Raw genomic sequence first — 57,671 nt, 5'->3', positions numbered from 1 at the left:
CCATCAGCATCGCGCGCTCGGCCGTGCCGCCGATGCCGATGCCGAGCATGCCCGGAGGACACCAGCCGGCGCCCATCTGCGGCACCGTGTTGAGCACCCAGTCCACCAGCGAATCGGACGGATTCAGCATGACGAACTTGGTCTTGTTTTCCGAGCCGCCGCCCTTGGCCGCGACCTGCACATCGACCGTGTCGCCGGGCACCAGTTCCATGTGCACCACGGCCGGCGTGTTGTCCTTCGTGTTCTTGCGCTCGAACTGCGGATCGGCCACGACCGACGCGCGCAGCGTATTGTCCGGATCGTTGTAGGCACGGCGCACGCCTTCGTTGACGGCATCGGTGATCGAGCGTTCGCCGAAACCCTCGAAGCGCACATTCATGCCGATCTTCAGGAAGACGTTGACGATCCCGGTGTCCTGGCAGATCGGGCGCTTGCCTTCGGCGCACATGCGCGAATTGGTCAGGATCTGTGCGATCGCATCCCGCGCGGCCGGGCTCTGTTCCACTTCATAGGCGCGCGCCAGATGCTGGATGTAGTCCTGCGGATGGTAGTAGCTGATGTACTGCAGGGCCGCGGCAACGGATTCGATGAGGTCGTCTTGTTTGATGATGGTCATGGCAGTTTCGGCTAGAGTCGATCAGGTTGAGGGACGAACTTCGGTGAGGCGACTGCGGATTGACGACGAAGGCGCCGTCATGCGGTCATGCACGCATTGCGCGGAGGCAGACCGGATACAATGAAAGCCAGCATTTTACACGCGCGCCCCGCATTTTCAGCGCGTCAAATGGTGCAAAATATCGCAGTAAAGCGTCCGTTCCCTGCACGGAACACGCACCGCGGATACACGTGAAAGCCCGCTTTCATGCGCATTCAGGGACGATGAACGACATCGGCGTCAGCTTGGCGTAAGGCGTCAGTAAGCGTGCGGGATTATCGTACGCACCAAATAAAATCCGTAACCGGAGGGGACTATGTCCGACATCGAAAGCTTCAAGCAAGAGGAGCGGGTCTTCAATCCGCCCGCAACATTCGTCAACAACGCCGCCATCAGCGGCATGGAAGCCTACCGCGCGCTGTGCGCCGAGGCCGAAGAGGATTACGAAGGCTTCTGGGCGCGCCTGGCGCAGCAGAACATCCAGTGGACCAAGCCGTTCACCAAGCGGCTCGACGAATCCAATGCACCGTTCTACAAATGGTTCGAGGATGGCGAACTCAACGTCTCGGCCAACTGCCTGGACCGCCACCTGACCAACGGCAATGCCGACAAGACCGCCATCATCTTCGAATCCGACGATGCCAAGGTCAGCACCATCACCTACCGCGAACTCCATGAGCGCGTCTGCAAGTTCGCCAACGGCCTGAAGTCGCTCGGCGTGCAGAAAGGCGACCGCGTCGTCATCTACATGCCGATGTCGATCGAAGGCATCGCCGCCATGCAGGCCTGCGCGCGCATCGGCGCCACGCACTCGGTCGTGTTCGGCGGCTTCTCCGCCAAATCGCTGCAGGAACGCATCATCGACGCCGGCGCCGTGGCCGTGCTGACGGCCGACTACCAGGCCCGCGGCGGCCGCCAGTTGCCGCTCAAGTCCATCGTTGACGACGCGCTCGCGCTCGGCGGCTGCGACACCGTGCGCAAGGTCGTCATCTACAAGCGCACCGGCGGCGACATCGCCTTCGACCAGAACCGCGACATCTGGCTGCACGACCTGATCGACGGCCAATCTGCAGAATGCGCACCGGTCGCAGTCGGCGCCGAGCACCCGCTGTTCATCCTCTACACCTCCGGCTCGACCGGCAAGCCCAAGGGCGTGCAGCACTCGTCGGCCGGCTATCTGCTGTGGTCCATGCTGACCATGAAGTGGGTGTTCGACATCAAGCCAGACGACGTCTATTGGTGTACCGCCGACATCGGCTGGATCACCGGCCACACCTACGTCACCTACGGTCCGCTCGCCACCGGCGCCACGCAGATCGTGTTCGAAGGCGTGCCGACCTATCCGAACGCCGGCCGCTTCTGGGACATGGTGCAGCGTCACAAGGTCACCATCTTCTACACCGCGCCGACCGCGATCCGCTCGCTGATCAAGGCGGCCGACGCCGACAGCAACGTCCATCCGAACAAGTACGATCTCACCAGCCTGCGCCTGCTCGGCTCGGTCGGCGAACCGATCAATCCGGAAGCCTGGATGTGGTACTACAAGAACATCGGCGGCGAACGCTGCCCGATCGCCGACACCTTCTGGCAGACCGAGACCGGCGGCCACGTCATCTCGCCGCTGCCGGGCGCCACGCCGATGGTGCCGGGTTCGTGCACGCTGCCGCTGCCGGGCATCACCGCCGCCATCGTTGACGACAGCGGCAAGGAACTGCCGAACGGCAAGGGTGGCCTGCTCGTCATCAAGCGCCCGTGGCCGTCGATGATCCGCAACATCTGGAACGATCCCGAGCGCTTCAAGAAGAGCTACTTCCCGCCCGAACTCGGCGGCACCACGTATCTCGCCGGCGACGGCTCGATCCGCAACGAGAAGACCGGCTACTTCACCATCACCGGCCGCATCGACGACGTGCTCAACATCTCCGGTCACCGCATGGGCACCGCCGAGATCGAATCCGCACTGGTCGCCAACCCGATCGTGGCCGAAGCCGCCGTCGTCGGCAAACCCGATGAGACGACCGGCGAATGCATCTGCGCCTTCGTCGTCCTCAAGCGCACGCGTCCCGAAGACGGCGAAGCCGAACAGATCGCCAAGGAACTGCGCGACTGGGTCGCAAAGGAAATCGGCCCCATCGCCAAGCCGCGCGAAATCCGCTTCGGCGACAACCTGCCCAAGACCCGCTCCGGCAAGATCATGCGCCGCCTGCTGCGCGTGATCGCCAAGGACGAGGAAATCACGCAGGACGTCTCCACCCTGGAAAACCCGGCCATCCTCGAGCAGCTCAAGCACGTCAAGTAATTCGGACGTGGTGCAATAAAAGCAAAGCCGCCGCAAACCTGGTTTGCGGCGGCTTTTTGCATCGGTGTGGCGGCCAGCGGGATGAAAACCGGCAATTCGCCATAAAGTTTTGCTATAATCAGCGGCTTCGCAAAAAGCACTCAGCGAACCGAATCAGGAGAGATGGATGAGTGGTTTAAGTCGCACGCCTGGAAAGCGTGTGTAGGTTCATAGCCTACCGGGGGTTCGAATCCCCCTCTCTCCGCCAAGAACATAAAAGCCCGCAGTTGCGGGCTTTTGTATTTGTGCAGTTTCTTTCGTATTCACATAAGTTAACTCAACATCAGCTTTTCTGCCAATTGTTCTCTGATACGTTTTGAGCCAAGATCTGTTAGCCGATACTTTCCACTACTTACAATAATCGCTTGTCGGCACGACGCGTGAACAAGTTTCTGCAAGGTCGTTGTCACAACTGGAGGAGTCCTTTTTGCAGCCTTTCCGATTTCCAATCGTGAAAACCCTTCTTCCCCAGCATAGTGAAGCAAGATGAGTATTTCCTCTTCAGCAGTGAGATCTGTACGTTGTACGATAAGAATATCGTCATACACTCCCACGCTAGGCACGTCAAATTGAAGCAATTCGCGAATCGCCTTTGCCACAGCATCTCGATTACCTTTCCAGAATAATCGGAGCGTCTCGTTCATTGCCCATCTCACACACTCAATGACTAACTTTGAGTCCATATGATTTGGCTGATACGAGGGTGAGATATGGACTGCACCTCGTTGACTGCGGAATTTATATATCGTACGTAAAACCTTAACTACATGCAGAGCATCTCGTCTTGGCGTAATTTTATGTTCGACTTTGTCATTTTCAATATATGAACAACAAGAGTCAAAATCCTTATCGTGTTTAAGAATGTTTGAGTCAACCTGATAGTAAATTCTTGCGAGAATCTCACAAAACTGTCCTCCATCCAACTCCGCAGGTTCCCAATCCCTTTGAATAAACCGCCTTTCAGCAGAAATGAATTCATCAAGTAATTGCGTGCACAAGAGATGATCGAAAGGTGGGCTTAATTCTTGTAAAAGTTGTTTTTTATTGATTAACGCCACAAGAATTCACCTTATTCAGCAGCCTGAGCTTTTGAGATTTTATCTTGAATATATGAATTTCCTGATTGAGTTAAATACCATACAGGCGGATTTTTAGTTGTATCTTCCCCAACAAATGGCTTGGATTTCATTTTTAATCGCCCCAAATCACGATTAATGTTTCCCACTTTAATTACTCCTGCTTGCCGACAATGACTGTTAAATGTATCGCAGATTCTTTTTGCTGTGAGTTCATTCTCTTCGCCATGTTCTTTCGCTACATAAAGAACCCATAACGCCTTATCCGAAGTTACCCAATCTTGGCTAGGAACTCCAAAAGGAGTGATATCTCTCGGCCAATTCACTGGTGTTTCACTTTCAACGACTGTAGTAGAAGAGCGGGATATTGAAGGAGTAGCACGTTTTCGACGTTTTTTCTCAGGAATGGTAGTTTCTGGCGTTATATCTTTCAACTCGTGAATTTCTGGCTCCGCAGAGCTATCAACAAGTCCAGAATTTGGCTGTAGCAAACCTCCTAATTGTCTACCGATCGCCTGCTGAATCCCGGGTACATCATCCCTTGATCCTTCTATTTCTAATTCAAAACCGGTAATTTTCATCTTTATCTTAAATTTTGACATTTTCATTCCCTTGATATAAAAAACAAAAACGCATTAAGGATTGGTACTTGACGTCACAATACATGCTAAAACTGCATCTCAACGAGGCCTGCACTTCTTTAGTCGGCATAAAGTTCAAGTTTGGTACTCATCAAATTGAGATATAGCTCTATAAAGGCAGTATAAGCATAAGCGTAAGCCTGTCTTGTGTCCATATAGCAACGTATGCCTTTATCTCTTGCAATTAGAGATACCGTTATGTGACTTGGATCTCAGCATCATCTCGCTCGGGGTCATCCCCATGATCTGCCGAAACGCGTGACTGAACGCGGCAACGCTGCTGAATCCCAGCTGCAGCGCCAACTGCTTGATCGACACCTGCCCGCCGCCCAAGGCCTCGACCGCCGCCATGATGCGCGCGCGTTGCCGCCATTCCTTGAATGTCAGATTGGTTTCGGCAGGGAACAGCCGCGTGATGGTGCGCGCCGATGCCCCCGCAGCGTAGGCCAGCAGTTCCAGTTCGCGATCGCTCGCCGGATCGGCGAGGATCATGTCGGCGACGCGTCGTGCGCGCGGGTCCTGCGGCAGGGGCATGAAGGTCGCGGCATCTTCATCTTCCGCGAGTTCGAACAGCGCCAGCTCCACCAGCAGATCGATGCGCTTAGGATGCGAGCCTACCTTGAAGGTGGCGAGGATGGCTTCGCGCAGCAGCGAGCCGACGGCGACCACGAACTCGTCCTGCAAGCGCGACGCTTCGGGATGCAGCGCCAGCCAGTCGGGCGGCACCAGCAAGGCGCGCATTTCGATATCGGCCAGCACATCGACCGCATGCTCAATACCCGGCGGCAGCCACACCGCGCGCGCAGGCGGGACGAGCCAGCGCCCCTTGGGCGTGGTGACCTGCATCACGCCGCTGGAGGCAAACAGCAACTGCGCCTCGCGGTGCACGTGCAAGCCGAGGCGCGTACCGCGCACATAGGAGGTGGCGGAAACGATCACGGCCGCGCCTCGATGGCCGGACAGGAAAGCGGATGGAGAAAAGATGGCATTTGAGCGATGTAGATTGGCTCCCAGTCGATGAACCGTCAGCTTAACCTAGCCACGATCTTTACTGAAGGGCTTTCCATGAACAATCCGCACACCGTCATCCGCTACATCAACATCGCCCACTTCATCGACCACTACGCCATGCTGATCTTCGCGGCGGCGGTCATCGTCATCGCACCGGTCTTCGCCATGCGCTACGCCGACCTGCTGCCCTACGCGACGCCGGGCTTCGTCGCTTTCGGCGCCGGCTCGCTGCTGACCGGATGGCTGGGCGACCGCTGGAGCCGGCGTCACATGATGGTGATCTTCTTCATCGGCATCGGAATCTCGATGATGGCCGTCGGCCTGACGCAAACACCGGCACAACTGAGCGTCGCCCTGCTGGCGGTCGGCCTGTTCGCCGCGATCTATCATCCGGTCGGCACCGCGATGCTGGTCGCACATGCGGAAAGATTGGGACGCGAAGTCGGCGTCAATGGCGTCTGGGGCAACCTCGGCGTGGCGTCGTCGGCACTGGTCACCGGCGTCGTCTGCGAATACCTGGGCTGGCGCTGGGCTTTCCTGCTGCCGGGACTGGCTGCGGTCGTCTTCGGCCTGTTCTTCGCCGGCAGCGTGCGACACGAAGTGCGTGCAGCCCGCAAGACGGCTGATCGCGCGACGGTGCACATAGCGAAGGACGCAATGTGGCGCGTCATCGTCGCTCTCGCCATCACCATCGTCGCCAGCTCGACCACCTTCAATGCGCTGACGGTCGCGCTGCCCAAGCTGTTCGCCGAACGCATGATGGACCTGACGACGAATGCCGCGCTGATCGGCGTCATCGCAGCCGTCACCTATGTATTCGGCGCGCTGGCGCAATACCTGATCGGCCATCTGCTCGACCGCCATTCGCTCAAAGCCCTGTTCCTGCCGCTGGCCCTGATGCTCGCACCACTCTTATTCGTCGGCGCCGACCTGTCGGGCATTCCACTGATGCTGGTCTGCGTCGGCATCATCATCGGCATCTTCGGCCAGATCACGGTCAACGACGCGATGATCGGCAAATATACGCGGGACGAATGGCGGGCGCGTGCGTATTCGCTGCGCTACTTCCTCGGCTTCACCGCAGCCGGCGCCTCGGTCGGGCTGGTGGCGGCGCTGCACGAGCGTGGCGGGTTCACGCTGATGCTGCAGGCGCTGGGCGGCCTGTGCACGCTGGTCATCATCGGCGCACTGCTGTTTCCGGCCGAGGATGCTGCGCACGGATAAGACGCCGGCGGCGCATCCTGTCATCGCCCTGCAACATCCGCGCGCTACGCTGCATGGCATCTCCTGCCACATGGAGTTGCCATGTCCGTCCCTACCCTGTCCCTCGAACGCCTGCGTCCCGGCCTGTATGGCTGGCGCGTTTCCTCTTCCCCGCGCGGTCCTGCCGCTCGTCACGGTTGCCATACCAGCCTGGCGCATTGTCTGGAACAGGCCATGGCCGACCTGCCAGATCGGAGCGGGCTGGTGGAGATTCTTTATTGCGACATCCCGATGGGTACCATGGAAAGCACCGAGGTCAGACGCGCGAGCGGCGAGATCGCGCGGCAGATCAAGTCACTGCACAGCGCCTTGCTGGAAACCGCCTGACCGCATGAAAAAAGCCCGCACTGTGCGGGCTTTTCCTTGGACTCGCTCGCGAACCGAGAGCGCTTCAACCGTTGCCGGTCAACTGTTGTTGGTGGCCTTGTTGGGCTGCTTGATCGGCAGCGTATGCTGCTGCACCGTATCGGTCTGGCCGGTCTTGCGGACCTCGGTGTGCGCCAATTCCTTCTGCCGTTCCTTTTCGTGTTCCGCGTCGTTCCCCTTCAGCATCGGGTTGCCGGGCGGACGGGGTTGATGATTGCCTTCCTTGTGTTGCGTCATGGCAGTCTCCTGTAATGAGGTGATTCCACCTTATCATCCGCGTCCAAACCTGCCCAATAGGCGAAGTCCGGCAAGCCCTGTAGGAAGCTCGCGCAATCGTCCTCGCTTATCATTGCAGTTTTGAATCATCGAACGACCATGAACACCAAACTGATCGATACGCAGGCGCTGGAAGCCGCCCTCGAGGATTTTGCCAACGCGCGCAACTGGCGCGTCCATCATTCACCCAAGAACCTGGCGATGGCGCTGACCGGCGAGGTCGGCGAGCTCGTGGAAATCTTCCAGTGGCGCAGCGAGCAAGAATCGTGGCAGGTCGCCCAGCTGCCGGAGACCGCCGAACACGTGCGGCAGGAACTGGCCGACGTGGCGCTCTACCTGGTGCGGCTGGCCTCGGTACTCGGCGTCGATCTGAATGCCGCGATCGCCGACAAGATGGTGCTCAACGCGCAGAAATATCCGCCGCTGCCATCGTAGGCAGCGCCAGCGCCACGCAGCCGATTCTTGGCACAGGTCAAGAATCGGCAATTCATTTTTGACCTGCGGCCGCATTCTTTCCTATATTCCCCTTTTGCCCGAACCCGTGCCGCGCCCGCGCGGCCCTTCAGAAGGAAACGACGAGCATGACAGACTTCCAGCAACGATCCGAAAAGAGCACCACCTTCACGGAATGGCTGCGCGACTGCAATCGCGAGAACTGGGATGCCGCCACCGGCCATCGCTTCATCGACGAACTGTTCGCCGGCAGTGTCGATGACAAGGTACTGGCGCACTACCTGGTGCAGGATTACCAGTTCATCGACCGCTTCGTCGCGCTGCTGGGCGCAGCCATCGCCAGCGCCGACCGCTTCGAGTCGCGCGTGCGGCTGGCGCGCTTTGCCGCCATGATCACGAGCGACGAGGCGACCTACTTCATCCGCTCCTTCGATCATCTCGGCGTGCCCGAGAAACATCGCACGCAGCCGCAGTTGACGGCCCCCACGCGCGCCTTCCAGGAACTGATGAAGGAAGCGGCAGAAACGCAGAACTATGCGCTGTGCCTGTCGGTGCTGGTGGTGGCCGAATGGCTGTACCTGAGCTGGGCAGAACGCGCGCATGCCGCACTGCCGCCCAAGTTCATCCATGCCGAATGGATCACGCTGCACAACAACGAAGGCTTTACCGACTTCGTCCACTGGCTGTGCGCAGAACTCGACCGCACCGGCCCGATGCAGGATGCCGCCACCCAGCAGCGCAGCGCCGACCTGTTCCGCCGCGCGGTGAGCCTGGAACGCGACTTCTTCGATCACGTCTATACGCCGCTGCAGTACGACTGACCCGCAGCCTGTCTTCAACATGCCGCTCACGCGGCACATCATCCGCGAGAAAACACCATGTCCTTTACCGCCGACATCTGGAAAAAGAACGCCGCCCTGTTCGAAACCACGCGCACCATGCCGTTCAACAGCGAACTGGCAGCCGGCACGCTGAGCGAAGAACGCTTCCGCCATTACATGATCCAGGATGCGCACTACCTGATCGCCTTCGGCCGTGCGCTGGCCGTCGCCTCCGCCAAGGCAGACACGCCCGACGAAGTCGTGCAGTTCGCCATCGCCGCGCAGACCGCGGTGGTGGTCGAGCGCAGCCTGCACAAGGATTTCATGGAGCAGTTCAAGGTCACGCCCGAGATCTTCGCCGCCACGCCGCTGTCGCCGGCCACGCATCACTACACCAACTTCCTGATGGCGACCGCCTGGGGCGCGCCGTATCCGGTGGTGCTGGCAGGCCTGCTGCCGTGCTTCTGGATCTATGCCGAAATCGGGCGCGACATCATCGGCCGCGCCGCGGCGAACAATCCTTACCAGTCGTGGATCGATACCTATGCCGGCGAGGAATTCCATGAAGCCGTGCGCGGCGTGATCGCCACCGTCGATCGCGTGGCCGCTGTGGCCAGCGACGATACCCGCCGCGCCATGCACGACGCCTACACGCGCGCCGCCCAGCTCGAATGGATGTTCTGGGATTCCGCCTACCGGCTCGAACAGTGGCCGGTGTGATACGGACGGGTCACCCATCTCACACTCCTTCTCTTCTGCGAAAAAGTGTCAACTTATTCTAGGACGAGTCACACACATGAAAAAAGCCCGGCGCAATGCCGGGCTTTTTTGCTTGTGCGGTCAGGCGCCTATTTGCGCGTCGCTTCCTCGAAGCGCTTGTTGACCTCGTTCCAGTTCACGACCTTCCACCATTCCTTCAGGTACGCCGGACGGCGGTTGTTGTACTTGAGGTAGTAGGCATGTTCCCAGACGTCGTTGCCGAGAATCGGCGTGCCCTTGGTTTCGGCCACGTCCATCAGCGGATTGTCCTGGTTCGGCGTCGATGACACGACCAGCTTGCCCTTCTGCACGATCAGCCAGACCCAGCCCGAGCCAAACTGCTTGGCGCCGGCGGTGTTGAAGGCTTCCTTGAACTTGTCGAGCGAGCCGAAATCCTTGTCGATCTGCTTGAGCAGGGCGGCAGACGGTTCACCGCGCTGTCCTTCCGGCGCCATGCTGGCCCAGAAGAAATCATGGTTCCATGCGCCGCCCGCGTTGTTGCGCACCACGGCCGGGTAACCGGAAATCTTCTTCAACAGTTGCGGCAGCGTCAGCGACGCCAGCTTGGCATTGCCGGCCGCTTCCTCGTTCAGCGTATCGTAATAGGCCTTGTGATGCTTGCCGTAGTGCAGCTCTATGGTGGCCGTGTCGATGACCGGTTCCAGCGCATTGCTCGCATATGGCAGCGGCGCCTGCGTAAACACCTGCCTGACCGGCGCTTCGGCTGCGGCAGCTTGCGGCGGTGGCGTTTGCGCCTGCAATGCGCCGCTCGACAGTGCCAGGACCAGCAGCAGGGATTTTCTGATCATCGTTCTCTCCTATCTTGTTCATGGGAAGGGATGGCGGCGACTCGCCGCCGTCATGCGTCCGGAGACGGATATCGATCTGCCGCGGATGCAGATGATTGGCGCGGCAGGAGATGCAGGCATGGCCTGCATCGCGCTGGCTGGCGTTGCTGGCTTAGCGTTTGTAAGGCGCGATGGCAATGTTCAGTAGTGCGCTGATTTGCGGCTGCTGCGCAAAATGCGCCGGCGATGCCTCTGCCGAAACATTGCCCGGTTTGACGGTGAACAGCAGCACGCCGGCAATCGCGATGACGCTCAAAAATAAGGATGGTTTCATGACGGTTCTCGATCTGAATGACGACAGACTTGCCTGTCAGGAAGCGGATGTGCCAGCGTCGGCGGCCGATTGTGGTCCGAATGGCAGCACATTGGGCGCAGAAGACGAGGCCGTTTCCGCATCGTGTCGGCCTGTTTGCGAACGGCCCAGCCATGGGTTGCGCATGGCGCGCCGCGTGGAGTTGGCCTGCCCCAGTTCCGAAACGAATTCCGGCGTGAATACCCGCGATTCGACCTTGCTGTAGCCACCGGCCAGTCGCTTTTTTCTCGCGCCCAGATAACGCAGGGCATGGGCACGCTTGCGGTTGAGGATCTGCTCGCGATGTTCATCGGGATGATCCGCCATGCGATTGCGGACTTCGGCATAGGCCGGCCATTCGACGCCATCGGGCTGCTCGTCGGCGATGTTCTTCAGGATATCGATGGTATCCGTCTGTGTTTGAAATATCGGCATGATCCCCTCCCTTCGGTAACGGATTCGACCGCACGAACATTGCGCGGAAGAATTTTCACTGGATCGAAAAAATGCCCGGACGCGACCGGAACCTTTGCTCCCCTTGGTGGTCGCCTCAAGCTTGCATGCATCTTATCGGGCTTGCCTGTCTGTCCATATAGGACGGTATCGCAAGTTCTTGTAGGAAAAGATGAGGCCTGTAACAACAGGGTTTGACGCATCGGAAAAATGCAAACATTCCCGCGAGAAACCCCTTCCATCGCAGTCGCAATCGCACCACCACAGCGCATCCCAATACCTTCTGTCTGTGCACAATTCCGATTTACGGTAGGCTTGCTGTCTTTGATTCGATCCCGGAGCATCTTGCATGCCAACAATAGTTGAATGACAACATCTCCAATTCCGCGCGGCACCATCCCCGCGCTGTCGCTGGCTGCCTTCGGCAGCGCCATTTCCCTGCGCGTGACCGATCCGCTGCTGCCGAGGCTGGCCGCCGAGTTCGGCGTCACGCTCGGCAACGTCGCCTACGTCATCACGGCCTTCTCGATCGCCTACGGCATCTCCCAGCTGTTTTTCGGACCGGTCGGTGACCGCTTCGGCAAGTATTTCGTGATCGCCTGCGCCTGCATGGCCTGCGCGCTGACGGCCTTGCTGTGCGCGCTGGCGCCCAGCTATCCGTTGCTGATCGCCGCGCGTCTGCTGGCCGGCGCAACGGCGGCAGCGATCATTCCGTTGTCGATGGCGTGGATCGGGGACGTGATCGCCTACGACGAGCGCCAGCCGGTGCTCGCGCAATTCCTGATCGGACAGATCGTCGGCATCTCGGCCGGCGTGCTGCTGGGCGGCTTTACTGCCGACCACCTGAGCTGGCGCGTGCCCTTCTTCGGCATTTCAGGCTGCTTCGTGCTGATCAGTCTCATGCTGTTCTCCTTCAACCGCCGGCTGCCGGCGCATGCATTGACGACGCACAAGGCCGAAGGCGCCGCCCTGCAGCGCATGTTCAACGAATTTCGCCAGGTCCTGCTGCGGCCGTGGGCACGCGTGGTGCTTGCCACGGTGTTCGTCGAGGGCGCCTTTCTGTTCGGTGCTTTCGCCTTCATCGCCACGCATCTGCATCAGGTCCACCACATCTCCCTGACGTTTGCAGCCGGACTCGTGATGCTCTACGGACTCGGCGGTCTGATCTATGCATTGACGTCGCGCCGTCTGGTCAGGAGTCTCGGCGAAAAGGGGCTGGCGCGCTGGGGCGGCATTCTGCTCTGCCTGTCGCTGCTGGCAGTCGGACTCTCGCCCGTATGGTGGACCGCGATTCCGGCCTGCCTGTGCTGTGGCCTGGGTTTTTACATGCTGCACAACACGCTGCAGATCAATGCCACCCAGATGGCGCCCGAACGACGCGGTGCGGCCGTTTCCATCTTCGCCTCCTGCTTCTTTCTGGGGCAGTCCGTGGGCGTGGGCCTGGCCGGTCTCTCCATAGAACGCTTCGGCACGGCCGCCGTCATCGCCTGCGGTGCCGTCGGTGTGCTGCTGACTGCGCTCAATTTTTCACGCCTCAAGAACGCCTAGCGGCAACCCGCCAACATCTCTTCCTGCACAAGCCGAAGTTGACGATATACTGAAACCATCATCGCTTTGCAGGAGGCCTTATGTACCGCAAAATTCTGGTCGCATACAACGGCACGCCCGAAAGCCGCTCCGCCTTGCAGGAATGCGTGCGGCTGGCGCCCTCGCCGTCTGCCGAGATTCACCTGCTGGTGGTCGTCAATCCGCCGCAGGCCGTGGTACTAGGCGAATACGCCATGGTTTCCATGGTCGGCATCGAGGAAGAAATCCAGGCCGAAAAGGAAAAGATGCAGCAGCAGCTCGCGGAAAGCCACGCCTTCCTGCAGAACGCGGGACTGACCGTGCAGACGCATCTGGAAGTCGGCGAACCGGTACCGACCATTGCCAAGCTGGTGGATTCGCTGGGCATCGAACTGGTGATCGTCGGCCACTCGCGTCTGCAATCACTGGCGATGCGCTGGTGGCGCGGTTCGACCGATACGCTGCTGGTGGAAAAGGTCCGCTGCGCCCTGCTGATCGCCAGCGATCCGGAAAAAACCGACTGACGTGCGACACGGTTGACGACCGCTGCGGGTTCCGCCCGCAGGCGACGGCTGTTACAGTCTTTTACGCATTGCGGATTGAGAAATGCGGGCGCGTGGTCTTGAATGAACAGGTAACCATCAGGAGTTGACCATGCACATCGCCCTCGCCACCACGCTCTGTCTTGCCGCCGCGCTGACTTCGCTTCCCGCGCTGGCGGGCGGCGGTGTCGGCTGGTCCATCAGCATCGGTGGCGGCTATCCGTATTACCCGCCACCGGCCTACTATCCGCCTCCACCGTATAACAATTATTCGAATTATTATTCGCCGCCCATCATCTATGGTAGCTCGGTAGAAATCTACGAAGCGCCTCCGCCTGTGATCATTTACGGCAGACCTTCACCACCCCACTGGCGCGGCCCGCCGCCCGGCTACCGGCATCACGACCGCGGCCCCGGTTATCGCCATGACCATCGCGGCTACCGCGATGGCCGTCAGCAACACGATCATCGTCGCTGAAGCAATAACGAAGCAGGAATAAAAAAAGGCTGATCGGTTTCGATCAGCCTTTTTTCATTTCACCATGACTCCAGTGCCGCATTTCGCTGGACTACGCAGAAGCTCGATACAGCAGGTTTATCAATAGCTTAGGCTCGTTCACCATATGCCGGTGCTTTCCGAAACCTGACCCGGTTTCCCCGCCGGAGGCTCCTATGAGGCCCCCGGGAGTCGGGTCATTCCGAGGAGTCATCATGGCAAAGATCAAGGTCACCAAGTCCGCCGTCGATGCGGCACAACCCCAGGCGCAGGCTGTCGAACTACGGGATACGCTGGTGCCCGGCTTCCTCTGCAAGATTACCCCAGCGGGCCGCAAGGTGTTCATGCTCCAGTACCGCACCAACGCGGGCGAGCGCCGCAAGCCTGCCTTGGGCCAGTACGGGGAATTGACCGTCGAGCAAGCCCGCTCGCTCGCGCAAGAATGGTTGGCCCAAGTGCGCCGGGGCGGCGACCCCGCCGCAGACAAGGCAGCAGCACGCACGGCCCCCACGGTCAAGGAATTGTGCGTGAAGTTCATGGAGGACTACTCCAAGGTACGCAACAAGCCCAGCACGCAGGAGGGCTACCAGAGCGTCATCGACCGCAACATCGTCCCGATGCTGGGCCGCATGAAGGTTCAGGACGTGAAGCGCCCGGACGTGGCGGCGATGATGAAGAAGATGGCCCACAAGCCGGCCGACGCGAACCGCACGTTCAGCGTCATACGCCGCATGTTCAATCTGGCCGAGGTGTGGGGCTATCGGCCCGACGGCACCAATCCCTGCCGCCATGTCCCGATGTTCCCGAACGGCAAGGCCACCCACCTCATCAGCGACGAGGACATGGGCAAGCTGTTCCGGCAGCTTGACAGGATCGAGGCCGAGGGGCTGGAGAACTACGTCATCCCGCTGGCGATCCGGCTGCAATTCGAGTTTGCCGGTCGGCGCGGTGAAATCGTCACGCTCCAATGGGATTGGGTGGACTTCGAGAACCGGCGCGTCGTCTGGCCCGACAGCAAGACCGGTGGCATGTCCAAGCCCATGAGCGAGGAAGCCTACCGGTTGCTTTCGACAGTACCACGCCAGGACAATTGCCCTTATGTGCTGCCGTCCCCGACCCATCCCGGCCAGCACCTGACCACTGGCGAGTATTACAACGGCTGGAGCCGTGCACTCAAGGCGGCAGGCGCGGCGCATGTCGGGACGCACGGCATCCGCCACCGCTCGGCGACCGACATTGCTAACTCGGGTATCCCGGTCAAGGTCGGCATGGCGCTGACGGCGCATAAGACCGTGGCGATGTTCATGCGCTACGTCCACACCGAGGATGATCCGGTGCGCAAGGCCGCCGAACTGGTGGCGAACCGGCGCAAGACGGTGGTAGCAGGCAAGCAGCCTGGCCAGCAGGCCAGAGAGGAACCGCCTTGGCGTGAGGTTTTCCGGGCCTGAAAACAAAAGCCCCGGCTCTAGGCCGGGGTGGGTGTCAGGTCTTACATGATGGGTCGTAGGCTTGCGCCCATTGGATGCCATCACCAACCTTGCCGCTATTCTAACGCACATCCGCCCGCCAGCGTCAACCCTGACCGCTGGCGGGCCAGGACACCGGAGGTTCCTCAACTGTATGCCCCAGACTTTGCACTATCGCCCCGTGCTGATCGACTCGCTCATCAGCAACGAGCGCATCAACAGCTACCAGAGCGTTTTCCACCCGTCCAACGACGTGGAACTGATGGGCGTGTACCTCTGGAACGCGCACGTCTGCGGCGCACTGTACCCGCTGATGGGCGCGGTGGAAATTACCTTGCGCAACGCCATCGACCAGGCGCTCGCCGCCGACCTGGGGCGGTTCTGGTGGGCAAGCGGCAAGCTGCGCTATCGCTCCTTCGCTCCCGGCGTGGATGCACCGCACCCGGTGCAGGCCGTGCGCGACAACTTCGCCAAGGCGACGCGCAACTATGCCGCCGAGCAGCGCCGCCGCCATGCGGTGCGCGGCAACGTCACGCCGCACCATCACGGCGTCATCGCCAAGACGGAATTTTCGACCTGGGAGTTCCTACTGGATGCCGAGTTCATGGGGCGCGGACTGATCTGGCCGAAGCATCTGTCCGGCGTATTTCGCGGGCCGTGGCCGGTGCACCAAGCGGGCGCGATGCTGGCCCATGTGCATGATTTGGTTGCCACGCTGCGCGACTTCCGCAACCGCCTGTTTCACCACGAACCGGCATGGAAACGGTACGGCGTGCTGACCGAGGCGGATGCCTTGCAGCACTTGCAGGAAAAGATCGGCAAGGTGGAAAACCTGCTGGCATTGATCCACCCGGAGAACCTGCGGCTGTTGCAGGCCAATGGCCTGCTGCGAGACGCGCACCGGGCCTGCACGTCGGCCGAGATTCAGCGCTTTCAGCATCTGGCACAGGTGCATCAAATCGACTCCCTGGATGTGCTGGCCGAACTGGTGGCGAGAAGCACGCAGGAGAACAGCGTTTTGACGGCGCGACTGCATTCAGAACCGCAGCAATCCTTCCTGATTCTGCCGCCATGAACCTGCACGCCGACTGCACGATTTTCGGCCAGCAGCATGACATCGCGCCTACATCAGGACTGCACAGGTTCCGCCCTTTTTTGCGCACGAAGACGTGCGCAAAAAAGGGTGGTTGGATGAAAAGCAGGCGTGCCATGCCCGAGGTATCGGCAATGCACACGCAGCGCCTGCCGTGGTATAGCCGCATGTGCAGAGTTGCGCCGCCATACGTGCCGTCAGGCACGGAACGGCGGAAGGCGAGATAAAAGGACGCGGCACTCCGGCGCGCGCAAAGCCAGTCTGCGCATGGGTTTGGCACGGCACGCGCCGTACTGCGGCACGGTGCCGTGGAGATACGCCAAGCCGCATGAATGCTGGCTTGGACGCGTGCCACCTACGCAGCAACACGCCTTGCTGCTCCAGGGTATCGGTGCGTTGAGTCTCGGGAAGTAGATCAGCGGCGCGGACTGGAAACGCCCGAAATGGCCCGCTCGACGAAGCGGGACAGCGGTTCAGAGGGAACCGTATCAGCCCGCAGAAGATAGGTCGTCAGAACCGGGGATATGCCCGCCAGCGGACGGCTGGTCACGTCCGGCGAACGGCAGACGGCGACCTGCGAAGCACCGACCAGCGCCAAGGCATAGCCGGCTGAAACCAAGGTCAGCATCAGGTCGAGCGAAGCGACTTCTTCGGCGACCAGCGGCTCCACATCCACGGTGCGCAGCACCCGTGCAATCTGGCGGCAGTAGCCCTCGAAAACATGCGGGTCGCCCATCGCCAAGGGATAGCGCAGGACTTCTTCCAGCGGAATGCGTTTGTGGGTCAACAGCGGATGCTTGGCTGGTACCGCCACCACCAGCGGGTCGTGCCATGCAGGTTCTGCCAGCAGGCCGTCCCCCACGTCGTCCAACTGCGCAAATCCTGCATCGTAAAGGTCTGCTCGCAGCCCTTCGATCTGCTGCGATAGCGGAATCTCGGCGAGATTAATCCCGACTTCGGGATCATCGTCCCGGCACTTCGCCAGGAAGGCGCTCAGGCGCGGCGGCGTGATGCCGTCGGACAGGGCAATGCGCAGTTGGCCGTCATAACCGGCAGCGACCGCCTTGGCCCCTTCACGGGCTTGCTGCAAGGCGGTGAAGATGCGCGGCACATGCTCCTTGAGAACCTGTCCGGCACGCGACAAGCGCGTGCTGCGGGAGTTACGGATGAACAATCGCACGCCCAACTCTTCTTCCAGATCCTTGATGGCCCTAGAAAGCGGCGATTGCTCGATGTGCAGCCTCTCGGCTGCACGGGCGAAATGGAGCTCTTCGGCCACGGCCAGGAAGCATCGAAGATGACGTAGCTCCATTCAGTGCCTCCCATGCCTCAGAGCGTCAATGCGTCGCCGCTGTTTGTGCGGCGGGGCCTTGGTCGGGATGAGAGAGGAATGCCCTGACCGTCCCTCCCGCGCCCAGCGCCTTGTACAAGGCAATACCGCCTTGCAACCGCGCCAGTTGGCTGAGGGCAAGCGCATCGCGCGCCTGGTTCAGGCTGCGCTGCGCTACCAGCACCGGCAAGTAGGCGCTCAATCCCCGCGCGTAGAGTTGGGTGGTCTGTTCCAAAGCTTGTTGGCTGTCGGCCACTGCTTTCTGTAACGCGGCTTGCCGCTGGCGTTCGCTGGTCCATGCCGTCAAGGCGTCTTCCACGTCGCGCAAGGCCGAACGCACGTCCCGCTCGTAGACACGCCGTACGGCGTCGGCGTTGGCCTGCGCAGCAGTCACGCCTGCCCGCGCGCGGCCGGCGTCGTAGAGCGACTGGCTACCCTGCATCGCCGCCGACCACGCCAGGCTGGCGCCGGAGAACAGATCGTGGATGACGCTGGCCGTCGTGCCGATGCCCAGAGGAATGCGGAACGTGGGAAAGCGTGCGGCCTCGGCTACGCCGATCTGCGCGGTGGCGGCGGCCAGGCGTCGTTCGTCTGCACGCAGGTCGGGGCGTTGGCGAATAACTTCCGAAGGGAGCGACAGCGGTAAGTCGGCCGGCATGGGCAATGCCGGTGCGGACGTGGCGAGGTCGGCATGCCAATCCCCGGGAAAGCCGCCCGCCAGCACGCCGATGGCATGGCTGAAACGGGCGATGTCTGCTTCCAGCAAAGGCGGTTGCGCCTCGGCTGTTTCGCGCTCAGCGCGGGCCTGGGTGACGTCGGCCAGCGTGCCCAGGCCGCCGCGGTGTGCCTGTTCGGCCAGGCGTTCGGCTTCGGCCAGCGCACGGATATTGTCTTGCGCAATGGCCAGACGCAGTTGCGCGGCGCGCAGCCCGGCGTAGTCGGATACCAATTCGGCCACGAGACTCACTTGCAGCGCGCGATGGTCTTCGGCGAGCGCCTGGATGCCGGCGTCAGCGGCTTCGACCGCGCGGCGCGTGCCGCCGAACAAGTCCAGTTCCCAACTGGCATCGAATCCCAGGTGCCAGGTTCGTGCCCGCCCGCCGGGCTGCGCGCTGAGTGCCTTGCTACTGCGCACCGCCTCGCCAGTGGCACCGACCGAGACTTCGGGCATGGCGGCCGATGCGATCTGCACGCGTTCGGCGCGTGCCTGGCGCAGGCGCGCCAAGGCAATATCCAGGTCCTGGTTATGTGTCAGGGTCTGATCGACCAGGCGGTCGAGCAACGGATCCTGGAAGGCGCGCCACCAGGTGCGCAGGCCATCGTGGTCGCCATCGGACATGGCGGCGTCGGCCTCGATCCAGTGCGCGGGCACATCCAGCGTCGGCGTGCGGTAGTCCGGGCCCACGGTGGTGCAGCCGGCCAGGACGGCCAACAGTGAGGCCAGCATTGCCTGCCGAAGGCGCGGCTGTGTGCAGGGGATGGGTGCAGGCATGGCTTTGTCCTCACATCCAGCGGTGTAGCAGCGAAATCAGCCGGCCCTGCGGCACCGGCGTGCCTGCTGAAGGCGTGACCTCGATGCTGCCGGTCATGCCGGCGGCCAGCACGACCTCCTGCGGGACATGCTCGAACTCGACGCGCACGGGAATGCGCTGCGCCAGCCGGACCCAACTGAAGCTGGGCTCCACGCTCGGCAGACCCTGCGCGTCGGCCTGCTGGTTGCTGTCGGTGATGCCGCGCCCGATGCTGGCCACCCGTCCTGGCAACACTTGGTCGAAGCCCATCAGGCGGATTTGCGCCGCCGCGCCGGGCTTGATGCCGCGCAGTTTGGTTTCCTCGAAATAGCCGGTAATCCAGAAGCTATGGGCGTCGATCAGGGCCAGGTTCGGCTGGCCCGCCACGGCGTAGTCGCCCTTGTTCAGGCGCAGGCGCGTGACGTAGCCATCGGTTGGCGCACGCAGTTCGGTGCGCGCCAGATCCAGCTTCGCCCTCTCCACGGTGACCCGTGCACCGCGAAGTTCGGCCTGGGCGATGACTACGGCCTGATTCGCTCGCTGGATGTCCTCGGCAGGCACCAGGCTCTCCATGCCCCGGCGCCGCCGCGCCTCCTCCGTCTTCTGGCGCAAGGACACCTCGGCCGCCGCCAGCTGCGCCTCGGCCTGGGCCAATGCCAGCGCGAAGCTGGCATTGTCGATGCGATAGAGCACCTCGCCGCGTTTGACGTATTGGTCGTCCGCGACCGAGACCTCGGCAACGGTGCCGGATACCTCGGGAGCGATGCGCACGATTTGCGCGCTGACACGGCCATCGCGGGTCCAGGGGGCGACGACGTAGGCGCGCCACAGCGCGCTGACCAGAAACCCGGCGGCAACGACCACCGCGAGAGTGAGTCCTGCCCGCAGCAGGCGCTGGGCGGAAATTGAGCGTTCAGACATAAAGCACCAACAGGGAAACAAGGCAAAGGGAAACAGCGAACTCGAACAGGCCCGGATGCCAGACCCAGCGCAGCACGCCGCTGCGCGCCAGCACGAAGCGCACACCCAGATAGATCGGCAGCGCCAGGCAGGCGTAGGCAAAGAATGGCGGCAGGTAGATGCCAGCCAATGAGAATTCACTGAGCATGGGTTTGGCCTCCAGAGAGGGACGGAACGCCGTTCGCATGGCGCTCCAGCAGCGCGGCGATGTCGAACAGCACGGCCGTCACGCGCCTCATTTCATCCATCGCGGCTCTGGATCGCATCGGTAAACGCGTCAGAGACGTTGCCGCACGGCGGGCATGACGAGCGGCGCTCGCGGGATCACCGGCCCGTTGATGCATGTAGCGCAGCGAGCGCGCCACCACGGGCGGCCACTCGGCGTCCGGTGGGGCTTGGCGAAGCCAGCGTCGCAGGCGCAGCACCTCCCGGCCCAAATGCAGGCTGGCCAGTGCCTGGGCAATGGCACGATCCATCGCCTGCGGCTGCGCTTTGAGCAAGGCGCCGAGTTGCGCGATGCGGTGCTGCTGACGCCATTGCCAGGCCGGCGCATCCGTCGGCTCCCCGCGCAAGGTGCCCAGCGCCGAATCGCGGATACGCTGGCGCAAGCGCGTGACGTCACGCGCCCCGTTGCGTGGCAGCACGATCCTGAAGCCCAGCAGCGTGAAGCAGGTCGCCAGGATCCAGGCCACGGAACTGTTGAGAAACAGCGCAAAGTCATAGCGCATCGGGTTGTCCGCCGCTGCCAGTGTCGTGAACGCCACCAGATAAGCCACGCCGGCCAAGGCATAGCGTGGCATCGTGGTGGCAAGCACGCCGGGCAGCCAGAACAGGCTCAGGGTCACCAGCAGCAGCGGCAGGCCCGAGACATGGGGCAGCACGATGAAGGTGCACAGGAAAGCCATCACCACTGCAGCCACCGTGCCCTTGATGAATTCGACCGCACCCAGCGCGGGATTGGGTGCGGTGGACAGCAGTGCGCAGGCTGCCGCCAACCCCGCCAGCATCATGTTGCCTTCCGTCCAACCGGTGGCGATCCAGAAGGCGCCGCCCATCAGCACGGTCAACAGTGCGCGCACGCCGTTCTGAAGGGCTGCCGCGGTGTCGCGATGGAACGGCACGGACACGCGAGCCGGCGTCGGCCTGGGTTGGTGGAAACGTTCGATGCCTTCGAGGGCTTGCAAGTAATCGTCGAGTTGCTCGACCAGGCGGTCGCCCGCGATCATCAGTGTGGCTTGCTCGGAGGCGTCGTCGAGCGAGGTGAGCGTGAGCGCGTCCTTCAGCCGGGTGCGCAGATCGGTCAAGAGCTGGATGGCATGTGCTCTTTCGGCCTGACCGGGTTCCTGCACTAGCGACTGGCCCACCTCCCGCCATACCTTTTCCCAGTCCGGTTGCAACGCGCTCAGTACAGCGAGGCTGGCGCTGTGTCCGTGCAGGGGCGGCGCACCGCCCACCAGAGCGGAAAACAGCGAGACCATGGTGTGCCGCACCGTGCCGGCACGATGGGCCAGGTCGGCGGATTCGGCCTTTCCCAGCGCCAGCAGATCGTCCACGCCATAGACCTCTGTGATGAGAGAGCGCCTTCCGGCATCGAGCGGCTTGGCATCGGGTCCGCCGCTTCCTTGAATGGCCTGGTGATGCGTCGCAAGCATGCCCGCCGTGGCGGCCGCAAGGCGGTCGAGCAGCGAGGCCAAGCGGCTGTGCACGCTGCGGCTGCTGAAAAGGGCCGAGACCAGCGCCAGGCAGACCACGCCGATCATCACAGATGCCCCGCGTCCCATTACCTGGTCGAAGGTGCGTTCCGGATGCTGCATGGCGCCGTAGGCCGCCAGGCCCGCGGTATAGCCTGCCAGCGTGGCACCATAGGCTCGGAAATGACGCAGCAGGGTCATGCCCACCACGCACACCCCCAGCCACAGGCCGAAACCGAGCAGAAACAACCAGGGCATTTGGCCAAAGGCGCTCATCAGCACGAAGGCCGCCAACATGCCTACCAACGTGCCCAGCACCCGCCACACGCCCTTGCCGATCACGCCGCCCTGGACGGGGTTGATGACCAGCAGCACGCTGGACGCCGCGGCATAGGGCGCGTGCAGTTCCAGTAGATAGGCCGCCACCAAGGCCAAGCAGGCGGCCAGGATAGACCGCATCACATAAGTCGCGCGTGGGGTGCTCAGGTCGAGATAAGGCAGGCCACGCGCCAACCGCTCCCGCAACCGGGATAGGCGTAAGGAGACGCCTGAATCCGTGCCAGGCATGTTCGCTAAATGCACGATGCAACCCTTCTACAGTGACCATTACGCATCACTGTAGGTAGGGTCGATCATTACGAAAAGTGAATTTATTGCATTCAGATGATTGCGTAAAACGCATTCATAGAGCCAGTCGCCTAGTTAAAGCTTGGCGCGCATGGCCGCTTGCGCTTGGCTCTCATTACAGAGCGTATGGATGGTCTGTCGCAGCCATTGATGGGCCGGGTCGCCCTCCAGACGCGGGTGCCAGGCTTGTGTCAGCAGCACGGTTTCCAGCGGTGTCGGCAAGTCGAACACGCGAATACGCAGGCCCGCGGACAGCGCGGTATTGGCCAAATGCTGGGGCAACGGCAACAGCAGATCCGAATCGTGCAATGCGAACAGTGCCGTGTACGGATTGGGCAGTACCAAGGCGACGTGTCGGCGCAGCCCCTGCGCCTCCAGTGCGGCATCGACCGGCCCGGCGGCCTTGCCACGCCGCGACACGTTGATGTGCTCCCAGCGCGTGAGGCGCTCGGGTGTGATCTCGTCATCGAAAATCGGATGGTTGGCGCGCGCGACGCCCACGAACGTGGTGGTGAACAGGGACTGCACGCGAATCTCCGGCCCCAGCTTGCGCGATGCGCTGATGAACAGGTCGATGCGGCCGCTGCGCAGCGCCTCCTCGTCCACGTCGTCTTCCTCCGGCGAAAAGCGCAGCATCGCCCGCGGCATCTCCCGCGCCATGGCATCCAGGAGATGGCCCAGATGGATGCTCACGAACTCGTCGGTGGCGCGGACGTTGAAACGCCGATCCAGCGATTTCAGATCAATCTCGGCATCTGAAGCGAACACCTGCGAAGCCTGTTCGACCGCCAGCCGCACCTGCTCGCGCAGCGCCAGCGCCCTGGGCGTGGGTATGAGCTTGCGTCCGACCTGGACGAACACCGGATCGCCCAGCGCCTCCCGGATGCGGCTCAATGTGCGGCTCATTGCCGGCGCGCTCAGATGCATGCGGCGCGCGGCACCGATGACGCTGCCCTCGTCGAGCAGTGCATCCAGCGCCAGTAGGAGATTGAGGTCGGGACGCGACATGGTTGGCCTCTTATGATTTACCTTGATGCAATCATATATTCTTCTGGATAGCGCAAGAAGCACTCATTGGAAAGCGATCTTTCGCCCCACCAAGAAGAGATAACCGTCAAGGGAATCCACTTTCATGAACACTGAAATCAACATGGCCGTCGCAGTTGTGGGCCCCGGTGCGATCGGCACCACGGTCGCGGCGATGCTGCATGAGGTCGGCCGTACGCCCGTGCTGTGTGGACGGACGCCCCGCGATCACCTGGCGCTGCAGGAGGATGGCCGCTCCATGACCGTCCCCCGGCCTGGTTCGGACGAGCCCAAAGCAGATCACTCACACGGCTGATCTTGTGTTTCTGGCAGTCAAGGCCACGCAGATCGAGGCGGCGGCAGGCTGGCTGACCGTGCTGGTCGGGCAGCAAACCGTCGTGTGCGTTTTGCAGAACGGGATCGAACAGGTTGACAGAGTTCGCTCGCAAGCGCCACGCGGACACATCGTTCCCGCTGTCGTGTGGTTTCCTGCGCAGGCGCAATCCGATGGCTCGGTCCGCCTGCGCGGCGAGGCGCGCCTGACTCTGCCAGACACGGCTGCCGCGCGTGTCGTGGCCCAGGCACTGCAAGGCACGCGGTGCGCCGTGGACTTGGCCGAAAACTTCAGTACCCTGGCCTGGCGCAAGCTGTTGCAAAACGCGGCGGCGGGCCTCATGGCACTCACGCACCGTCGCTCGGGTATGTTCGTCCGCGCTGACATCGCCGGGCTGGCGCTGGCCTATTTGCGCGAATGCCTGGCCGTGGCAAACGCAGAGGGCATTGAACTCGGTGTGGAAGTGCCGCAAGAGATCCTCGGAAAATTCCAGTCGGCCCCTGCGGACATGGGCACCTCCATCCTCACGGATCGGGAAGCAGGCCGGCCGCTGGAATGGGATATCCGCAATGGCATCATCGCGCGTCTCGGCCGGGTTCATGGCGTTCCGACGCCGATCAGCGACATCCTGGTGCCGCTGCTCGCGGCTGCGAGCGACGGCCCAGGCTAAGGTGCATTTGGGCTTGCCCCGCCCCTCCGGACAGATCAGGTGTGACTTGGCGCTCCGCAATACTTCTGGGCTTGCCAGCGCGAAGCGCCTATGCAGCACCTGGCTCGAAAAGCGGCAACGGCAAACAGTGGTCGAAATCAGACCTAACCTTTTGACCTGAAATACCTTTCACGCCGCTGCATAGCTTCACAAAGAACTTGACGGCGGACATTTTTCATGGTCAGCCCTGGAAGGTCAGCGGTGCCATCCCGGACGCGGACGGGGATGATGGTGTCTCGGCCCCGGCCGGTACGGACGGTGCGGCTGATAGTGACGCGGATAGTAGCGCGGGCCCGAACGATAATGCACACCGAAGTGCGGCGCCACATAGACCGGCGCCGGGCTCACATACACCGAGCTGCTGTAGGAAGTACTGCCGTAGTAGCCATCGTCATACGGCACGACCGCGCATCCGCCCAGTATGCCCACAGCCAGCACGGGCAGAACGAAACGCGTCGCGATGCGGGAAATGGAAGTATTCATGATGCGACCTTTCAATGAAAGCGCTCGCTCGTCGAACCGGGATGACGGTCGATGCCGTCAGGTGCATGCGGCAAGACGAACCGGATCAGCGACGATAGTATTCACGCTCGTAGCGCTGATAGCCGACGCGGCGCGCATCGTGGTAATGGCCGCCGCGATAGTCGTGGCCATAGGCATAACCGCGTGGCGCCGGCTGATAATAGACAGGCTGGCGATACCCGCCGCGCGGACGCGATGCGTAGCGGCGATCATTGCGTCCCGACGAAGCCGTGGCACCTACCACCGCGCCGAGCACGCCGCCAACCACGGCACCTTCCTGACCGCCCACCGTGTTGCCGATCACGGCACCGAGTACCGCGCCGACCGCCGTATTGACACCACGGTTGTCCGCCGATGCGGTGGTCGAAATTGCGGCCGTGGCCAGCAATGCAACGGCAATCCATTTTTTGTGGGACATGATCGACTCCTTGGTTGCCGCACATCGCCGGGAATCGGCAGATCTCACGACGGCATGGAATCAATATAGAGGTCGCGGCCGGTGAAGCCACGCGGAGAAATAGACTTTTACAATTGTAAGGAAATCGTCAAGAAGACAATGCCTGCATGACAACACCCGTTACTGGATGTTCGCTTCCGACACGATCTTCCATTGCCCGCCTTCCTGTGCCCAGTACTGGCGCTTGCGCGTGACATGCCGGCCCTTGCCGATCACGGCCTCCTGCGTGAAGGCAGCGACGATCATTTCCTTCTGCCCTTTCTGCTCCGGGTAACGGAACAGGGATACGTCGCGCAGGCTGACCGCGATCTGACGCGCGCCCAGATTGGCAGACTGGATGCGTGTCATCCAGGCGTCGAGATTCTGCCCACGCATGGCCTTGAAATGCTGCGAGTAGTGCGCGCGCAACTTGTGCGGATCGGTGGTCTCGAGATCGGCGCGCCATGCTTCCAGCAGGCGATTGGCCGCCACGCGCTCGGCTTCCGCCTTGGCAGGCGTGACGAACTTCAGCTGTTCGCTGATGATCACCGGCGTCATGCCGACCTCGACCGTGGCCGACAGTTCGATCATGTCGGGATTGGGCAAGACGATGCAGCCGTCCGACGACAATGGCGGCCGGCTGTAGCTGTCGGGCGGCGTGCCGTGGAACCAGATGCCCGAGCCGCCGCGATCGTTGACGCGGTCCCATTCGTTCGGATAGTTGATCGGCAGCGCGCCGGGGCCATAAAACGCGGGCAGCTTGGGGCCAGGCACACGCGAGGTGATGTAATAAATGCCGAGTGGCGTCTTCTGGTCGCCTTCGCGGAATTTATCGACGCCCAGCTTGCCCTGGCTCACGTAATAGTCGCGCACCAGGCGGAAACGATCGTCCTTGTCGCGCTCATAGACATACAGACGCGAGCGTCTGGCATCGACCAGCAGCGCGTTCTTCTGTTCAGGACGCAGTTGCAAGAGCGCTTGCGGCACCAGCGCAGGGTCGGGCCGTTCGCGCAGCGACTTCAGGCGAACCATCGCCTCGGCGCGCAACGCCGCCATGTTCTCGGCAGGTGCGTTGGCTGCCGCGCCAAAGGTGCGGATCGCTTGCGTGTACAGCAACAGCAGATCGCCGCGCACCAGATGACCGAGACGGAAATTCGGATAGGCCGCCACCAGCGCGTCGGCACGCGACTGTGCTTCGCGCAACCGGTTCTCCGACAGGGCTTCATACACATCGATCAGCATCAGCTCGGGATCCTGCCGCGTCGGCACGCCCGGCTTGGTACCGCTCGCCAGCGAAAACGAAGGGGCGGCACTGGCGAGCAGAACAATACCTGCTGCCATCCACGGCGCGAGTCGCCGATATCGCCCCTGCATTTTTCCTTGCTGTGCCACGACCATCAATTACCTGTGCGTTCCTGTTGAATGCGCCATGCGCTGCCCTGTTTCTTCAGCACCAGCGTCTTGCGGCTATCCGACTTGAAGCGGTCGGAATCGTAATTCTGGCGAAAACGCACGGTAGCGGTATCGCCATTGACGGCGACCTGCGGCGCGACAATCTGCACACTGATGCGTTTCTTGTCCTCGATGCGTGCGCGACGCTCGGCTTCCCAGACCTTGCGCGACTGACCGGCCGGCAGCGCAAAATCCCTGGCATAGGCATTGAGATAAGCGCCGACGTCGCGCGCGCTCCATGCCCTGGCCCACGAGTCAACCGCACGCAACACCTCGCTGCGTGTCGCATCTGCTGCAGCCCTGGCTTTTTCCTGTTCGGCCCGGCGCTTGTCTTCCTCTGCCGGGCGAACCGGCGGCGGTACCGGTGCCGGTTCCGGCTTGCGTTCTGCCACGACTGTCGGCGAGGGCACCGCCTCAACCGCAGGCTGGCGTGGCTTGACATCCGGCACCACCGGTGGCGGCACCGGCCGCGCTGGTGCAGGCGCTGGCTCCGGCGCAGGTGACGCCGCAGCGACCGGCGGCAAAGCAGTGCTGCCAACCAGCGTGCGCACCATGGTCAGCTTCGATTGTGCGGCATTGTTGTTGCGATCGAGCTGCAGCGCCTTGTCGTACGCCTGGCTTGCCAGCTTGGCGTGCACATCGCCGAGATTCTCGTAGGCAGTCGCGTAGGCCGGATTGGTGCGGATCGCCTGATCCAGCGCCGCGCGTGCCTTTTCATATTCGCCCGCCGATGCATACAGCACAGCGAGATTGTTGTATGGCTCCGGCAGCGTCGGATAATCCTTCGTCAGTCGCGTGAACACATCGATGGCCTCGGTCTTCTTGTTCTGCTCGGTCAGGATCACGCCCTTCAGAAAACGCATCTGTGGTTCACGCGGGTTCTGCTTGAGGAAGGCATCAGCCTTGTTCAGCGCGGCCGTGTGCTGTCCCGCGCGCAACAATTGCGACACGTCCGACAATTCATCGGCCGCCACCGGCGTCATGTACATTGCCGCCGCCATGCCGATCAACACGAACGGACGATACATCCGGTGAAAACGCAGAGGCGATGACGAACGCAGGGGCATGTTCTTTCCTGTAGAGATGAGGGGTGGATTGCGCACTGGCGATAGTGTACGACAAACCATTGCCACAGCCCAACGCAAACAGGCGGGGAATCCGCCTGGACAAGCGGTTTCAATGACGGACAGGCAACTCCTGCAGGATGCCGCTCAGGCGCTCCATGCGGAAAGGCTTGACGAGGAAATAATTCATGCCGGCATCCATGCAGGCCTGGATATCCGACAACGACCCGGCTGCGGTCAATGCCACGATCGGCGTCTGCGACGCCGGCGCAGGCAGGCTGCGTATGGCGCGAGTCGCCGCCACGCCGTCCATCTCCGGCATGTGCATGTCCATCAACACGACGTCGAAGGAACGGTCACGCAAGGCGGCCACGGCCTGCACGCCATTGGCCGCCACTTCGACCGTATGACCAGCCTTGCCGAGCAGCGCCATGGCGACCTTCTGATTGATCTCATTGTCCTCGGCCAGCAGGATATGCAATCCGCGCTGCTCGGCCGATGCCGGCTGCGGCATCGCCGTGGCCGCGAGCGGCGACCCACTGGCCGCGGCAAAGTCCAGTTCGAACCAGAAACGGCTGCCGACACCCAGGGTGCTCTCCACGCCGATTCGCCCACCTTGCATTTCGACCAGCTTCTTGCAGATCGACAGCCCGAGTCCGGTGCCGCCGAAACGGCGCGAGATCGAACTGTCGGCCTGCGAGAACGAGCGGAACAGCAACGCCTGCGCTTCCGGCGCAATGCCGATGCCGCTGTCGATGACCGAAAACCGCAGGCGGATGCGATCGCTTTCGCGCTGCAATTGCTCGACCCTGATCTGCACCGATCCGCGTTCCGTGAACTTGAGCGCATTGCTGACCAGATTCAGCAATATCTGCCGCAGGCGCATGTCGTCGCCCTGCAGTTGCCGCACCAGATCGGGCGAATAGTCGGCGCCGAATTCCAGTGCCGCGTGCGGAGTACGCGAGCGCATCAGATTGACCACGCTGTCCGTCGTCTTGATGACATCGAAATCGATGTTCTCGAACTCGATATTGCCCGATTCGAGCCGCGAATAATCGAGGATATCGTTGAGGATCGTGAGCAGCGCCTCGGCCGAATACTGCGCCGTCTCCAGATGTTCACGCTGCAAGGGATGCGTGGCTTCCGCCAGCGCCAGCTGCATCATGCCGAGCATGCCGTTCATCGGCGTACGGATCTCGTGGCTCATCACGGCGAGGAATTCCGACTTGGCGCGATTGGCGAGTTCCGCTTCGTCCTTGGCCTGCCGCAGCGCGCGCGTGCGCTCATCGACCAGATTCTCGAGATTCCTGCTCAGCGTCTTCAGCGAATCATACAGCCGCACATTGGCCAGGCCCGCACTGATATTGGCACACAACACCTCGATGAGCTGCCGCTCCAGCGCCGACAAGCCACGCGTCATCGGTAACCATGCCGCGTAATCGCCAGCGCCGCGCTCGCCACGGATATAGAGGCACAAATGATCGTCGTCCTCGATATGGCAGCGTGCGTCCAGCACGCGTCCGGCTGCCTGCATCTGCTGCAAGGTCGGCCCCGCCGCGTCGGCACACGCCACGGCAATCACCTCGTTATCGTCAATCGACCGACGCGCCAGCAGACCGCCGACAGGCTGCCTCAGCAGCAGGCTCAGCTGTTGCAGGACGGTTTCCGCAAATTCGGTTTCCGACACTGCCTGCAGCAGCGAACCGGCGGCGTCGATGACGTCTTCCAGACCGTCGCGCGCCCGCTCGAGCGAAACGATGTCGTCATGCGAGCGCAATGCCGAAATCACGCAGGTCAGCAGCTTCTGCCTCGTCAGTTCGGTCTTGGTCTTGTAGTCGTTGATGTCGTAATCGATCACGACGTCGCGTTCGGGCGCCTGTCCCGGCTGACCGGTGCGCAATACGATGCGCACGCGCCGATTGAGCAGTTGTTCGCGGATGTGGCGCACCAGTTGCAGTCCCGCGTCCTCCTCTTCCATCACCACGTCGAGCAGGATGATCGCGATGCCGTCATCGTCGGCCATGATCGAGCGCGCCTGCTGTGCGGAATAGGCATGCAGAAACTCGAGCCGGCGGTTCTTGAAGACCACATCCGCCAGCGCGATGCGCGTGACCTGATGCACCTCTTCCTCGTCATCAACGATCAGAATCTTCCACGTGCCAATCGCCTCGGCTGGCGCCGACTCTCCTTCCGGAGCAAACAGGAAGTCATCCAGCATCATGCCCCCCGGCTGTGCCGTGCTGCCGATGCGGACGATGCAGTCTGGCCGGTTCCTTCATCGAGGTCTTGCGGACTGCGCGGAAAACGCAGGATGAAGGTAGTACCCACGCCAAGCTGGCTTTCGACACTGATCTGCCCCTGCAGCGGCCCGGTCACCAGGCTGTGGATGATGTTCAGGCCGAGTCCGCTGCCGCCACGGCCGCGCGTGGTGGTGAAGAAGGGATCGAAGATGCGCGCCAGATGCTCGCGCGGAATGCCCTTGCCGTTGTCCGAGAAGCGCAATTCGATCAGGTCCGTCTTCTGATCCTTCGCATAGACATTGCGCACCACGATCAGCATCTCGCCCGATGCGGGATCAGGAAACGCGTGCAGCAGCGCGTTCATGACGAAGTTGGTGATGATCTGTGAGAACGCGCCCGGATAGGTGTCGACCTCGATGCTGTCGTCGCAGTTGACGCTGATCCGGTGTTCGGAACGCCGCAGCATCGGGCTAAGGTTGGACAGCACCTCGTCGATGTAAGCCTTGAGACGGAACACGCGACGCTCTTCGCTGGTCTGGTCGACCGCCACGTCCTTGAAGCTCTGGATAAGGGTGGCGGCGCGCTCCATGTTCGACAGCAGCAGCTTGCTGATGTTGCCGGCCGTGCCGACGTAGGAATCGAGATCGGAGCGCTTCATGGTGCCGGCGTGGAACAGCGCCTTCAGGCGCGCCGTTTCTTCCGCCAGCGTCGAGGCACCCGTCACGCCGACACCGACCGGCGTATTGATCTCGTGCGCAACACCCGCCACCAGTTGGCCGAGCGAAGCCAGCTTGGCCGATTCGACCAGCTGCTTCTGCGTGCGCCGCAGCGACTCCAGCGTTTCGCGCAGCTCGGTGTTTTTCTGGCTCAAGGCTTGCGTGCGCGCCTCGATCTTCTGCTCGAGATCGTTGTAGAGGCCCGCATTTTCGAGAGAGATCGCGATCTGCGTCGACAGCATCTGCAGCAGTTCCGCATGGTGCGGCGTGAAGGCATCGACCGCCAGATTGTTTTCCATGTACAGGATGCCGACCAGTTGCCCCTGTTTCTGCAGCGGCAGACAAAGAATCGATTTGGGCTGCTCGCGGTCGATATAGAAATCGCTGTTGAACTGGCTGTCGTTGGCGGCGTCGCCAAGCACCACGCGCTCGCCGGTGCGCTTGACGTAGTTGACCACGGCCAGGCTGACGCTGCGGCTCTTCTCGAGCGCCACGTCCTGCCCGACCTCGATCGCGTCGCCATTGATTTCTGCACAGACGAACAGGCGGCCATGCTCCATCATCAGCAGCGCGCCCTTCTGCGCGCCGGCGTTCTCGATCAGCAGGTGCATGAGCCTTGACAGCAACTTGTCGAGATGGATCTCGCTCGACAACGTCTGAGAGGCGCGGATCACGGTCTGCACATCGACCTGCCTTTCCTGCGTGCTGTCGAGCGCATGAACGGAGCGCTTGCGTCCGCTCACCCTTGCCAGCAATGCCGGATACATGGCCTCCATCTGCGCCACCTTGCCGTCCGCGCCCCACTCGCCGTAGCGCGCATGCGCCTGTTCCAGATGCATGCGCGCGTTGATTTCCTTGCCGCGCGCGAGAAAGAACCGGCCGGCAAGCTCATGGGCCAGCGCCTCGTCGCTCAGATAACCGTAACTGCGCGCGGTATTGATCGATTCTTCGTAACATTGCTCGGCCTTGCGGTGCCTGCCGGCCAGATGATGGCGTTCTGCCTCGACCAGCTGCCACTTGTGCAGATAATTCATCGGCGCATGGTCGGCCCATACCCTGAAACGCCGCTGCATCGCGCCGACGTTCTGCAGAGTGGCCGCCACATGCTGTTTCGTTCCGCGGCAGACCGCAATATCCGCCAGCGAATGCACCCACATCAGGAAGCCCGATGATGGGGTGCCGAAATCGAAGCCCGGCAGCGCCAGCGCCTCGGCGGCATGCGCGCGCGCCTCCACGTATTCGCCGAAATAGCATTCGCCGATGGCCTGGATCGCACGGACATAGAAGATGCCCCACGGATCGGCCGAAGCACGGCGCGCCATCACGTAATCTTCGTGCGTGCGTCCCTGGGTGATGTCGGCAACCGACTCGCCGACCAGCCGCGCATACAGCAACGCCCATGGAATCATCACGCCGAGCAGTGCCGCGTAATCCATCTTGCGATAGACGTCGATGTCCTTGCGGATCATCGTCAGGCCTTCGCGCACGTTGCAGCCGGACTGGAAGCGGATCGAATCCGAGAACGACAGCGCCACCATCGCACCCGGCCGGTCGCCGGTTTCCATCGCCTTGACATAGGTATCCATCAGCGGTTCGAGCGACAGCCGCAGATGCTCGCGGCGATGGCGGATGATGCCGTGGAAGATGCCGACCGCCCCCAGCAGCGGCTTGTCGCCGCCGAGCAGCGACGACACCTTGCCGAACTTGTAGCCCTCCTCGACACGCCCGTACTTGCCGGCCAGCGTGCGTCCCCATACCGCATACGCATACGCGCTCAGCGGCGACGAACCATGGCGGATCGAGCGCCGCACGATCTCCAGCGCCAGCCACAGCACCACGTTGGAACCAGCCAGATAGGTGAAGCCGTAGCCGAGGAAGGCCATCGTCGCCTGCACCTGCAGCAGGTACTGCGGGTCCTCGGCCGCCGGCAGTTCGGCCAGCGACAGCGGGTCCCGCCCGCGCATCGCCAGCGCCAGCCGCAGACGTGCGATGCGAATATGCCGCTCGTTCAGATTGGACGGCACGCTGATTCCGGCGATCTGCATCATCTCGATGCCGGTCTCCATCAATTCCTTGGGCTTGTAGATCGCGCCATAACAGCGGATCAGATAATCCTTGGCGGCGATGATTTCCTGCGGTGTGGTGCTGTTGTCGCAGACGAGCTGGCACAGACGTTCCATCTCCCGATAATCGGCCTGCGCGAAGGCGGCATTGATGAGCTCCATGTACAGCTCGTGCATGAATTCATGCTTGTCCTGCCAGTTCTGCACGGCCCCGAGTTCGCGCGCGATCTCGACGCATTCGCGATGCACGTCCATTGCCGCCGACTTGCGTGCCCGTCTGGCGGCGGCAAGGTTGAGCCAGGCGAGATCGTCACGCTGCTTCTGTTCCTCAAGAAGGCTGCGGCCGCGATTCAGATGATCGACGATATCGAAGATGAACTCTTCCTTCTCGGCCTGCGACACGCTGTTCATCAGCAGGCGACCGATCTGCAGATGGATGGCGTCGGTCTCCTCGCGCGCCGTACTTTCGTAGGCCGCCTGCTGCACGCGGTCGTGCAGGAACTGGTAGGAATACGACACCACGGTTGACGCCGCCACCTTGGTCTCGGACGGCTGGATCAGACCGGCCTGTATCGCATCCTGCAGCAGGGCGCGGATTGCCTCCTCGCTCTTCTCGCTGACGATGCTCAGGGTCTGCAGGTCGAAACGGCTGCCGATGCACGCCGCCACCGTCAGCAGGCGCTGGGTGGGTTGCGGCAGGCGCGCCAGTTCCTTCATCAACAGGTCGATCACGTTGTCGGTGATGTCCGACGTGCGGATGCGCTGCAGGTCCCATTGCCACTGCCCGTCCTCGAAACTCAGCATGTCCTCGACATGCAGGTTCTTGATGAACTGGTTGATGAAGAACGGATTGCCGAGCGTCTTGCGATAGATCAGATTGGCCAGCGGCAGCACTTCCACCTGGGCACGCCGCAAGGTATCGGCCAGCAGTTCGGCGATGCTGTTCTCGTCGAGCGGGCTGACCTCTACCCGCGTGACCGTCACCTCCTTGTCGATCTGGTGGAACACCACGCTGAGCGGGTGCGAGACATCGACCTCGTTGCTGCGGTAGGCGCAGATCGGCAGCAGCGACGGATTGTCGAGACTCTTCATCAGCAGGCTGATGAGCTTGAGCGAGGCGGCATCGGCCCATTGCAGATCGTCGAGGAACAGCACGATCGGATGATCGGAATGCGCGAACACGCTGACGAAGTTCTGCATCACGTAATGGAAGCTGTTGCGCGTGGCGCCCAGCGGCGTAATCGCCGGCTGCTTGCCGATCACGAACTCCAGTTCCGGCACCGCATCGATGATCAGCTGACCGTTGGGTCCCAGCGCCTTGAGCAGCTTGCCGCGCCACTGCGCGATCCGGCTCTCGCTTTCGGTCAGAATCTGCCGCATCAGTTCGCGCAGCGCCTGGTTGATCGCCGAATACGGAATCGAACGCTTGAACTGGTCGAACTTGCCCGAGATGAAATAGCCGCCATGCGCCACCACCGGCTTGTGCATCTCGTTGACCAGCGAGGACTTGCCGATGCCGGCATACCCCGTCACCAGCAACAGCTCGGCCTTGCCCTTGGTCACGTTGCGGAACACGCTCATCAGGCTCGCGTATTCCTTTTCGCGGCCATAGAGCTTTTGTGAAATCTGCAGGCGGTCGCAGACGTCGTGCTGCGCCAGCGGAAAGGATTCGATGACGCCATGCTCGTCGAAGGCGCGTGCACAGCGGTCAACATCCGCCAGCAGGCCGTCGAGACTCTGGTAGCGGTCTTCGGCATTCTTGGCCAGCAGCTTGAGGACGATGTCCGACAGCACTTCGGGAATCACCGGATTGAAGCGGCTCGGCGGCTGCGGCTTCTTGGCGATATGGGCGTGGACCAGTTCCATCACGCTGTCTGACTCGAACGGCAGATGGCCTGTCAGCAGTTCGTAGAGCACGATGCCGAGCGAGTAATAGTCGCTGCGGTAGTCCACCTGCCGGTTCATGCGGCCGGTCTGTTCGGGCGAACTATAGGCCAGCGGCACCATCGCATCGTCGCGAAACTCGATCTGTCCATCGTGACGGACACGCAGATTGGCCAGACACAACGCGCGATGCAGCTCGACACGCTTGTGCACCTCGCGCAGGCCGCGTATCAGAGACAGGAACAGCGCGAGCGCCCCGGCCAGATCGTAGGCCGGCGGCAACTGACCGTCGCTGCCTTCACCGGCGGCATCCGGACCGACGCGGAAAAACATCATGCGGTGCAGGCCGGTCTTCGGCTGCACCGCATGTTTGGCCGGCATCCAGTCCGTATTCACGGGGAAGCTGATTTGACGCTCCAGTTTCACTTGTGGCCGACGTACCGGTATGCGCCGGCCTTGCAAAATGGGACATTGCAGTTAATCATTGGCAACCTCGGCTGTTCTGCCTGTATGAGCAACCATAAATATAGCCTGAAACGTTGGCAAAACGGCATTCGACTTCACTGACCACCAAACTCCATGACCGATCAACCACTCGCCCGGGAACAAGTCCCGCCCGAGGAAGCTGCCCACATACGCGACCTGTCCGCCCGCCTGCAGGCCAAGATCGTGCGCGAACATCCGACCGGCATCATGCGGCGCGACGCGCATCCGAAGATGCACGGCCTGGTGCGCGCCGAATTCATCGTCGAACCCGATCTGGCGCCGGAACTGCGCGTAGGGATATTCGCCGAGCCGCGCATCTATCCGGCCTGGATACGCTTTTCCAACCAGGATGCCGCCATCCAGGCCGACCGCGGACGCGACATCCGCGGCATGGCGATCAAGCTCATGGACGTGCCCGGCGACAAGCTGCTGGAGCACGAAAGGCATGAACGCACCCAGGACTTCGTCCTGATCAGCACCAACGTCTTCGTCACGCGTGACGTCGCTCAGTTCGACGCCATGATCGAGGCCATGACCAGCGGCAGCACCTGGTCCAAAATCTGGTTCTTCGGCACGCACTGGCGCGTGGTCTGGAACCTCGTCAAGTCGCTGAAACGCTTCGCCAATCCGCTGCAGATGCGCTACTGGAGCACCACGCCCTATCTGTTCGGCGCCACCGCCGTCAAGTATTCGGCGATTCCGCACCGCACCGACGCCACCCTGCCCGCCGATCCCGGCCCCGACTACCTGCGCCAGGCCATGGTGGCCCAGCTGGGCAGGGAGGATGCCGTATTCGACTTCACCGTACAGCTGCAGACCGATGCGACGCGCATGCCGATCGAAGATCCGGGCAAGGAATGGAAGGAATCCGAATCGCCGTTTCGCAAGATCGCCACCATCCGCATCCCGCGGCAGGAATTCGACAGCGAGGCGCAGCGCGTCTTCGGCGAAAACCTGTCCTTCACGCCCTGGCATTCGCTGCCCGCGCACCGGCCCCTGGGCGGCATCAACCGCGCGCGCAAGATCGTCTATGACGCCATCTCGGCGTTTCGCCACGACTACAATCACACCCCTCGCCGCGAACCGACCGACTGGAATATCTGAAACGGACGATCAGGTCGGATCGACGATGCCCTGCGCGATCATGCGCAGCGCGGTCAGGCTCGGCACGAAGAAGTAGTCGCCGCCGCGCGTTTCCACCAGGCGCGGGATTTTCCTGAGAATGTAGGGCGCCTCGTCGCTGTCGGGGTCGACCTGCAGCACAGCGCGACTCGGCGCGTCGTCGTCGCCATGGTTGCCGAGGATGATTTCCTTGTCGTTGGCCGCATGGAAATCGTTGCCGTAGTTGATCCATTGCTGCTGCACGAACTCGAACTGGCGGCTGATGCTGGCGTTGAGCATCATGATGATGATGCCGTGCTCGCCGTCATCACGCGACGGATCGCCGACCTCGCCGTAAGGTAGGCCGCGCCGCAGCACACGGCGCCGGTTGGCGAGCGCGCCCGGCGTGTCGAACGCGCCCTTGGTGAATTCCAGCGAGGCGCGCGGGTTGATGCGGCGCAGGTGCGAACTGAACGGGCACTTCGCACCGTGCATGTCGTCGTCGAAGGTGAAACCGCTCAGCATGCGGTCGCGGTCCAGCGGTGAGGCGCGGCTGAAGCGGTCGTCCCACGCCGCCTTGCTGTCGGCATCCGGCGCAGACACGATGGGCGCGCCATTGTCGCGCCAGCGGCCGATGAACTTGGCGGCCAGCAGCTCCTTGCCGCCCGGGTACTTCGCGCCCTCTTCTTCCAGTAGCCGGTTGAAGCTGCCGACGTTCTCGTGCAGCTTGCGATAGACCATGAAGGTGCCGTTGCGCGCCAGCAGCTGCGGCGACGGCGCGACCGGATATTCCTGCGCCTCGTCGCGATGGCCAAGGATGAATTCGCCGGTCGCCAGCGGTGCCCAGTTCCCATCCTCCATCTGCTTGCCGCGGCCCACCACGCGCTCCGGCTTGCAGGGCATGCCTTCGAACACCGGATCGCCGATGCCGTCGGTATAGCCGAAATGTTCCTTGCGAGACAGCTTGCCGTCCTCGAGCAGGACGTGGACTTCCTGGTAGGCCAGGTTTTCCCTGCCGCCGCTGCCGCGGTGCCCGGTCAGCACCTGCACGCCACCGCCGCTTTCATGCACCAGCTGCAGCAGCTGCGTGTAGCCGTCGTGCAGCGCAGCGGGATTCTGCGCATTGATCGCCAGCCATGCATGCACGTCCTTGTCGCGGTCGCGATGCCGGCTGTTGCGCCAGATCGGGTCCCAGAATTCCGGTGCGCTGCGGCGGTCGTCGCCGAGAATGTCGGCGCGCGGCCGCATGCCCATCACGAACTCCATCGGAAAACCGATCAGCGAGGCGCGCGGCAATTCCAGCGCCTTCAGTCCCGCATAGGTGAATGCTACGTTCAGCGTGTGCATGGGCTTCTGCACCGGGTCCGGCCCCTCGCCCCAGCTCACGGCGGTGGTGACGCGGCTCGCCACCTTGCCGATGAACTCTCGGCCGCGCGCACCGTCGCGGATGTTGACGAACACGTAGCGCGCCAGCGGAAAACTGGCGCGGCCGTATGAGCGCAGCACATTTCCCTGGATATCCGTCAGGTCCAGCTGTTTGGTCACGATGATCCTCGATGCGGTGAAAGTCGGTGAATGGAATTGCCGATGAAGCGCGGGCGATGCAATGAGGCGTGTGTCGTCACGGCCGCGACTGGCCCGGCCGCCAGCTCGGCCCCTTGAGTTCGGCCGGCTGCACGCGCGCGATGAAGGCACGGAAGGCCTGCTGCAGTTCGGCCGCCGGCACCCCCTGATGCTCGGCCGCGAAGCGCGAGAATTCCTGCTTCAGATACAGCCCCTTCAACTGCTCCTCGAGCGGCTCGTCGTTGGAACCAACGAAGAACAGCGAGGCATCGAGCTGGCATTGGCGGATGTAATGGATGAAGGTGTCGGCGCCCTTGACCTGGTCGAAGCCGTAGCAGAATTCCCAGAGCTGGCGCAGCTCGTTGCCGATCGCCTGCCACATGCCGCGCAGATAGTCGTCCAGGTCGCCATGCAGGTTGCAGCACCAGACCAGGTACTTGGACTGCAGGTGGTCTTCCTTCGGCAGCGCGGCGCGCCGGAAGCGGTCCGAGAAGATCGCCAGGATGTCATACAGCGTGCCGCCGAAATCGGTGCCCGGCAGCGCTTCGTAATAGACGTCGTCCAGCACGAAGAAGCGCGTCAGGTAGGTCTGCGGCACGCGCGCCATCGGGCTCTGCTCGTGCAACCCCCACTGGTGGAGCCGGCGCCGTATCTCGTCGCTGTAGGCGGTGCCATGGTGATGGCCCTGCATGATCGGCGACAGGCAGGTCAGCGCATAGGCCTTGTTGCTCACATTGCCCATGTCAGTGCCCCTTCGCCTGCTCGGCCAGGCTGATGATCGGCGTCGGCTGCATGTCGCCGAGGTCATGCTGCAGGCCGCGCAGCAGGGCCTTGTACTGCTTCATGAATTCCTCGGGCTCGGCCTCGCTGCAGCGCGCGTCGAAATCGATGAGCGCCGCCTTCACGCGGCTGGCCGCCTTGACGTCATTGGCCGACGCCAACGGATAGGCCGTGTAGTAATGATCGGTCTGGATCTGGTTGGACTGGATGTAGGAATGGAAGGGAGTCAGCGGCACCGATTTCGGATAGCGGATGTTCCACTTCCAGAACAGGTCCAGCCCGCTCGGAATCGCGAAGGTGAAGGAATCGACGTACTGCGCCCAGCTGCCATTGAAATTGCTGAAGAACAGCATGTACGAATAATGCAGCTTCTCCTTCGGCTGGTGCGGCGACAGGTGCGGAAACTGGTTGCGGCCGATGATGACCCAGCGCGCGTAATGGATCAGCGACAGCGTCATCAATCCCTTAAGCGTCGAGGGCCGCTTCTGCGCGACCCAGAAGATCACCTTGTTGATCCAGGTCATGTACCAGCGGATCGGCGTGATCACGTTCATGGCGTAGGCCTTGCCTGCGATGTTGGACATCCGATCATCTCCCTCGTCCGCTCAAGTCCAAGGCGGGCAATAAATGAAAGCGGCTGAGGCTAGTAGAAAAATTGTTTTATTGCAATACCATGTTCATGGTGTTTACACCGTCATCGGCTTTGTGTCATGTTCCGCCTGCCCTGTCCTTCTTTCGATCGAAAGTCTTCCATGTCCCTGTCCACCGCTCCGCCCGACGCCGACGAACTGGATACCGTTCAGTCCCTGCTCGGCGAGGAATTCGATGCCATCGCGCGTATCTTCCTGGCCGATAGCGCCAAGCGGCTGATCGCACTGGACGAAGCGGAGCAGACTGCCGACCGCCTGGCGCTCGAAAAGATCAGCCACATCCTGTGCGGCAGTTCCGCATCGCTGGGCGCCACGCTGCTGGCAAGCCACTGCCGCGAGATGGAAACCGATGCCCGGCAGGGCCGGCTCGAACAGGCCGGCGTGCGGCTGCAGGCGATCCGCGACGAACACCGCCGGATCGTGGCCAGGCTACAGCACATGATCGGCGACGCCTGATACCCCTTGACGTTCGTCTCTGCTGCAAAACGGCAAACAGTGCACAATACGGGACCGGCTCAATCATCGCGACAACGTCATGAACCAGATTCCCGAATCCAAGAAGAACCATCTGTGGCGCAAGACCATCTGGCATACCGATCCCGAAGCCTTCCCGCTGGGGCCGCATCACTCGGCCGAGATCTACTGCTGCGAGGAATCCAACGGCTATGCGGTCTGGTACGCGCGGCGGCTGGCGCGCGATGACGCGCGCAATACCGGCCACGCGGAAAACGGCGACTACCTGCTGCGCTACTTCGCTCCCGGCCGGCGCGACGACGCGATCGAATTCGCCGTCCTGCACGCCAACAGCGATGCCTCGCCCGACAAGGTGATCGCCAGTCTCGACGCCCTCGTGCAGCAGACGCAACGCATCTGACTCTGGCATTCCGCATGAAGCCTCTCGTCATCATCAAGGTCGGCGATACCTTTCCGGCGCTCGCCGACACCATCGGCGACTTCGAACACTGGATCGCGCGCGGCCTGTGCGAGACCGAACTGCCGCTGCAGGTAATCGATCCGCGCCACGGTGCGCCGCTGCCCGCACCGGCCGACATTGCCGGCGCCATCGTTACCGGCTCGCATGCGATGGTGAGCGACCGCGCGCCGTGGAGCGAACGGCTGGCTGTCTGGCTGCGCGACGCGATGGCGCAGGAAGTACCGCTGCTCGGCATCTGCTATGGGCATCAGTTGCTGGCGCATGCGCTCGGCGGCGAAGTCGATTACCACCCGCAAGGCATCGAGATCGGTTCGGTACGCGTCACGCGAACCGAGGCGGCCACTGCCGATCCGCTGTTCGCGCGGCTGCCGGAAGAATTCGCGGCGCACGTCATCCATCGCCAGAGCGTGCGCCGACTGCCGCCGGATGCGGTACTGCTGGCGGGCAACGGCTTCGAGCCGCACCACGCATTTCGCATCGGCGAGACGACCTGGGGCGTGCAATTCCATCCGGAGTTCGACCACCATGCGATGGGCGGCTACATCGACCATCTGGCCGACGATCTGGCGCACGCGGGCACCGACGTGCCGGCGCTCAAGGCGCAACTGGCCTACACACGCTGCGCGGCCGACGTGCTGAGGGAATTCGGCAAGTTCAGCGCAAGGCGTCTGGCCTGATCAGACCGGCCACAGCGGCGCCTCGTCCATCAGCGCGATCTGTTCGCGCAATTCCAGTATCCGGTCCTGCCAGTAGCGCTGCGTGTTGAACCACGGGAAGGCGACGGGAAAGGCCGGATCGTCCCAGCGCCGCGCCAGCCAGGCCGAATAATGGATCAGGCGCAGCGTACGCAGCGCCTCGATCAGGTACAGCTCGCGCGGATCGAACTCGGCAAAATCCTCGTAACCGGCCAGCAGATCGCTCAACTGCCGCACCATCTCGTGCCGCTCGCCCGACAGCAGCATCCACAGGTCCTGGATCGCCGGACCGCTGCGGCTGTCGTCGAAATCGACGAAGTGCGGCCCCGCATCGGTCCACAGCACATTGCCGACATGGCAGTCGCCATGCAGGCGCAGCATACGTACGTCCCCTGCGCGTTCGTAGCAGCGCTGCACGCCTGCCAGCGCCTGCGCAGTGATGCTGCGCCAGGCATCGAGCAGATCGGCCGGGATGAATCCGTTTTCCAACAGCCACGCGCGCGGCTCGCTGCCGAAGGTCACCGCATCCAGCGCCGGGCGATGCGCGAACGGACGCTGCATGCCGACCGCGTGGATGCGGCCGATGAAGCGGCCCAGCCATTCGAGCGTGGCTGCATCGTCGAGTTCGGGGGCGCGCCCGCCCTGCCGCGCGAACACCGCAAAGCGGAAGCCTGCGAATTGATGCAGGCTGCGGCCATCGTCGAGCACCGTCGCCGGCACCACCGGAATCTCGGCCTGCGCCAGTTCGCGCGTGAACGCATGCTCCTCGAGGATCGCCGCGTCGCTCCAGCGTTGCGGGCGATAGAACTTCGCCACCACCGGCGGTCCGTCTTCCATGCCGATCTGATAGACGCGGTTTTCGTAGCTGTTGAGCGCCAGCAGGCGGCCGTCGCTGTAGAGGCCAACGCTTTGCAGCGCATCGAGCACGCAGTCGGGCGACAGCGCGGAAAAGGAATCGGGTGCGGTAGAGGAAGACATGCCGGCATTGTACGTGCAGGCCGCATGGCAGGTCCGCAATCGCCCTGCGGTCGGCAGCGGCTGGTACACTGTCGCCCTTCACCGCTTTCCCGGATTCCGCCATGCATCTCGACCAGCCCCTTTCCGACAAGGAATTCGCCGAACTCGACAAGTTCCTGCTTTCCGACCGCACCGCCGACGACTGCATGGCGATGGATGCCCTGCACGGTTTTCTGACCGCGCTCGCGATCGGCCCCGAGGAAGTGCCGCTGGCCGAATGGCTGCCGCACGTCTGGGGCGCCGACGAATCCGCAACGCCGAGCTTCAAGAACGAGAAGGAGTACGAACGCGTCGTCGGTCTGATCGCGCGCTTCATGAACGAGATCGCCATCACGCTCGAGGTCGCGCCCAAGGAATACGAACCGCTGTTCTGCGAACACGAATGGGAAGGCAAGTCGGTGCTCGACGCCGAAGCCTGGGCCTGGGGCTTCAACGAAGGCGTGAACCTGCGCGCCGAAGCGTGGGCGCCGATCTACGATTCGAATGTTGCCGCGCTGATGCGCCCCATCTATCTGCTGGGCGCCGAGGAGATCGAGGAAGAGGAACTGCCGCTGGTTGACGATCCGGTCAAGGCGCACAAGCTCGCCATCGAGATCGAGTCGGCGATTCCGGAGATCCACCGCTACTGGCTGCCGCACCGCAAGTCGTCGGTAAAGACCGTGCAGCGCGACGCGCCCAAGACCGGCCGCAACGATCCCTGCACCTGCGGCAGCGGCAAGAAATTCAAGAAGTGCTGCGGCGCGGCCGACGGCGCGGAAGACTGAACCGAAGCCTGATCCGCACGGCTGTTCCCGCCTCAACAAAAATGCCGTCCGGCTTGCGCGGGACGGCATTTTTTCATGGGTGTCTGAATTTCAGTCTTGCCTTCAGGCGTCCGGGTCCTTCACGTGGCGGCGCTGCCTGACCGCTTCGGCCAGGCCTTCGAGCACGCCGAGGCTGTCTTCCCAGTTGATGCAGCCGTCGGTGATCGACTGGCCGTAGGTCAGTTCCTTGCCCGGAATCAGGTCCTGGCGGCCCGCCACCAGGTGCGACTCGATCATCACGCCGACGATGCGCGTATCGCCACCCGCGACCTGCTTGCCGATCTCGGCGCAGACCGGCACCTGGTTCTCCGGCTTCTTGCTGCTGTTGGCGTGCGAGGTGTCGATCATCAGGCGCGCCGCCAGGCCGTTGGCCGCGATGTCCTTGCAGGCCTGCTCGACGCTCTCGGCATCGTAGTTCGGCGTCTTGCCGCCGCGCAGGATGATGTGGCAATCCTCGTTGCCGAGCGTGGAAACGATCGCGCTGTGGCCGCCCTTGGTCACCGACAGGAAATGGTGCGGCTGCGAGGCGGCCTTGATCGCGTCAACCGCGATCTTGACGTTGCCGTCGGTACCGTTCTTGAAGCCGACCGGGCACGACAGGCCGGAAGCCAGTTCGCGGTGCACCTGCGATTCGGTGGTACGCGCGCCGATCGCGCCCCAGCTGATGAGGTCGGCGATGTACTGCGGGCTGATGACATCGAGGAATTCGGTGCCGGCAGGCAGGCCGAGTTCGTTGATGTTCAGCAGCAGTTCGCGCGCGATGCGCAGGCCGTCGTTGATGCGGAAGCTGCCGTCGAGGTAGGGATCGTTGATCAGCCCCTTCCAGCCGACCGTGGTGCGCGGCTTTTCGAAATAGACACGCATGATGATCTCTAGCTCGCCGGCAAAGCGCTCGCGCTCCTTGACCAGGCGGTGCGCGTATTCCATCGCGGCCTTGGTATCGTGGATCGAGCACGGACCGATCACCACCATCAGGCGGTCGTCCTGGCCGTGGAGGATGCGATGCAGCGCGGTGCGCGCACTGGACGCGGTCTCGGCTGCCTTTTCGGAGCAGCCGAACTCGCGAATCAGATGCGACGGTGGTACCAGTTCCTTCATTTCCTTAATCCGTAAATCGTCGGTGCGCGGCATGGTTTTCTCCAGTTGATCCGTTCTGCAAAAACAAAAAAACCGCCACGCGGGCGGTTTTTCAAAGAATTTCGGTTTGCTTTCTATGCTTGCGCGCTTACCGCTTCTCCACCGCCATCGGGCTGGAATAGCTAAAGTAAAAGTAAAACGCGAAGCGCAGGGAAGTCATTTCATTACTGTCAAAGCGGTTATGTACAGGCAATAGTGCAGCAAATCAGGCCGTTTGGCAAGCGCGGCGGCGAAAAGCGTGGCAATCCCGCCATGCCTTTCTGCCAAGACAGTGCCGTGTTTGCCCGTCAGGCAGTGCCGCCGACGGTCACGCCGTCGAGCCGCAGCGTCGGCTGGCCGACGCCGACCGGCACGCTCTGCCCTTCCTTGCCGCAGACGCCGACGCCGCTGTCGAGCCGCATGTCGTTGCCGATCATGGACACGCGCGTCAAGGCATCCGGTCCGTTGCCGATCAGCGTGGCGCCCTTGACCGGATAGCTGATCTTGCCGTCCTCGATCATGTAGGCCTCGCTGGCCGAGAACACGAACTTGCCGTTGGTGATGTCAACCTGGCCGCCGCCGAAGTTGACCGCGTACAGGCCGTTCTTCACCGACGCCAGGATTTCCTGCGGGTCCTTGTCGCCGGCGAGCATGTAGGTGTTCGTCATGCGCGGCATCGGCAGGTGCGCATACGATTCGCGCCGCGCGTTGCCGGTGATCGGCATCTTCATCAGGCGCGCGTTCATGGTGTCCTGGATGTAGCCTTTCAGGATGCCGTCCTCGATCAGCGTGGTGCACTGGGTCGGGTTGCCTTCGTCGTCGATGTTGAGCGAACCGCGGCGGTCGGCAATCGTGCCGTCGTCCACCACGGTCACGCCCTTGGCCGCGACACGCTCGCCGATGCGTCCCGAGAACGCGCTCGATCCCTTGCGGTTGAAGTCGCCTTCGAGGCCATGGCCGATCGCCTCGTGCAGCAGCACGCCGGGCCAGCCGGGTCCGAGCACCACGGTCATCGGACCGGCCGGTGCCGGACGCGCTTCGAGGTTGACGAGCGCCGAGGCGACCGCCTCGCTCGCGTATTTCTCGAGCAGTTCGTCGCTGAAGTAGGCGTAGTTGTAACGTCCGCCGCCGCCAGAAGAACCCATTTCGCGGCGGCCGTTCTGCTCGGCGATGACGGTGATCGACAGGCGCACCAGCGGACGGATGTCGGCCGCCAGCACACCGTCGCTGCGTGCCACCAGCACCACGTCGTACTCGCCGGCGAGTCCCGCCATGACCTGCACCACGCGCGGGTCCTTGGCGCGCGCGATACGCTCGATGCGTTCGAGCAGGCGCACTTTTTCGGTGGCGTCGAGCGAGGTCAGCGGATCGTGCGGCAGGTACAGCGAGCGGCCGCCGGCCGGCTGGATCTGCGATGCGACCTTGACCTTGCCGGCGCCCTGGCGCGCGATGGTGCGCGTAGCCAGCGCAGCTTCGGTCAATGCGCGCTGCGAGATTTCATCCGAATACGAGAACGCGGTCTTGTCGCCCGACACCGCGCGCACGCCGACGCCCTGGTCGATCGAGAAGCTGCCGGTCTTGACGATGCCTTCTTCCAGGCTCCAGCCCTCGCTCTTGGTGAACTGGAAATAGAGGTCGGCGTAATCGACGCGATGCGCGAACATCGTGCCCAGCGTCTTGACCAGCGCGGACTCGTCGAGGCCGAACGGCGTCAGGAGAATGTCGCGGGCCACGGCCAGCGTAGTGAGATTGGGTTCGAAAGGCGTCATGGTCTGCAAGGTAGGCGGCGGCCGGACTGAACCGGCCACCGCAAATGTTCGGATAGACGAATTGTAGAGCATCCGCGGCAAACGCCCCGCCGCTGCGTTCGGGCAATGTCAAGACAGCATCGGGACGACACCGCTACCGCGCGTTGCGTCACAGAAAGCGATGCTTGAGCGCCGGCAGATTCTCGCGGATACGCTGGAGATGATGGGGCTCGATATCGCCGATTGCAAGGCCCTCGCCCTCGTTCCAGACCGACTTGATCTCGCCCCACGGATCGATCAGCATGCTGTGGCCCCAGGTGGTGCGGCCATTGACGTGGCGCCCGCCCTGCGCAGCCGCCAGCACGTAGCACTGGTTCTCGATGGCACGCGCGCGCAGCAGGATTTCCCAGTGCGCGCGGCCGGTGGTGTAGGTGAAGGCGGCCGGCACCACCATCAGCGTGCAGTCGCCCATCGCGCGGTACAGTTCCGGAAAACGCAGGTCATAGCAGACCGACAGCCCGACGCGGCCGAACGGCGCCTCGAAGGCGCCGACTTCCTTGCCGTGCACGATGGTGCGCGCCTCGTCGTAGGATTCCTCGCCGCGCGTGAAGCTGAACAGGTGGATCTTGTCGTAGCGCGAGACGCGTTTGCCCTCGGCGTCATAGACCATCATGGTGTTGAGCACCTTGTCTTCGGTCGCCGCCAGCGGCAGCGTGCCGCCGATCAGCCAGACGCCGTGGTCGCGCGCGGCGCGCGCCATGAATTCCTGGATCGGCCCCGTTCCATCCTGCTCGGCCAACGCGATCTTGTCGCGCTCGTCCATGCCCATCGCGGCCCAGTATTCGGGCAGCAGCACCAGCGTTGCACCCTGCTGTGCCGCTTCGGCGATCAGGCGCGTCGCGGTCGCGACATTTTCCTCGACGACGGGCGTCGATACCATCTGGATCGCGGCTACGCGTGCGGCGGTGGATTCGGTCATGCTCGTACCCTCATGATGCGGCCCTGATCTTCAGCCTTCGTACAGCGATTGGGAAAGACGGGAATTCGGCGGCGTATCGGTCTCGACCTTGCGTTCGATCTTGCTGACGTTCGGGTCGCTCCAGCCACCGGTAATAGCGTATTCGTAAGTGAAGGCGCGCGCCAGCGGTTGGCGCAGGAACAGTTGCGCCAGCAGCGTGCCGGCGCCGATCACCGGATTGACCGCCAGCGCGTAGGCAACCGAAGCCGCGCCCGCATTGATCTCCGGAATCACGACCGCGCGCAGGTCCTGCGTCTCGTGCACGATGTCGGCCACGCCGTCGATCAGCACGGTGGCCGACACGCCGCGCATCTTCAGGTTGCCGGTCTGCGCCACGCCATCCGTGATGCGCGCACTGCCATTGATGCCGTCGAAGGCGAAGCCTTCCGAGAACACGTCGCGGAAATCCAGCGTCAGGCGGCGCGGCAGCGACTGCATGCTGAGCACGCCGAGCAGCTTGGCCGCGCCCGGCTCCACCTTGAGAAACTGACCCTTCTTGACGTCGAGATTGATGTTGCCGCTCAGACTCGGATAGTCGATCGCGAACGGCAGCCCGCGCCAGCTGATGTCGCCGCTCATGCTGCCGGCGCCGGCGCGCAGCACGTCGGCAAAGCCGAAGCGCGCCAGCAGCTTGCCGGAATCGCGGATATCCATCTGGTAATCGAGGTGCGAGGCGTTGCCGCCGTTCCTGGCGATCCAGTTGCCGGTGGCCTTGAAGTCGGCGTCCGGATTGGAAAGCGCCAGATTGCGGATGCGCCACTCGCGGCCCTCCGTCGCGCGCACGTAATGCGCGAGCAGTTCGAGCCGACCGAGCTTCTTGCCGTACAGCTCGAAACTGTCGGCAACGATGTCGAGTGCCGGCAGTTCGGTGGCATCGTCATCGACCTTGTCGAGCATGGTATCGACCTCGCCGCTGGCAGTTTTCTGCACCACCAGCGATTTCAGGCGCGCCGTCACCCGGCCCAGCCCGCGTCCGCCGCGCGGCTCGTTCCACGCCAGATGGCCATGTGCCTGCACCGATTCGATATTCGCCTGCCACATCTCGTCGCCACGCGTCAGGCCCAGCGTCACATCGTCGAAACGCTTGCCAAGCACGGTCATTTCGTCGGCGCGCACCGCCAGTTTGTCCGGTTCCAGGTACTGCGCCAGTCCCGGCGCGTTCTGCGCAGTATCGGTCTGGCCGCGTGTCAACGCACCGCCGATGGCCGCGATCCATGCGTCGATATCGAGCGCGGCGACGCTGATGTTCGACTGCAGGCCCGCACCAGACGGCGGCAGCGGCGCGTTGATGCCGATGCCGCCGCGCACCACGCGCCACGACGCGCCCGGCTCGCTGCTGCGCTCGCGCTGGTAAAGCGAGGCGATGGTGCTGCCGAGCGAGATGCGAACCGTATCGCGCAGGACGGCCGCATCGTCAGACGGCACACCGCTCTGTACGTACCGCAGCGGCAAGGGATCGCGTGCGTTCTTCTGCAGCGGCGATGGAAAATCCAGTCCGAGCCCGCGCAGGTTGGAATCAACCGCAACATCGACCGATTTGCCGCGCACGCCGACCGTCGCACTGTAGCGCGTGCTGCCGCTGACGCGGTCCATGACCTTCTGCAGATTCTGTGCCGGATAGGCCTTGCGCAAGCCGGCCGCCGTCAGCGTGCCTTCGGCTCGGACCTGGATCGTCCCGTCCTTCTGCGAACCGCCGGACAGCGTCAGCGGACCGCCAAGGAAGCTGCCCTTGATGTCGCGCAGCATCACGCCCTTTTCGTCGAATTCGAGGCGGCCGCTGGTTTGCGCGATCTCCGGCATCACATTCATCAGTGTCACGCCGTTGTTGGCAAACTTGAGCGCACCGTTGACCTTCGCCTCGCGCATGTGGTGCAGCGGCAGCGCAAGCTTGAGCGACAGCGCGGCATTGCCGCTTCCCTTGGCTTCATCGGTGAAATGGCCTATCCATTCGCCGACCGGGCTGTCAACCGTATAGCGCAGGAAGTTCTGCAACGGCCCGCTCGCAGTACCGTCGATATGCAGCACCGATTCCTTCGACAACAGATCGGGCACCACCGCCTTGACGTCGGCCACCTGCGTGCCATGTGTCTCGCCGGACTTGCCGTGAACTTCGAGCCGTGTCTTGTCGAACAGGATGCTGCCCTGAATCTTCTCCAGCAGCGGCCACAGCGGCGACTTGCCGTCACGCGCATGCAGCGTCGGCGAATAGTTGAGCACGCCATCCTCGATGCGGCCCGCGAACGTGAATTCGCTCTTGTCCTTCGCTCCCGCCCCCTCCTTGTGGAACGGGAAGCGCGCCAGATCGCCCTTGACCCGTAATGTCGCATCCCGCAGCATGCCCCCCGCCAGCGCACCGTCCAGCCATTCGCGCACGTCCTGATGCAGACCAAGCGGCAGGTAGCTGCCGACCTGTTGCAGCGGCAGTCCGTCTATGGTCCCCTTCAGATCGATGACACCGGTGCCCGGCCGCTCGCGCCGGTCGAGCGGCATCAGGTGCGAACCCTCGAGCGCAACGCGCAGGCTGTCCTTGGCAAACGCCATGCGGCGCACCGTCATCAGCAGCATGTCGTTCTTCTCGAAACGCCATTTGGCATCCACATCCAGCGTATCGAATTCGAGCACTGGATCGGCCAGATACGCGGGAGACGCAACGCTGACGTCCCGGGAAGCCAACAAAATGGAGCCGCCCTGATCGCCCGCATCGATGTGGCCCGACAGATTCTCGAAACCCGGAATGGCCGGCACTGCCGCCTGCGCCGGCGAACCTGCGCTTGCCTTGCGTGCCGGGCGAGCGGGTTGGTCACGCAGGCTCAGGCCGTTGAAATCGCCCTTGACGCTGTACGACTGCACGTCCGGATAGGCGCCCTGCCATTGCGCGGAAAAGTCCTTCAGTTGACCGCGCGGCGCAAAATCGCGGATCAACTGCAGTTGCGTTGCAGGCAACGGCAGGCGCTCGGCGAACGCCGCCAATGCCTGCAGATCGAGCATCTGCGCCTGCACCTCGGTGCGTTCCGGCGCGCCGTTCCTGGCCGCGACGAAGCGCTCGCTGACCGTGGTGGTCGGCAGCACCAGGCCGTCGCGCGTCTGCAGCGTGAAATTCCTGACCGCGACCGCGTGGCCCCGCAGGCCGAAGGTCGGAGTGCCGTCGCGCACGCTGTCGTCTATGGTTTCCTGTATCGAGACGCGCCCCTGTGCCGATACCAGATCGAGCGGCGGGAGGTCCTTGCGCAACTGCACCAGCACGTCGGACAGCGCCAGATCGGCAGTCAGGTTCGCCACGCGCGCATGGTCGAACGACAGCCAGGTCCGCAGCGAACCGGATGCGGTCTGCAGATCGAAGGGAAAGTCGAGATAGGTCTTCCACGCCGCCAGGTCGGTATCGCGCAGGTCGGCATAGATTTCGCCGGTCCACAGCGCCGGATTCGAGATGCGTTCGGCAAAGCGCGGATGCTCGAATCGCGCACGCACGTCCAGCGGTGCCGCGATGGCAGTCGGCGGCACCGCCTGCAGGCCGAAGTGATGATGTCGTCCGCGGCTCTGCAGCACCATGTTGACACGCTCGAGTACCAGTTCCGGCGCCTGCCGCAGTGCATCCTTCCAGCGCAGGCGACCGCTATTGATGTGGATGTCGCGCTGCGAAAGCACCCAGTCGGCACCGCGACCGTTTCCTTCCTGCTCGGTATCGAGCGGCATGCCGCCGATATGGAAGCGCCCCTGCGCATCGCGCTCGATGTCCATCTCGGGCCGATCGATATCGAGCCGGTGCAGGCGCAGATCGAATACCGGCAGCGACCACCACGAGACCACGGCCGAAACATGCGGCAATTGCAGGGCAGGCTGGCCGTCGCGACCATAGATGGCAACCTGCCCCAGCTGCAGTTGCGGCCGCAGGCCCTGCCACGATGCGGAGATTGCGCCGATCGTCACCGGACGGCCGATCGCGCGCGTCGCAACGCGTTCCACCTCGCCGCGATACTCATCGATCTGCGGCATGACCGCGTAGCGCAAGCCAAGGTAAACAATTGCAAACACGAAGTACGCGACCAGCATCAGCTTGAGCGCCAGGCACGGCAAGCCGAAGGCGGCCACATCGAAGCGGCGCCAGCCGCCACGCACGGCACACCAGCGCGCACGCAGGCTTCCGGCCGGCACGGCTTGGTCAGGTGGCACTTGCTCGGTAGGCATCAATCAAATCGTCGAGAGGGGCACATCGCGTAAAATCAAACGGGCAGACAGCGACCCGGCCTGCAGAGTTCTGCAAGAACTCTCTTTTCCATATCGTTTTCCGTATCGATCAGCATCCTTTCCAGACAAAGACATGTCCCTGTCCACTCTCGACGCTTCCCGGTTTTATACACGATGGATCAACGCAGACAGCTCCCGTGAGGAAAAGGTTGCCGAAGTTGCCAAATTATCCCTGAACCCCGACCTTTTCGCTCGGGTTTTACAAAACGAAACAGAGGCCGGCGCCTCGCTTCCGGCCGCCATGCGCCGCCTGCGCAACCTCGTCATCGCCGCACTGATCCGGCGCGATCTGGGCGGCCAGGCCGACCTCGACGAAGTCGTCACCACCATGACCGCCTTCGGCGACTTTGCAGTGCAGCGCGTGCTGGCCGCCGTCAGCGCCGACATGAGCGCGCAGCACGGCACGCCGATCGGCGAGGATTCGGGCGAGGAACAGGAACTGATCGTGCTCGGCATGGGCAAGCTCGGCGGCGGCGAACTCAACGTCTCGTCCGACATCGACCTGATCTTCGTCTATCACGAGGATGGCGAGACGCGCACCACCTCGCCCGAGCAACGCCCCATGTCCAACCACGAGTTCTTCGTGCGCACCGGCAAGAAGCTGATCGCGGCATTGGCCGAGATCACCGAGGACGGCTTCACCTTCCGCGTCGATATGGCGCTGCGTCCCAACGGCAATTCGGGACCGCTGGCCGCCAGCTTCGGCATGGTCGAGGAATACCTGATCGTGCAGGGCCGCGAATGGGAACGCTACGCGTGGGTCAAGGCGCGGGCGCTGACCGGCAAGCCGGCCGACATCGCCGTGCTCGAAAAGATCATCCGGCCCTTCGTCTATCGCCGCTATCTCGACTACGGCTCGATCGACGCCATCCGCAACATGCATGCGCAGATCCGCGCCGAAGTCACGCGGCAGGAGACGCGCCATCCCGAGCGCAGCCACAACGTCAAGCTTGGCCGCGGCGGCATCCGCGAGATCGAATTCCTGGCGCAAGTGTTCCAGCTGATCCGCGGCGGGCGCGATGCCGGCCTGCGCGACCGCTCCACCCGCAAAACGCTGCATGCACTCGCCGAGCGGCAATTGCTCAAGCCCGAAACGGTCGATGAGCTGCTGCACGCCTACACCTTCCTGCGCAACCTCGAGCATCGCCTGCAATACCTGGACGACGCGCAAACCCACACCCTGCCCGCCAACGACGCCGACCGCCTGACGGTGGCGCGCATGATGGGCTGCGACGACACCGCCGCGCTGCTGGCCGCGCTCGAGGAACAGCGCAACCTGGTCGCGCGCCACTTCGATGAAATCTTCAGCGACCGCAAGGGCGATGCGAAGGATGAAGAAACCAAGGTCGAGGCCGAACTGCACGTGGTGCTGTCGAGCACCGACAGCGAGGAATCGATCGCGCACTACCTCGGCAATCTGGGCTTCGACGAACCGGCCGAAGCAGCCCGCCGCATGGTCTCGACCTGGCGCTCGCCGCGCCTGCAGACGCTGCCCGAAGCCAGCCGCAACAAGCTGGTCGCGCTCGTCAATGCCAGCCTGCCCATCATCGCCAAGGTCGCGGACAAGCATGCCGTCACGCTCGGCCGCCTGCTCGACTTCCTCGAGGCGATTGCGCGCCGCGCCGCCTATCTCGCGCTACTGACCGAATACCCGCACGCGCTCGAACGCGTGATCCGCATGATCGCCGCCAGCAACTGGGCCGCCATGTACCTGACGCGCCATCCGCTGCTGCTCGACGAACTGCTCGACGACCGCACGCTGAAGGCCACGCCCGACTGGACCGCGTTCGGACGCGAGGTGCGGCAACGGCTGGAGGAATCGCCGGGCGACACCGAACGCCAGATGGACGTGCTGCGCGAGATGCACCATGCGCAGTTGATCCGCCTGCTGGCGCAGGACCTGGTCGGCGACCTCAGCGTGGAAAAACTGGCCGATCACCTGTCCGCACTGGCCGATACGCTGGTGGCCGAAACCATCCACGCGATCTGGATGACGTTTCCCAACCGGCACCGCGACGAACCGCGCTTTGCCGTCATCGCCTACGGCAAGCTCGGCGGTAAGGAGCTCGGCTATGCCTCCGACCTCGACGTCATCTTCCTCTACGACGACGACCATCCCGACGCGCCGGCGCTGTACGCCAGGCTCGCGCAGCGCTTCATCACCTGGATGACCGCGCACACGCCGGCCGGCATCCTGTTCGACGTCGATATCGCGCTGCGCCCGGACGGCGCCAGCGGCCTGCTGGTATCGACGGTCGCCTCGTTCGAGAAATACCAGACCACCTCGGCCTGGCTGTGGGAACACCAGGCGCTCACGCGCGCGCGCTACTGCGCCGGCGACGCCGACATCGGCAGCCGCTTCGAAACCATCCGCGAAAACGTCCTGCGCCAGCCACGCGAATCCAACACCCTCAAGCGCGAAGTCCTCGCCATGCGTGCCAAGCTGCGCGAGGCACACCCCAGCAAGAGCGCGGATTTCGATCTCAAGCACGATGCCGGCGGCATGATCGACATCGAATTCATCGTGCAGTACATGGTGTTACGACATGCAGCGCAATACCCGCAACTGACAGGCGACATTGGCAACATCGCACTGCTCAAACTGTTTGGCGAACTGGGATTGATCGATGCGGAACTGGCAGTGAAGACGGGCGATGCGTACCGGACCTTCCGCAAGATGCAGCATCAGAGCCGCCTGCAGGGAATCGAACAGGCGCGGGTCGGCATCGACAAGGTGAAGGACGAAATTACAGCGGTCACGCTTCTGTATGTGCAGGTGTTTGCCTAAACGCAAATAAAAATGCCCCGCTCGTGCGGGGCATTTTTTCAAGCACGATACGCTTACTTGGCCGACATCAATGCGACCGTGGTATCCAGCATGCGGTTCGAGAAACCCCACTCGTTGTCGTACCACGACGAGACCTTGACCAGGCGGCCCGAGACCTTGGTCAGCGTCGCGTCGAAGTTGCTCGAAGCCGGGTTGTGGTTGAAGTCAACCGACACGAACGGCTCGGTGTTGTAGGTCAGGATGCCTTTCAGCGCGCCTTCCGAGGCTTCCTTCATGATCGCGTTGATTTCATCGACGGTGGTGTCGCGCGCCGCGATGAAGGACAGATCGACGATGGAGACGTTGATGGTTGGCACACGGATCGCGAAGCCGTCGAGCTTGCCGTTGAGTTCAGGCAACACGAGGCCGACGGCGGCGGCGGCGCCGGTCTTGGTCGGGATCATCGACTGCGTGGCAGAACGTGCACGGCGCAGGTCTTCATGCATGACGTCGGTCAGCACCTGGTCGTTGGTGAAGGCGTGCACGGTTGTCATCAGGCCGTTGACGAGGCCGATCTTGTCGTTGAGTGGCTTGACCAGCGGCGCCAGGCAGTTGGTGGTGCACGAGGCGTTGGAGATGACAGTGTCGCTGGCTTTCAGCACATTGTTGTTGACGCCGAACACCACGGTCGCATCGACGTCCTTGCCGCCGGGCGCGGAGATGATGACTTTCTTGGCGCCACCCTTCAGGTGCGCCGAGGCCTTTTCCTTGGTGGTGAAGAAGCCCGTGCATTCGAGCACGACATCGACGTTCAGCTCGCCCCACGGCAGCTTGGCCGGATCGCGTTCGGCAAACACCTTGATGCGGTCGCCGTTGACGACCATGTAGTCGCCGTCCACCTCGACCGTGCCGGGGAAGCGGCCGTGCGCGGTGTCGTAGCGGGTCAGGTGGGCGTTGGATTCCGGCTTGCCGAGATCGTTGATCGCGACGATCTGAATATCGTTTTTCTTGCCGCTTTCGTAGTGGGCACGCAGGACATTGCGGCCGATACGGCCATAGCCGTTAATTGCAACGCGGATGGTCATTCTTGTTCTCCAGAAAATTCAACATCAACGAAAGAAACTTCACTGCACGGACGGCTGCTTGCTCGCGCAGGCTTCCAGCAATGCGGGCAGATCGCGCCAGCCGTAGCCGGCTTCCATCAGATCGAGCTCGTCCCAGGTAAACGGTTGTTCGACTAGCAACTCGGCGCCGAGTTCTTCATAAAAGCCGCGCGCCGCCTTGTTCTCGGAAATCACCCACACCAGCAAGCCTTCCGCACCCTTCTGCTGCATCGCCTCGGCCACCAGCGCCAGCAGGCGACGACCGACGCCGCCGCGCTGCGCGATCGGCTTCAGATAGATGGCGGTCAGTTCGGCGTCGAAGCCGAGCTTTTCCGGCGCCAGCAGCATGCCCGAGGCGAAGCCGACGATCTCGTCGCCGGCCAGCGCCACGAACACGGCGACCGCCGGCACGTCGGCCAGCAGCACCTGCGACCACATCGCGATGCTGTCCTCGGTCTTCATGCCGTCGAGGTAGGCATCGGGCATCACGCCACGATAGGTGGTGCGCCAGCTATCGACGCGCAGCGCCGCGATCGCGGCGGCATCGTCGGGCGTGGCGCGGCGGAAGCTGATCTCGGTCACGCCAGCACTTTTTTGACGGTGGCGACGACGTTTTCGACCGTGAAGCCGAAGTGCTTGAACAGCACGCCGGCCGGCGCCGATTCGCCGAAGGTGTCGATGCCGACCACGCCGCCTTCGAGGCCGACGTACTTGTACCAGAAGTCGGTCACGCCGGCTTCGATCGCCACGCGCGGCACGCCGCGCGTGAGCACGCTGGCCTTGTAGGCGGCTTCCTGGCGGTCGAACACGTCGGTTGACGGCATCGAGACCACGCGCGCGCCGACGCCGTGCTTGGCAAGCTCGTCGGCGGCCTTGGTCGCCAGTTCGATCTCGGAACCGGTGGCGATCAGGATCACCTTGGCATCCTTGGCGTCGCGCAGCACGTAGCCGCCGCGGCGGATGTTGGCGATCTGCTCGGGCGTGCGCTGCTGGAACGGCAGATTCTGGCGCGAGAAGATCAGCGTGCTCGGGCCGTTGCGGCGCTTGACGGCCTGCTCCCATGCGATGGCCGATTCGACCGTGTCGCACGGACGCCAGTTGTCGAGGTTGGGGATCAGGCGCAGGCTGGAGACATGCTCGATCGACTGGTGCGTCGGACCGTCTTCGCCAAGGCCGATCGAATCGTGGGTGAAGACGAACAGCGAGCGGATCTTCATCAGCGCCGCCATGCGCAGCGCGTTGCGGCTGTAGTCGGAGAAGGTCAGGAAGGTCGCGCCGAACGGGATGTAGCCGCCATGCAGGGCGATGCCGTTCATGATGGCGCTCATGCCGAACTCGCGCACGCCGTAGTTGATGTGGTTGCCTGGCTGGCCGGCGCGCACCGCGACCGATTCCTTCCAGTTGGTCAGGTTGGAGCCGGTCAGGTCGGCCGAGCCGCCGAGGAATTCTGGCAGTACCGGCGCCAGCGCCTGGATCGCGTTCTGGCTGGCCTTGCGGGTGGCGATGGTTTCGGCCTTGTCGACGCAGGCGGCGATATAGGCGTCAACCGTCTTGTCGAAATCGGCCGGCAGTTCGCCCGCCACGCGGCGCGCGAGTTCGGCGGCTTCCTTCGGGAATTGCTTGGCATAGGTTTCGAGCCTGGCGTTCCAGTCGTGCTGCGCCTGCGTGCCCTTTGCTTTCGCGTCCCATGCGGCATAGACGTCGTCCGGCAGCTCGAACGGCACATGCTGCCAGAGGATGGCTTCGCGCGTGGCGGCGATCTCGATGTCGCCGAGCGCGGCGCCGTGCACGCCGTGGGTACCGGCCAGGTTCGGCGAACCCTTGCCGATGATGGTCTTGCAGCAGATCAGGGTCGGCTTGTCCGACTGCTTGGCGGCGGTGATGGCCGCGTCAACCGCATCGACGTCGTGCCCGTCAACCGCGCGGATCACGTTCCAGCCGTAGGCTTCGAAGCGCTTCGACGTGTCGTCGGTGAACCAGCCCTCGACGTGGCCGTCGATCGAAATGCCGTTGTCGTCATACAGCGCGATCAGCTTGTTCAGGCCCAGCGTGCCGGCCAGCGAACAGGCTTCGTGCGAGATGCCTTCCATCAGGCAACCGTCGCCGAGGAAGACATAGGTGTAGTGGTCGATGACGTCCAGGTTTGGACGATTGAATTCGGCGGCCAGCAGCTTTTCGGCCAGCGCCATGCCGACCGCGTTCGTGATGCCCTGGCCGAGCGGGCCCGTGGTGGTTTCCACGCCGGGTGTGATATCGACTTCCGGGTGGCCCGGCGTCTTGGAATGCAGCTGGCGGAAATTGCGGATCTCGTCCATCGACAGGTCGTAGCCGGTCAGGTGCAGCAGCGCGTAATGCAGCATCGAGCCGTGGCCGTTGGAGATGACGAAACGGTCGCGGTTGACCCACTTCGGATCGGCCGGGTTGTGCGAATAGTGCCGCGACCACAGCGCCACCGCGATCTCGGCCATGCCCATCGGCATGCCTGGGTGGCCGGAATTGGCTTTTTGCACAGCATCCATTGCCAGCGCGCGGATTGCGTTGGCCATCTTGGTGGTCGTCAGCGAGGAAGTCATGTTTGAATAAGAAGGGCGGTCGATGGAGTGGAATCAAGGCAGACCGCAGGCGGTCCGCCACGCCTTGCGGCGAGGGTGTTGCGAAGGCGCAT

General features: G+C 62.8%; 48 protein-coding genes, 1 tRNA gene and 1 pseudogene (1 of these 50 cut by a window edge). 19 read left to right on the top strand and 31 right to left on the bottom strand.

Annotation, left to right across the window (positions count from 1 at the left end):
- Nucleotides 1–616, bottom strand: the 5' portion of a protein-coding gene (locus tag IEV38_RS09970; protein WP_188396018.1) for a fumarate hydratase. The gene continues 917 nt to the left of window position 1, outside the view; the window shows 616 of its 1,533 coding nt (coding positions 1–616); the start codon lies at nt 614–616; its stop codon lies beyond the left edge, outside the window.
- A gap of 355 nt (nt 617–971) precedes the next feature.
- On the opposite strand from IEV38_RS09970, the gene acs reads away from it, so the two are divergent.
- Together acs and IEV38_RS09960 are read left to right on the top strand one after the other, a co-directional pair.
- On the top strand, nt 972–2,954 hold the full coding sequence (gene acs / locus IEV38_RS09965; RefSeq protein ID WP_188396017.1) for an acetate--CoA ligase: 1,983 nt from the start codon (nt 972–974) through the stop codon (nt 2,952–2,954).
- Nucleotides 2,955–3,110: 156 nt separating this feature from the next.
- Nucleotides 3,111–3,201: transfer RNA gene (locus IEV38_RS09960), tRNA-Ser, on the top strand.
- 64 nt (nt 3,202–3,265) lie between these two features.
- Here the strand turns inward: IEV38_RS09960 and IEV38_RS09955 are convergent.
- The 3 genes from IEV38_RS09955 to IEV38_RS09945 all read right to left on the bottom strand — a co-directional run bounded on the left by IEV38_RS09955 (nt 3,266) and on the right by IEV38_RS09945 (nt 5,649).
- The gene (locus IEV38_RS09955) at nt 3,266–4,051 is read right to left on the bottom strand and encodes a hypothetical protein (protein WP_188396016.1); all 786 of its coding nucleotides are present in this window, start codon (nt 4,049–4,051) and stop codon (nt 3,266–3,268) included.
- Between the two features lie 11 nt (nt 4,052–4,062).
- Entirely contained in the window at nt 4,063–4,671 is a 609-nt protein-coding gene (locus tag IEV38_RS09950; protein ID WP_188396015.1) for a hypothetical protein, read from the bottom strand.
- 210 nt (nt 4,672–4,881) lie between these two features.
- Entirely contained in the window at nt 4,882–5,649 is a 768-nt protein-coding gene (locus IEV38_RS09945; protein WP_188396014.1) for an AraC family transcriptional regulator, read from the bottom strand.
- Nucleotides 5,650–5,775: 126 nt separating this feature from the next.
- On the opposite strand from IEV38_RS09945, the gene IEV38_RS09940 reads away from it, so the two are divergent.
- Together IEV38_RS09940 and IEV38_RS09935 are read left to right on the top strand one after the other, a co-directional pair.
- Entirely contained in the window at nt 5,776–6,945 is a 1,170-nt protein-coding gene (locus tag IEV38_RS09940) for an MFS transporter (RefSeq protein ID WP_188396013.1), read from the top strand.
- An 81-nt stretch (nt 6,946–7,026) separates the two neighbouring features.
- On the top strand, nt 7,027–7,311 hold the full coding sequence (locus IEV38_RS09935; protein WP_188396012.1) for a hypothetical protein: 285 nt from the start codon (nt 7,027–7,029) through the stop codon (nt 7,309–7,311).
- A 78-nt stretch (nt 7,312–7,389) separates the two neighbouring features.
- On the opposite strand, the gene IEV38_RS09930 is transcribed toward IEV38_RS09935, so the two are convergent.
- On the bottom strand, nt 7,390–7,587 hold the full coding sequence (locus IEV38_RS09930; protein ID WP_188396011.1) for a hypothetical protein: 198 nt from the start codon (nt 7,585–7,587) through the stop codon (nt 7,390–7,392).
- Nucleotides 7,588–7,725: 138 nt separating this feature from the next.
- On the opposite strand from IEV38_RS09930, the gene IEV38_RS09925 reads away from it, so the two are divergent.
- From IEV38_RS09925 to tenA, 3 genes are all read left to right on the top strand, one after another.
- The gene (locus IEV38_RS09925; RefSeq protein WP_188396010.1) at nt 7,726–8,061 is read left to right on the top strand and encodes a nucleotide pyrophosphohydrolase; all 336 of its coding nucleotides are present in this window, start codon (nt 7,726–7,728) and stop codon (nt 8,059–8,061) included.
- Nucleotides 8,062–8,207: 146 nt separating this feature from the next.
- Nucleotides 8,208–8,900, top strand: a complete 693-nt coding sequence (locus IEV38_RS09920) for a TenA family protein (protein WP_188396009.1) — start codon at nt 8,208–8,210, stop codon at nt 8,898–8,900.
- Between the two features lie 57 nt (nt 8,901–8,957).
- Nucleotides 8,958–9,620, top strand: coding sequence for a thiaminase II (gene tenA / locus IEV38_RS09915; RefSeq protein ID WP_188396008.1), 663 nt, complete (start codon nt 8,958–8,960; stop codon nt 9,618–9,620).
- Between the two features lie 128 nt (nt 9,621–9,748).
- On the opposite strand, the gene IEV38_RS09910 is transcribed toward tenA, so the two are convergent.
- From IEV38_RS09910 to IEV38_RS09900, 3 genes are all read right to left on the bottom strand, one after another.
- Nucleotides 9,749–10,468 carry a superoxide dismutase gene (locus IEV38_RS09910; protein ID WP_188396007.1) on the bottom strand — a complete coding sequence of 240 codons (720 nt, stop codon included), beginning with the start codon at nt 10,466–10,468 and terminating at the stop codon, nt 9,749–9,751.
- A gap of 151 nt (nt 10,469–10,619) precedes the next feature.
- Entirely contained in the window at nt 10,620–10,781 is a 162-nt protein-coding gene (locus tag IEV38_RS09905) for a hypothetical protein (protein ID WP_188396006.1), read from the bottom strand.
- Nucleotides 10,782–10,817: 36 nt separating this feature from the next.
- The gene (locus IEV38_RS09900; protein WP_188396005.1) at nt 10,818–11,234 is read right to left on the bottom strand and encodes a hypothetical protein; all 417 of its coding nucleotides are present in this window, start codon (nt 11,232–11,234) and stop codon (nt 10,818–10,820) included.
- A 384-nt stretch (nt 11,235–11,618) separates the two neighbouring features.
- Between IEV38_RS09900 and IEV38_RS09895 the strand changes: the two genes are divergently transcribed.
- The 5 genes from IEV38_RS09895 to IEV38_RS09875 all read left to right on the top strand — a co-directional run bounded on the left by IEV38_RS09895 (nt 11,619) and on the right by IEV38_RS09875 (nt 16,397).
- Nucleotides 11,619–12,800 (top strand): MFS transporter, encoded by a 1,182-nt coding sequence (locus IEV38_RS09895; RefSeq protein ID WP_188396004.1) that lies wholly within the window; start codon nt 11,619–11,621, stop codon nt 12,798–12,800.
- 80 nt (nt 12,801–12,880) lie between these two features.
- Nucleotides 12,881–13,342 (top strand): universal stress protein, encoded by a 462-nt coding sequence (locus tag IEV38_RS09890; protein ID WP_188396003.1) that lies wholly within the window; start codon nt 12,881–12,883, stop codon nt 13,340–13,342.
- Nucleotides 13,343–13,472: 130 nt separating this feature from the next.
- On the top strand, nt 13,473–13,838 hold the full coding sequence (locus tag IEV38_RS09885) for a hypothetical protein (RefSeq protein WP_188396002.1): 366 nt from the start codon (nt 13,473–13,475) through the stop codon (nt 13,836–13,838).
- 233 nt (nt 13,839–14,071) lie between these two features.
- The gene (locus IEV38_RS09880; protein ID WP_229728967.1) at nt 14,072–15,304 is read left to right on the top strand and encodes a tyrosine-type recombinase/integrase; all 1,233 of its coding nucleotides are present in this window, start codon (nt 14,072–14,074) and stop codon (nt 15,302–15,304) included.
- A 199-nt stretch (nt 15,305–15,503) separates the two neighbouring features.
- Complete coding sequence (locus tag IEV38_RS09875) at nt 15,504–16,397, top strand: CAAX protease (protein ID WP_229728966.1); 894 nt, start codon at nt 15,504–15,506, stop codon at nt 16,395–16,397.
- A 433-nt stretch (nt 16,398–16,830) separates the two neighbouring features.
- Here the strand turns inward: IEV38_RS09875 and IEV38_RS09870 are convergent, their stop codons facing one another.
- The 6 genes from IEV38_RS09870 to IEV38_RS09845 all read right to left on the bottom strand — a co-directional run bounded on the left by IEV38_RS09870 (nt 16,831) and on the right by IEV38_RS09845 (nt 23,542).
- Nucleotides 16,831–17,727, bottom strand: coding sequence for a LysR family transcriptional regulator (locus IEV38_RS09870; RefSeq protein WP_188396001.1), 897 nt, complete (start codon nt 17,725–17,727; stop codon nt 16,831–16,833).
- A 25-nt stretch (nt 17,728–17,752) separates the two neighbouring features.
- Complete coding sequence (locus IEV38_RS09865; protein WP_188396000.1) at nt 17,753–19,237, bottom strand: efflux transporter outer membrane subunit; 1,485 nt, start codon at nt 19,235–19,237, stop codon at nt 17,753–17,755.
- Between the two features lie 10 nt (nt 19,238–19,247).
- Nucleotides 19,248–20,177, bottom strand: coding sequence for an efflux RND transporter periplasmic adaptor subunit (locus IEV38_RS09860; RefSeq protein ID WP_188395999.1), 930 nt, complete (start codon nt 20,175–20,177; stop codon nt 19,248–19,250).
- Entirely contained in the window at nt 20,170–20,364 is a 195-nt protein-coding gene (locus tag IEV38_RS09855) for a DUF1656 domain-containing protein (RefSeq protein WP_188395998.1), read from the bottom strand. The genes IEV38_RS09860 and IEV38_RS09855 overlap by 8 nt, the downstream gene beginning before the upstream one ends.
- On the bottom strand, nt 20,354–22,420 hold the full coding sequence (locus IEV38_RS09850) for an FUSC family protein (protein WP_229728965.1): 2,067 nt from the start codon (nt 22,418–22,420) through the stop codon (nt 20,354–20,356). Before IEV38_RS09850 ends, IEV38_RS09855 begins: the two co-directional genes overlap by 11 nt.
- 189 nt (nt 22,421–22,609) lie before the next feature.
- Nucleotides 22,610–23,542, bottom strand: coding sequence for a LysR family transcriptional regulator (locus tag IEV38_RS09845; RefSeq protein ID WP_188395997.1), 933 nt, complete (start codon nt 23,540–23,542; stop codon nt 22,610–22,612).
- Nucleotides 23,543–23,666: 124 nt separating this feature from the next.
- Between IEV38_RS09845 and IEV38_RS09840 the strand changes: the two are divergent.
- Nucleotides 23,667–24,564: pseudogene (locus IEV38_RS09840) on the top strand (oxidoreductase).
- A 234-nt stretch (nt 24,565–24,798) separates the two neighbouring features.
- Here IEV38_RS09840 and IEV38_RS09835 read toward each other — a convergent pair.
- From IEV38_RS09835 to IEV38_RS09810, 6 genes are all read right to left on the bottom strand, one after another.
- Nucleotides 24,799–25,086 carry a hypothetical protein gene (locus IEV38_RS09835; RefSeq protein ID WP_188395996.1) on the bottom strand — a complete coding sequence of 96 codons (288 nt, stop codon included), beginning with the start codon at nt 25,084–25,086 and terminating at the stop codon, nt 24,799–24,801.
- Nucleotides 25,087–25,171: 85 nt separating this feature from the next.
- Nucleotides 25,172–25,543: a YMGG-like glycine zipper-containing protein gene (locus tag IEV38_RS09830; protein WP_188395995.1), complete on the bottom strand. Its 372-nt coding sequence runs from the start codon at nt 25,541–25,543 to the stop codon at nt 25,172–25,174.
- Nucleotides 25,544–25,702: 159 nt separating this feature from the next.
- The gene (locus IEV38_RS09825; RefSeq protein ID WP_188395994.1) at nt 25,703–26,902 is read right to left on the bottom strand and encodes a L,D-transpeptidase family protein; all 1,200 of its coding nucleotides are present in this window, start codon (nt 26,900–26,902) and stop codon (nt 25,703–25,705) included.
- Nucleotides 26,903–26,958: 56 nt separating this feature from the next.
- Nucleotides 26,959–28,080, bottom strand: a complete 1,122-nt coding sequence (locus IEV38_RS09820) for a nuclear transport factor 2 family protein (RefSeq protein ID WP_188395993.1) — start codon at nt 28,078–28,080, stop codon at nt 26,959–26,961.
- Nucleotides 28,081–28,189: 109 nt separating this feature from the next.
- Entirely contained in the window at nt 28,190–30,298 is a 2,109-nt protein-coding gene (locus IEV38_RS09815; RefSeq protein ID WP_229728964.1) for a response regulator, read from the bottom strand.
- Complete coding sequence (locus IEV38_RS09810; protein ID WP_229728963.1) at nt 30,295–35,376, bottom strand: trifunctional serine/threonine-protein kinase/ATP-binding protein/sensor histidine kinase; 5,082 nt, start codon at nt 35,374–35,376, stop codon at nt 30,295–30,297. The genes IEV38_RS09815 and IEV38_RS09810 overlap by 4 nt, the downstream gene beginning before the upstream one ends.
- 183 nt (nt 35,377–35,559) lie before the next feature.
- Between IEV38_RS09810 and IEV38_RS09805 the strand changes: the two genes are divergently transcribed.
- A complete protein-coding gene (locus tag IEV38_RS09805; RefSeq protein WP_188395992.1) occupies nt 35,560–36,570 on the top strand; it encodes a catalase family protein in 1,011 nt (336 codons plus the stop codon).
- A 9-nt stretch (nt 36,571–36,579) separates the two neighbouring features.
- Here the strand turns inward: IEV38_RS09805 and IEV38_RS09800 are convergent, their stop codons facing one another.
- The 3 genes from IEV38_RS09800 to IEV38_RS09790 all read right to left on the bottom strand — a co-directional run bounded on the left by IEV38_RS09800 (nt 36,580) and on the right by IEV38_RS09790 (nt 39,494).
- The gene (locus IEV38_RS09800) at nt 36,580–38,112 is read right to left on the bottom strand and encodes a Dyp-type peroxidase (RefSeq protein WP_188395991.1); all 1,533 of its coding nucleotides are present in this window, start codon (nt 38,110–38,112) and stop codon (nt 36,580–36,582) included.
- Between the two features lie 76 nt (nt 38,113–38,188).
- Nucleotides 38,189–38,872, bottom strand: a complete 684-nt coding sequence (locus tag IEV38_RS09795; RefSeq protein ID WP_188395990.1) for a hypothetical protein — start codon at nt 38,870–38,872, stop codon at nt 38,189–38,191.
- A 1-nt stretch (nt 38,873) separates the two neighbouring features.
- Nucleotides 38,874–39,494 (bottom strand): hypothetical protein, encoded by a 621-nt coding sequence (locus IEV38_RS09790; RefSeq protein ID WP_188395989.1) that lies wholly within the window; start codon nt 39,492–39,494, stop codon nt 38,874–38,876.
- A 168-nt stretch (nt 39,495–39,662) separates the two neighbouring features.
- Between IEV38_RS09790 and IEV38_RS09785 the strand changes: the two genes are divergently transcribed.
- The 3 genes from IEV38_RS09785 to IEV38_RS09775 all read left to right on the top strand — a co-directional run bounded on the left by IEV38_RS09785 (nt 39,663) and on the right by IEV38_RS09775 (nt 41,171).
- Nucleotides 39,663–40,016, top strand: coding sequence for an Hpt domain-containing protein (locus tag IEV38_RS09785; RefSeq protein ID WP_188395988.1), 354 nt, complete (start codon nt 39,663–39,665; stop codon nt 40,014–40,016).
- Nucleotides 40,017–40,095: 79 nt separating this feature from the next.
- Nucleotides 40,096–40,434 (top strand): hypothetical protein, encoded by a 339-nt coding sequence (locus IEV38_RS09780; RefSeq protein WP_188395987.1) that lies wholly within the window; start codon nt 40,096–40,098, stop codon nt 40,432–40,434.
- Between the two features lie 14 nt (nt 40,435–40,448).
- The gene (locus IEV38_RS09775; RefSeq protein WP_188395986.1) at nt 40,449–41,171 is read left to right on the top strand and encodes a glutamine amidotransferase; all 723 of its coding nucleotides are present in this window, start codon (nt 40,449–40,451) and stop codon (nt 41,169–41,171) included.
- On the opposite strand, the gene IEV38_RS09770 is transcribed toward IEV38_RS09775, so the two are convergent.
- Complete coding sequence (locus IEV38_RS09770) at nt 41,172–42,167, bottom strand: serine/threonine protein kinase (protein WP_188395985.1); 996 nt, start codon at nt 42,165–42,167, stop codon at nt 41,172–41,174.
- Between the two features lie 101 nt (nt 42,168–42,268).
- On the opposite strand from IEV38_RS09770, the gene IEV38_RS09765 reads away from it, so the two are divergent.
- A complete protein-coding gene (locus IEV38_RS09765) occupies nt 42,269–42,970 on the top strand; it encodes a UPF0149 family protein (protein WP_188395984.1) in 702 nt (233 codons plus the stop codon).
- A 102-nt stretch (nt 42,971–43,072) separates the two neighbouring features.
- Here IEV38_RS09765 and aroG read toward each other — a convergent pair whose 3' ends face one another.
- From aroG to IEV38_RS09745, 4 genes are all read right to left on the bottom strand, one after another.
- Entirely contained in the window at nt 43,073–44,140 is a 1,068-nt protein-coding gene (gene aroG / locus IEV38_RS09760; RefSeq protein ID WP_188395983.1) for a 3-deoxy-7-phosphoheptulonate synthase AroG, read from the bottom strand.
- A 293-nt stretch (nt 44,141–44,433) separates the two neighbouring features.
- Nucleotides 44,434–45,894, bottom strand: a complete 1,461-nt coding sequence (gene tldD, locus IEV38_RS09755; RefSeq protein ID WP_188395982.1) for a metalloprotease TldD — start codon at nt 45,892–45,894, stop codon at nt 44,434–44,436.
- 148 nt (nt 45,895–46,042) lie between these two features.
- Entirely contained in the window at nt 46,043–46,852 is an 810-nt protein-coding gene (locus IEV38_RS09750; protein ID WP_188395981.1) for a carbon-nitrogen hydrolase family protein, read from the bottom strand.
- A 30-nt stretch (nt 46,853–46,882) separates the two neighbouring features.
- Nucleotides 46,883–51,076 (bottom strand): YhdP family protein, encoded by a 4,194-nt coding sequence (locus IEV38_RS09745; protein ID WP_188395980.1) that lies wholly within the window; start codon nt 51,074–51,076, stop codon nt 46,883–46,885.
- Between the two features lie 133 nt (nt 51,077–51,209).
- Here IEV38_RS09745 and glnE point away from each other — a divergent pair, with 133 nt between their 5' ends.
- Nucleotides 51,210–53,924: a bifunctional [glutamate--ammonia ligase]-adenylyl-L-tyrosine phosphorylase/[glutamate--ammonia-ligase] adenylyltransferase gene (glnE, locus tag IEV38_RS09740; RefSeq protein ID WP_188395979.1), complete on the top strand. Its 2,715-nt coding sequence runs from the start codon at nt 51,210–51,212 to the stop codon at nt 53,922–53,924.
- 53 nt (nt 53,925–53,977) lie between these two features.
- Here glnE and gap read toward each other — a convergent pair whose 3' ends face one another.
- The 3 genes from gap to tkt are packed head-to-tail and all read right to left on the bottom strand — an operon-like array spanning nt 53,978 to nt 57,579.
- Nucleotides 53,978–54,988, bottom strand: coding sequence for a type I glyceraldehyde-3-phosphate dehydrogenase (gap, locus tag IEV38_RS09735; RefSeq protein WP_188395978.1), 1,011 nt, complete (start codon nt 54,986–54,988; stop codon nt 53,978–53,980).
- Nucleotides 54,989–55,027: 39 nt separating this feature from the next.
- Complete coding sequence (locus tag IEV38_RS09730; protein WP_188395977.1) at nt 55,028–55,588, bottom strand: GNAT family N-acetyltransferase; 561 nt, start codon at nt 55,586–55,588, stop codon at nt 55,028–55,030.
- Nucleotides 55,585–57,579 (bottom strand): transketolase, encoded by a 1,995-nt coding sequence (tkt, locus tag IEV38_RS09725; protein WP_188395976.1) that lies wholly within the window; start codon nt 57,577–57,579, stop codon nt 55,585–55,587. The genes IEV38_RS09730 and tkt overlap by 4 nt, the downstream gene beginning before the upstream one ends.
- Nucleotides 57,580–57,671: the final 92 nt, after the last annotated feature.

It is taken from the genome of Oxalicibacterium flavum (assembly GCF_014635065.1).
Classification (GTDB): domain Bacteria; phylum Pseudomonadota; class Gammaproteobacteria; order Burkholderiales; family Burkholderiaceae_D; genus Oxalicibacterium; species Oxalicibacterium flavum.
This window is presented reverse-complemented; position numbering and strand designations above follow the sequence as displayed.

What these genes read in the sequence shown, in the direction of transcription:
- IEV38_RS09805 (WP_188395992.1), top strand. Translation starts at nt 35,560, where the DNA reads ATGACCGATCAACCACTCGCCCGGGAACAAGTCCCGCCCGAGGAAGCT.
- tenA (WP_188396008.1), top strand. Translation starts at nt 8,958, where the DNA reads ATGTCCTTTACCGCCGACATCTGGAAAAAGAACGCCGCCCTGTTCGAA.
- IEV38_RS09950 (WP_188396015.1), bottom strand. Translation starts at nt 4,671, where the DNA reads ATGTCAAAATTTAAGATAAAGATGAAAATTACCGGTTTTGAATTAGAA.
- IEV38_RS09860 (WP_188395999.1), bottom strand. Translation starts at nt 20,177, where the DNA reads ATGTCTGAACGCTCAATTTCCGCCCAGCGCCTGCTGCGGGCAGGACTC.
- IEV38_RS09880 (WP_229728967.1), top strand. Translation starts at nt 14,072, where the DNA reads ATGGCAAAGATCAAGGTCACCAAGTCCGCCGTCGATGCGGCACAACCC.
- IEV38_RS09895 (WP_188396004.1), top strand. Translation starts at nt 11,619, where the DNA reads ATGACAACATCTCCAATTCCGCGCGGCACCATCCCCGCGCTGTCGCTG.
- IEV38_RS09835 (WP_188395996.1), bottom strand. Translation starts at nt 25,086, where the DNA reads ATGAATACTTCCATTTCCCGCATCGCGACGCGTTTCGTTCTGCCCGTG.
- acs (WP_188396017.1), top strand. Translation starts at nt 972, where the DNA reads ATGTCCGACATCGAAAGCTTCAAGCAAGAGGAGCGGGTCTTCAATCCG.
- IEV38_RS09930 (WP_188396011.1), bottom strand. Translation starts at nt 7,587, where the DNA reads ATGACGCAACACAAGGAAGGCAATCATCAACCCCGTCCGCCCGGCAAC.
- aroG (WP_188395983.1), bottom strand. Translation starts at nt 44,140, where the DNA reads ATGCCGCGCACCGACGATTTACGGATTAAGGAAATGAAGGAACTGGTA.
- IEV38_RS09765 (WP_188395984.1), top strand. Translation starts at nt 42,269, where the DNA reads ATGCATCTCGACCAGCCCCTTTCCGACAAGGAATTCGCCGAACTCGAC.
- IEV38_RS09925 (WP_188396010.1), top strand. Translation starts at nt 7,726, where the DNA reads ATGAACACCAAACTGATCGATACGCAGGCGCTGGAAGCCGCCCTCGAG.
- tkt (WP_188395976.1), bottom strand. Translation starts at nt 57,579, where the DNA reads ATGACTTCCTCGCTGACGACCACCAAGATGGCCAACGCAATCCGCGCG.
- IEV38_RS09780 (WP_188395987.1), top strand. Translation starts at nt 40,096, where the DNA reads ATGAACCAGATTCCCGAATCCAAGAAGAACCATCTGTGGCGCAAGACC.
- IEV38_RS09935 (WP_188396012.1), top strand. Translation starts at nt 7,027, where the DNA reads ATGTCCGTCCCTACCCTGTCCCTCGAACGCCTGCGTCCCGGCCTGTAT.
- IEV38_RS09825 (WP_188395994.1), bottom strand. Translation starts at nt 26,902, where the DNA reads ATGGCAGCAGGTATTGTTCTGCTCGCCAGTGCCGCCCCTTCGTTTTCG.
- IEV38_RS09845 (WP_188395997.1), bottom strand. Translation starts at nt 23,542, where the DNA reads ATGTCGCGTCCCGACCTCAATCTCCTACTGGCGCTGGATGCACTGCTC.
- IEV38_RS09920 (WP_188396009.1), top strand. Translation starts at nt 8,208, where the DNA reads ATGACAGACTTCCAGCAACGATCCGAAAAGAGCACCACCTTCACGGAA.
- IEV38_RS09795 (WP_188395990.1), bottom strand. Translation starts at nt 38,872, where the DNA reads ATGGGCAATGTGAGCAACAAGGCCTATGCGCTGACCTGCCTGTCGCCG.
- gap (WP_188395978.1), bottom strand. Translation starts at nt 54,988, where the DNA reads ATGACCATCCGCGTTGCAATTAACGGCTATGGCCGTATCGGCCGCAAT.
- IEV38_RS09905 (WP_188396006.1), bottom strand. Translation starts at nt 10,781, where the DNA reads ATGAAACCATCCTTATTTTTGAGCGTCATCGCGATTGCCGGCGTGCTG.
- IEV38_RS09900 (WP_188396005.1), bottom strand. Translation starts at nt 11,234, where the DNA reads ATGCCGATATTTCAAACACAGACGGATACCATCGATATCCTGAAGAAC.
- IEV38_RS09785 (WP_188395988.1), top strand. Translation starts at nt 39,663, where the DNA reads ATGTCCCTGTCCACCGCTCCGCCCGACGCCGACGAACTGGATACCGTT.
- tldD (WP_188395982.1), bottom strand. Translation starts at nt 45,894, where the DNA reads ATGACGCCTTTCGAACCCAATCTCACTACGCTGGCCGTGGCCCGCGAC.
- IEV38_RS09870 (WP_188396001.1), bottom strand. Translation starts at nt 17,727, where the DNA reads ATGGAGCTACGTCATCTTCGATGCTTCCTGGCCGTGGCCGAAGAGCTC.
- IEV38_RS09775 (WP_188395986.1), top strand. Translation starts at nt 40,449, where the DNA reads ATGAAGCCTCTCGTCATCATCAAGGTCGGCGATACCTTTCCGGCGCTC.
- IEV38_RS09885 (WP_188396002.1), top strand. Translation starts at nt 13,473, where the DNA reads ATGCACATCGCCCTCGCCACCACGCTCTGTCTTGCCGCCGCGCTGACT.
- glnE (WP_188395979.1), top strand. Translation starts at nt 51,210, where the DNA reads ATGTCCCTGTCCACTCTCGACGCTTCCCGGTTTTATACACGATGGATC.
- IEV38_RS09890 (WP_188396003.1), top strand. Translation starts at nt 12,881, where the DNA reads ATGTACCGCAAAATTCTGGTCGCATACAACGGCACGCCCGAAAGCCGC.
- IEV38_RS09815 (WP_229728964.1), bottom strand. Translation starts at nt 30,298, where the DNA reads ATGATGCTGGATGACTTCCTGTTTGCTCCGGAAGGAGAGTCGGCGCCA.
- IEV38_RS09790 (WP_188395989.1), bottom strand. Translation starts at nt 39,494, where the DNA reads ATGTCCAACATCGCAGGCAAGGCCTACGCCATGAACGTGATCACGCCG.
- IEV38_RS09820 (WP_188395993.1), bottom strand. Translation starts at nt 28,080, where the DNA reads ATGCCCCTGCGTTCGTCATCGCCTCTGCGTTTTCACCGGATGTATCGT.
- IEV38_RS09940 (WP_188396013.1), top strand. Translation starts at nt 5,776, where the DNA reads ATGAACAATCCGCACACCGTCATCCGCTACATCAACATCGCCCACTTC.
- IEV38_RS09750 (WP_188395981.1), bottom strand. Translation starts at nt 46,852, where the DNA reads ATGACCGAATCCACCGCCGCACGCGTAGCCGCGATCCAGATGGTATCG.
- IEV38_RS09745 (WP_188395980.1), bottom strand. Translation starts at nt 51,076, where the DNA reads ATGCCTACCGAGCAAGTGCCACCTGACCAAGCCGTGCCGGCCGGAAGC.
- IEV38_RS09865 (WP_188396000.1), bottom strand. Translation starts at nt 19,237, where the DNA reads ATGCCTGCACCCATCCCCTGCACACAGCCGCGCCTTCGGCAGGCAATG.
- IEV38_RS09910 (WP_188396007.1), bottom strand. Translation starts at nt 10,468, where the DNA reads ATGATCAGAAAATCCCTGCTGCTGGTCCTGGCACTGTCGAGCGGCGCA.
- IEV38_RS09770 (WP_188395985.1), bottom strand. Translation starts at nt 42,167, where the DNA reads ATGTCTTCCTCTACCGCACCCGATTCCTTTTCCGCGCTGTCGCCCGAC.
- IEV38_RS09830 (WP_188395995.1), bottom strand. Translation starts at nt 25,543, where the DNA reads ATGTCCCACAAAAAATGGATTGCCGTTGCATTGCTGGCCACGGCCGCA.
- IEV38_RS09855 (WP_188395998.1), bottom strand. Translation starts at nt 20,364, where the DNA reads ATGCTCAGTGAATTCTCATTGGCTGGCATCTACCTGCCGCCATTCTTT.